Source organism: Bradyrhizobium macuxiense, assembly GCF_001542415.1.
Lineage (GTDB): Bacteria > Pseudomonadota > Alphaproteobacteria > Rhizobiales > Xanthobacteraceae > Bradyrhizobium > Bradyrhizobium macuxiense.
In genome coordinates this window covers 1-55,617 of the sequence record NZ_LNCU01000011.1, presented here as the reverse complement: position 1 = coordinate 55,617, position 55,617 = coordinate 1, and the positions used below count along the sequence as shown (strand labels likewise).

58 protein-coding genes and 1 pseudogene (1 of these 59 only partly in view) are annotated in these 55,617 nt (G+C 63.5%); 7 read left to right on the top strand and 52 right to left on the bottom strand.

Features of this window, described 5'->3' with window-relative positions:
* Positions 1-1,018, bottom strand: partial view of a DegQ family serine endoprotease gene (locus tag AS156_RS02340; protein ID WP_245312518.1) — the 5' portion only. The gene continues 353 nt to the left of window position 1, outside the view; 1,018 of the gene's 1,371 nt are visible here — the first part of the coding sequence; its start codon is at positions 1,016-1,018; the stop codon falls past the left edge of the window.
* Positions 1,019-1,363: 345 nt separating this feature from the next.
* Between AS156_RS02340 and AS156_RS02335 the strand changes: the two genes are divergently transcribed.
* Positions 1,364-2,956 carry an OprO/OprP family phosphate-selective porin gene (locus AS156_RS02335; protein ID WP_066499469.1) on the top strand — a complete coding sequence of 531 codons (1,593 nt, stop codon included), beginning with the start codon at positions 1,364-1,366 and terminating at the stop codon, positions 2,954-2,956.
* Between the two features lie 56 nt (positions 2,957-3,012).
* Here AS156_RS02335 and AS156_RS02330 read toward each other — a convergent pair whose 3' ends face one another.
* Positions 3,013-3,390 (bottom strand): winged helix-turn-helix transcriptional regulator, encoded by a 378-nt coding sequence (locus AS156_RS02330; RefSeq protein WP_066499467.1) that lies wholly within the window; start codon positions 3,388-3,390, stop codon positions 3,013-3,015.
* A gap of 120 nt (positions 3,391-3,510) precedes the next feature.
* On the opposite strand from AS156_RS02330, the gene AS156_RS02325 reads away from it, so the two are divergent.
* The 3 genes from AS156_RS02325 to AS156_RS02315 all read left to right on the top strand — a co-directional run bounded on the left by AS156_RS02325 (position 3,511) and on the right by AS156_RS02315 (position 6,942).
* Positions 3,511-4,524, top strand: coding sequence for a zinc-binding alcohol dehydrogenase family protein (locus tag AS156_RS02325; RefSeq protein ID WP_066499464.1), 1,014 nt, complete (start codon positions 3,511-3,513; stop codon positions 4,522-4,524).
* A 193-nt stretch (positions 4,525-4,717) separates the two neighbouring features.
* The gene (locus AS156_RS02320) at positions 4,718-5,797 is read left to right on the top strand and encodes a phosphotransferase (protein WP_066499462.1); all 1,080 of its coding nucleotides are present in this window, start codon (positions 4,718-4,720) and stop codon (positions 5,795-5,797) included.
* Positions 5,798-5,814: 17 nt separating this feature from the next.
* Complete coding sequence (locus tag AS156_RS02315; RefSeq protein ID WP_066499460.1) at positions 5,815-6,942, top strand: Rv3169 family protein; 1,128 nt, start codon at positions 5,815-5,817, stop codon at positions 6,940-6,942.
* A 42-nt stretch (positions 6,943-6,984) separates the two neighbouring features.
* Here AS156_RS02315 and AS156_RS02310 read toward each other — a convergent pair whose 3' ends face one another.
* The 35 genes from AS156_RS02310 to rpsL form a co-directional block, all read right to left on the bottom strand.
* Positions 6,985-7,281: a DUF1330 domain-containing protein gene (locus AS156_RS02310; protein WP_066499459.1), complete on the bottom strand. Its 297-nt coding sequence runs from the start codon at positions 7,279-7,281 to the stop codon at positions 6,985-6,987.
* A gap of 6 nt (positions 7,282-7,287) precedes the next feature.
* Positions 7,288-8,082 carry an SDR family NAD(P)-dependent oxidoreductase gene (locus AS156_RS02305; protein ID WP_066499458.1) on the bottom strand — a complete coding sequence of 265 codons (795 nt, stop codon included), beginning with the start codon at positions 8,080-8,082 and terminating at the stop codon, positions 7,288-7,290.
* 129 nt (positions 8,083-8,211) lie between these two features.
* The gene (locus AS156_RS02300; RefSeq protein ID WP_066499623.1) at positions 8,212-9,015 is read right to left on the bottom strand and encodes a class I SAM-dependent methyltransferase; all 804 of its coding nucleotides are present in this window, start codon (positions 9,013-9,015) and stop codon (positions 8,212-8,214) included.
* An 86-nt stretch (positions 9,016-9,101) separates the two neighbouring features.
* Positions 9,102-9,242, bottom strand: coding sequence for a hypothetical protein (locus AS156_RS42655; protein ID WP_160331040.1), 141 nt, complete (start codon positions 9,240-9,242; stop codon positions 9,102-9,104).
* Between the two features lie 358 nt (positions 9,243-9,600).
* A complete protein-coding gene (rplQ, locus tag AS156_RS02290; RefSeq protein WP_066499453.1) occupies positions 9,601-10,017 on the bottom strand; it encodes a 50S ribosomal protein L17 in 417 nt (138 codons plus the stop codon).
* 121 nt (positions 10,018-10,138) lie between these two features.
* Positions 10,139-11,170, bottom strand: a complete 1,032-nt coding sequence (locus AS156_RS02285; RefSeq protein ID WP_066499622.1) for a DNA-directed RNA polymerase subunit alpha — start codon at positions 11,168-11,170, stop codon at positions 10,139-10,141.
* Between the two features lie 100 nt (positions 11,171-11,270).
* Positions 11,271-11,660 (bottom strand): 30S ribosomal protein S11, encoded by a 390-nt coding sequence (gene rpsK / locus AS156_RS02280; protein WP_006021048.1) that lies wholly within the window; start codon positions 11,658-11,660, stop codon positions 11,271-11,273.
* Between the two features lie 115 nt (positions 11,661-11,775).
* A complete protein-coding gene (gene rpsM / locus AS156_RS02275) occupies positions 11,776-12,144 on the bottom strand; it encodes a 30S ribosomal protein S13 (RefSeq protein WP_057019544.1) in 369 nt (122 codons plus the stop codon).
* 188 nt (positions 12,145-12,332) lie between these two features.
* Entirely contained in the window at positions 12,333-13,220 is an 888-nt protein-coding gene (locus AS156_RS02270) for an adenylate kinase (protein ID WP_066499445.1), read from the bottom strand.
* A 68-nt stretch (positions 13,221-13,288) separates the two neighbouring features.
* On the bottom strand, positions 13,289-14,620 hold the full coding sequence (gene secY, locus AS156_RS02265; RefSeq protein WP_066499443.1) for a preprotein translocase subunit SecY: 1,332 nt from the start codon (positions 14,618-14,620) through the stop codon (positions 13,289-13,291).
* A 161-nt stretch (positions 14,621-14,781) separates the two neighbouring features.
* Entirely contained in the window at positions 14,782-15,270 is a 489-nt protein-coding gene (rplO, locus tag AS156_RS02260; protein WP_066499441.1) for a 50S ribosomal protein L15, read from the bottom strand.
* Positions 15,271-15,292: 22 nt separating this feature from the next.
* The gene (rpmD, locus tag AS156_RS02255) at positions 15,293-15,484 is read right to left on the bottom strand and encodes a 50S ribosomal protein L30 (RefSeq protein ID WP_066499439.1); all 192 of its coding nucleotides are present in this window, start codon (positions 15,482-15,484) and stop codon (positions 15,293-15,295) included.
* Positions 15,485-15,522: 38 nt separating this feature from the next.
* On the bottom strand, positions 15,523-16,098 hold the full coding sequence (rpsE, locus tag AS156_RS02250; RefSeq protein ID WP_016843761.1) for a 30S ribosomal protein S5: 576 nt from the start codon (positions 16,096-16,098) through the stop codon (positions 15,523-15,525).
* 57 nt (positions 16,099-16,155) lie between these two features.
* Positions 16,156-16,515 carry a 50S ribosomal protein L18 gene (gene rplR / locus AS156_RS02245; RefSeq protein WP_050625744.1) on the bottom strand — a complete coding sequence of 120 codons (360 nt, stop codon included), beginning with the start codon at positions 16,513-16,515 and terminating at the stop codon, positions 16,156-16,158.
* An 11-nt stretch (positions 16,516-16,526) separates the two neighbouring features.
* Positions 16,527-17,060 carry a 50S ribosomal protein L6 gene (gene rplF / locus AS156_RS02240; protein ID WP_066499437.1) on the bottom strand — a complete coding sequence of 178 codons (534 nt, stop codon included), beginning with the start codon at positions 17,058-17,060 and terminating at the stop codon, positions 16,527-16,529.
* 14 nt (positions 17,061-17,074) lie between these two features.
* A complete protein-coding gene (gene rpsH / locus AS156_RS02235; protein WP_066499434.1) occupies positions 17,075-17,473 on the bottom strand; it encodes a 30S ribosomal protein S8 in 399 nt (132 codons plus the stop codon).
* A 14-nt stretch (positions 17,474-17,487) separates the two neighbouring features.
* Complete coding sequence (gene rpsN, locus AS156_RS02230; RefSeq protein ID WP_066499431.1) at positions 17,488-17,793, bottom strand: 30S ribosomal protein S14; 306 nt, start codon at positions 17,791-17,793, stop codon at positions 17,488-17,490.
* A 45-nt stretch (positions 17,794-17,838) separates the two neighbouring features.
* Positions 17,839-18,396 carry a 50S ribosomal protein L5 gene (gene rplE / locus AS156_RS02225; protein WP_066499428.1) on the bottom strand — a complete coding sequence of 186 codons (558 nt, stop codon included), beginning with the start codon at positions 18,394-18,396 and terminating at the stop codon, positions 17,839-17,841.
* The gene (gene rplX, locus AS156_RS02220; protein WP_066499427.1) at positions 18,389-18,703 is read right to left on the bottom strand and encodes a 50S ribosomal protein L24; all 315 of its coding nucleotides are present in this window, start codon (positions 18,701-18,703) and stop codon (positions 18,389-18,391) included. Before rplX ends, rplE begins: the two co-directional genes overlap by 8 nt.
* Positions 18,703-19,071, bottom strand: a complete 369-nt coding sequence (gene rplN, locus AS156_RS02215; RefSeq protein ID WP_011473865.1) for a 50S ribosomal protein L14 — start codon at positions 19,069-19,071, stop codon at positions 18,703-18,705. The genes rplX and rplN overlap by 1 nt, the downstream gene beginning before the upstream one ends.
* Positions 19,072-19,146: 75 nt before the next feature.
* A complete protein-coding gene (gene rpsQ / locus AS156_RS02210) occupies positions 19,147-19,395 on the bottom strand; it encodes a 30S ribosomal protein S17 (RefSeq protein ID WP_066499426.1) in 249 nt (82 codons plus the stop codon).
* 10 nt (positions 19,396-19,405) lie between these two features.
* Complete coding sequence (gene rpmC / locus AS156_RS02205; protein ID WP_066499424.1) at positions 19,406-19,612, bottom strand: 50S ribosomal protein L29; 207 nt, start codon at positions 19,610-19,612, stop codon at positions 19,406-19,408.
* 5 nt (positions 19,613-19,617) lie between these two features.
* Positions 19,618-20,031, bottom strand: coding sequence for a 50S ribosomal protein L16 (rplP, locus tag AS156_RS02200; protein WP_066499417.1), 414 nt, complete (start codon positions 20,029-20,031; stop codon positions 19,618-19,620).
* Between the two features lie 30 nt (positions 20,032-20,061).
* A complete protein-coding gene (gene rpsC / locus AS156_RS02195; protein ID WP_018272135.1) occupies positions 20,062-20,763 on the bottom strand; it encodes a 30S ribosomal protein S3 in 702 nt (233 codons plus the stop codon).
* A 20-nt stretch (positions 20,764-20,783) separates the two neighbouring features.
* Positions 20,784-21,170: a 50S ribosomal protein L22 gene (gene rplV, locus AS156_RS02190; RefSeq protein WP_066499414.1), complete on the bottom strand. Its 387-nt coding sequence runs from the start codon at positions 21,168-21,170 to the stop codon at positions 20,784-20,786.
* Between the two features lie 10 nt (positions 21,171-21,180).
* Positions 21,181-21,459 carry a 30S ribosomal protein S19 gene (rpsS, locus tag AS156_RS02185; RefSeq protein WP_018272137.1) on the bottom strand — a complete coding sequence of 93 codons (279 nt, stop codon included), beginning with the start codon at positions 21,457-21,459 and terminating at the stop codon, positions 21,181-21,183.
* Between the two features lie 12 nt (positions 21,460-21,471).
* Entirely contained in the window at positions 21,472-22,305 is an 834-nt protein-coding gene (rplB, locus tag AS156_RS02180; RefSeq protein ID WP_066499411.1) for a 50S ribosomal protein L2, read from the bottom strand.
* Positions 22,306-22,317: 12 nt separating this feature from the next.
* Entirely contained in the window at positions 22,318-22,617 is a 300-nt protein-coding gene (locus AS156_RS02175; RefSeq protein WP_066499408.1) for a 50S ribosomal protein L23, read from the bottom strand.
* Complete coding sequence (gene rplD, locus AS156_RS02170) at positions 22,614-23,234, bottom strand: 50S ribosomal protein L4 (RefSeq protein ID WP_066499406.1); 621 nt, start codon at positions 23,232-23,234, stop codon at positions 22,614-22,616. The genes AS156_RS02175 and rplD overlap by 4 nt, the downstream gene beginning before the upstream one ends.
* Before the next feature lies 1 nt (position 23,235).
* Positions 23,236-23,955: a 50S ribosomal protein L3 gene (gene rplC, locus AS156_RS02165; RefSeq protein ID WP_066499404.1), complete on the bottom strand. Its 720-nt coding sequence runs from the start codon at positions 23,953-23,955 to the stop codon at positions 23,236-23,238.
* 54 nt (positions 23,956-24,009) lie between these two features.
* Positions 24,010-24,318 carry a 30S ribosomal protein S10 gene (gene rpsJ, locus AS156_RS02160; RefSeq protein ID WP_002712302.1) on the bottom strand — a complete coding sequence of 103 codons (309 nt, stop codon included), beginning with the start codon at positions 24,316-24,318 and terminating at the stop codon, positions 24,010-24,012.
* A 95-nt stretch (positions 24,319-24,413) separates the two neighbouring features.
* On the bottom strand, positions 24,414-25,604 hold the full coding sequence (gene tuf / locus AS156_RS02155) for an elongation factor Tu (protein ID WP_066499402.1): 1,191 nt from the start codon (positions 25,602-25,604) through the stop codon (positions 24,414-24,416).
* A gap of 39 nt (positions 25,605-25,643) precedes the next feature.
* Entirely contained in the window at positions 25,644-27,716 is a 2,073-nt protein-coding gene (gene fusA / locus AS156_RS02150) for an elongation factor G (RefSeq protein WP_066499401.1), read from the bottom strand.
* 30 nt (positions 27,717-27,746) lie between these two features.
* Positions 27,747-28,217, bottom strand: coding sequence for a 30S ribosomal protein S7 (gene rpsG, locus AS156_RS02145; protein ID WP_066499397.1), 471 nt, complete (start codon positions 28,215-28,217; stop codon positions 27,747-27,749).
* A 15-nt stretch (positions 28,218-28,232) separates the two neighbouring features.
* Positions 28,233-28,604 (bottom strand): 30S ribosomal protein S12, encoded by a 372-nt coding sequence (rpsL, locus tag AS156_RS02140; RefSeq protein ID WP_006611834.1) that lies wholly within the window; start codon positions 28,602-28,604, stop codon positions 28,233-28,235.
* Positions 28,605-29,174: 570 nt separating this feature from the next.
* Between rpsL and AS156_RS45890 the strand changes: the two genes are divergently transcribed.
* Together AS156_RS45890 and AS156_RS45885 are read left to right on the top strand one after the other, a co-directional pair.
* Positions 29,175-29,624 carry an FAD-dependent monooxygenase gene (locus AS156_RS45890; protein ID WP_066499394.1) on the top strand — a complete coding sequence of 150 codons (450 nt, stop codon included), beginning with the start codon at positions 29,175-29,177 and terminating at the stop codon, positions 29,622-29,624.
* Between the two features lie 43 nt (positions 29,625-29,667).
* Positions 29,668-30,273, top strand: a pseudogene (locus tag AS156_RS45885) (FAD-dependent monooxygenase); the annotation flags it as partial.
* Between the two features lie 18 nt (positions 30,274-30,291).
* Here AS156_RS45885 and AS156_RS43840 read toward each other — a convergent pair.
* Positions 30,292-31,518 carry a GNAT family N-acetyltransferase gene (locus AS156_RS43840; protein WP_082747280.1) on the bottom strand — a complete coding sequence of 409 codons (1,227 nt, stop codon included), beginning with the start codon at positions 31,516-31,518 and terminating at the stop codon, positions 30,292-30,294.
* Between the two features lie 160 nt (positions 31,519-31,678).
* Here AS156_RS43840 and AS156_RS02120 point away from each other — a divergent pair, with 160 nt between their 5' ends.
* The gene (locus AS156_RS02120) at positions 31,679-32,884 is read left to right on the top strand and encodes an FAD-dependent monooxygenase (protein WP_066499385.1); all 1,206 of its coding nucleotides are present in this window, start codon (positions 31,679-31,681) and stop codon (positions 32,882-32,884) included.
* 33 nt (positions 32,885-32,917) lie between these two features.
* Here AS156_RS02120 and AS156_RS02115 read toward each other — a convergent pair whose 3' ends face one another.
* The 14 genes from AS156_RS02115 to AS156_RS02050 all read right to left on the bottom strand — a co-directional run bounded on the left by AS156_RS02115 (position 32,918) and on the right by AS156_RS02050 (position 55,565).
* Complete coding sequence (locus AS156_RS02115; protein WP_066499382.1) at positions 32,918-34,948, bottom strand: ABC transporter ATP-binding protein; 2,031 nt, start codon at positions 34,946-34,948, stop codon at positions 32,918-32,920.
* A 211-nt stretch (positions 34,949-35,159) separates the two neighbouring features.
* Positions 35,160-37,220: an FAD-dependent oxidoreductase gene (locus tag AS156_RS02110; RefSeq protein ID WP_066499379.1), complete on the bottom strand. Its 2,061-nt coding sequence runs from the start codon at positions 37,218-37,220 to the stop codon at positions 35,160-35,162.
* A gap of 181 nt (positions 37,221-37,401) precedes the next feature.
* The gene (gene rpoC / locus AS156_RS02105; protein ID WP_066499376.1) at positions 37,402-41,604 is read right to left on the bottom strand and encodes a DNA-directed RNA polymerase subunit beta'; all 4,203 of its coding nucleotides are present in this window, start codon (positions 41,602-41,604) and stop codon (positions 37,402-37,404) included.
* Positions 41,605-41,739: 135 nt separating this feature from the next.
* Positions 41,740-45,858 (bottom strand): DNA-directed RNA polymerase subunit beta, encoded by a 4,119-nt coding sequence (gene rpoB / locus AS156_RS02100; protein WP_066499374.1) that lies wholly within the window; start codon positions 45,856-45,858, stop codon positions 41,740-41,742.
* Between the two features lie 519 nt (positions 45,859-46,377).
* Complete coding sequence (rplL, locus tag AS156_RS02095) at positions 46,378-46,755, bottom strand: 50S ribosomal protein L7/L12 (protein ID WP_050402243.1); 378 nt, start codon at positions 46,753-46,755, stop codon at positions 46,378-46,380.
* Positions 46,756-46,809: 54 nt separating this feature from the next.
* Positions 46,810-47,328: a 50S ribosomal protein L10 gene (rplJ, locus tag AS156_RS02090; RefSeq protein WP_066499372.1), complete on the bottom strand. Its 519-nt coding sequence runs from the start codon at positions 47,326-47,328 to the stop codon at positions 46,810-46,812.
* Positions 47,329-47,905: 577 nt separating this feature from the next.
* Positions 47,906-48,859 (bottom strand): 2-hydroxyacid dehydrogenase, encoded by a 954-nt coding sequence (locus AS156_RS02085; RefSeq protein WP_066499370.1) that lies wholly within the window; start codon positions 48,857-48,859, stop codon positions 47,906-47,908.
* A gap of 97 nt (positions 48,860-48,956) precedes the next feature.
* Positions 48,957-49,649, bottom strand: coding sequence for a 50S ribosomal protein L1 (gene rplA, locus AS156_RS02080; RefSeq protein ID WP_066499368.1), 693 nt, complete (start codon positions 49,647-49,649; stop codon positions 48,957-48,959).
* 6 nt (positions 49,650-49,655) lie between these two features.
* Positions 49,656-50,084 carry a 50S ribosomal protein L11 gene (gene rplK, locus AS156_RS02075; RefSeq protein WP_066499365.1) on the bottom strand — a complete coding sequence of 143 codons (429 nt, stop codon included), beginning with the start codon at positions 50,082-50,084 and terminating at the stop codon, positions 49,656-49,658.
* A 128-nt stretch (positions 50,085-50,212) separates the two neighbouring features.
* The gene (gene nusG / locus AS156_RS02070) at positions 50,213-50,746 is read right to left on the bottom strand and encodes a transcription termination/antitermination protein NusG (RefSeq protein WP_016840553.1); all 534 of its coding nucleotides are present in this window, start codon (positions 50,744-50,746) and stop codon (positions 50,213-50,215) included.
* Positions 50,747-50,766: 20 nt separating this feature from the next.
* Positions 50,767-50,958: a preprotein translocase subunit SecE gene (secE, locus tag AS156_RS02065; RefSeq protein WP_066499364.1), complete on the bottom strand. Its 192-nt coding sequence runs from the start codon at positions 50,956-50,958 to the stop codon at positions 50,767-50,769.
* A gap of 322 nt (positions 50,959-51,280) precedes the next feature.
* Positions 51,281-52,894 carry an acyl-CoA synthetase gene (locus AS156_RS02060; protein ID WP_066499362.1) on the bottom strand — a complete coding sequence of 538 codons (1,614 nt, stop codon included), beginning with the start codon at positions 52,892-52,894 and terminating at the stop codon, positions 51,281-51,283.
* A gap of 63 nt (positions 52,895-52,957) precedes the next feature.
* A complete protein-coding gene (locus AS156_RS02055; RefSeq protein WP_066499359.1) occupies positions 52,958-53,722 on the bottom strand; it encodes a FadR/GntR family transcriptional regulator in 765 nt (254 codons plus the stop codon).
* 238 nt (positions 53,723-53,960) lie between these two features.
* Complete coding sequence (locus tag AS156_RS02050; RefSeq protein ID WP_066498669.1) at positions 53,961-55,565, bottom strand: IS1182 family transposase; 1,605 nt, start codon at positions 55,563-55,565, stop codon at positions 53,961-53,963.
* Positions 55,566-55,617 lie beyond the last annotated feature (52 nt).

Sequence of the window (55,617 nt, the reverse complement as noted above, 5' to 3'; positions counted from 1 at the left end):
TGCCGCCGCGCTGCACGTCGATCTCGGCGGTGCCGCCCAGCGGACGGGTCGCGAAGCGGTAGTCGAACGCATTGGGATCGTCGATCGGCGTGCCGTCGATCGCGACGATCAGGTCGGACAGCTTCAGGCCCGCCTTCGCCGCCGGGCTGTTCGGCGCCACGTTGGCGACCAGCGCACCGGACGGCAGCTTCAGGCCCAGCGTCTCGGCGATCTCGGGCGTCACCGCCTGCAGCCGGGCACCGAGCCACGGCCGCTTCACCGCCTTGCCGCCGCTCTTGGCGGAAGCCACCACCACGCGCACCATGTTGGCGGGGATGGCGAAGCCGATGCCCTGCGAGCCGCCGGAGCGCGAGAAGATCGCGGTGTTGATGCCGGCGAGCCGGCCGGTCATGTCGACCAGCGCGCCGCCGGAGTTGCCGGGATTGATCGCGGCATCGGTCTGGATGAAGAATTGATAATCAGTGATGCCGACCTGGGTGCGCGCCAGCGCCGAGATGATGCCGTGGGTCACGGTCTGGCCGACGCCGAACGGGTTGCCGATCGCAAGCACGACGTCACCGACCTGCAACTGGTCGGAATTGGCGAAGTCGAGCGTCGTGAACTTCTCCTTGTTGGTGTTCTTGAGTCGCAGCACCGCGAGGTCGGTGCGGCTGTCCTTCAGCACGATCTCGGCCTCGAACTCGCGCTTGTCGGCGAGCGAGATCTTCACCTGGTCGGCACCCTCGATCACGTGATTGTTGGTCACCACGAGACCTGACGAGTCGACCATCACGCCGGAGCCGAGCGAGCGCTGCATCTGCTCGGGCTGCTGCCCGGGCACGCCGAAGAAACGGCGAAAGATCGGATCGTCCAGCAGCGGATTGCGGTTCTGCACCATCTTGGCCGCGTAGACATTGACCACCGCCGGCTGCACGCGCTGCACGATCGGCGCATAGGACAGCTGCAGTTCGGCCTGCGAGGACGGCACGCGCCGTTCCTGTGCCTGGGCGGGATCAAGGCTTGCTGTGAAGGCCAGCATGCACAGCACGGGTATGGCAGCGACGCGGATGAATCGGAGCATTCTCACCTCTTGCGGAAAACGCCGGAATATAGGCGCGTTCGCGCGGCAATTGAAGGGTTTCCGGGTCAATATCTGGCGCCCTGTCGGGTGACGTCCAGCCCCCAACCGAACGGTGCAAAACCGGTCCGACACTCGTTGAAGCGAACCGTCAAGCTCCTATGATGCTCGTCATCTCACTGTGCAGCTTCGCTTGTTGCCCGCACACAACAAGCGGAACAGCACCCCCGAACAGCGCTGTCGCGCGTCAGTCACGTTACTCGGGTTCAGTGAGCGGGGAATTCATTTCAACAAGGGGAGCGTAGAATGGGTGCGAGAAGAATAGGTGCAATCGCGATCGGCGTGGCAGGAGTTCTCGCCTCCGCGCCGGCGCATTCGGAATCAGCAAACAGCGACGCGGAGATTGCACTGCTCAAGCAGCAACTCCACATGCTGGAGCAGAAGATCGACAAGCTGCAAAAGCAGAGCAACGAGAACGCGGCGACGGCGGCGGCGGCCAACGCACACGCGAAGGCGGCGGACGCAAAGGCCTCGCACGTGGCGAATGCCAATGCTGCGATCCCGGTCAAGGGTCCGGTCGCGTCGTCCGGCGTCGTGGTGTCGATGCCGAACAACCGCCCGACGATCTGCACCGCGGACGACCAGAACTGCATCGCGATCACCGGGCGCATTCACTACGATGTCGGCGGTTACGACTATCGGCCCGACACGGCAGCGACCTCACCGCAAAAGCTCGACAGCGGCGAGAACCTGCGGCGTGCGCGCATCGGCATCACCGGCAAATTCCTCAGCGACTGGAATTTCGCGCTGATCTACGACTTCGGCGGATCGTCCGACGGCTTCGGCGGCACGGCAGCAGGGTCGCTGCCGGGCGGAGGGACATCGGGCGTTGAAAATGCCTTCCTGAGCTACACCGGATTCAAGCCGTTCGGCGGCAAGATGGCGATCGAAGGCGGCATCATGGATATTCCATGGACGCTCGACGAGGCCACCAGCTCCAACGATATCCTGTTCATGGAGCGTGCCTCGGCCGGCATCATCGCCCAGAACATCGCAGCCGGCGACTTCCGTTCGGCCTTCGGCACACGCTGGTGGAACGACCAATTCTGGGTCGGCGGCTATGTCACCGGACCGACCTCGGGCGCAATCCACTCCGCGTCCAGCACTTCGCCGGCCGGAACATCCGAGCAATATGGCGGCGTCATCCGTGTCGTCGGCAACCCGATCAGCGGCAGGGATTACTCGGTGCATATCGGCGCCGATGCGGAATGGCTGATCCAGCCGCCGCGCAACCTGGTGACGCAGGCGCAGACGCTGACGCTCAGCGACCGGCCCGAGCTGCGCATCGATCCGACGACGCTGATCTCGACCGGCGCGATCGCCAACGTCTCCGGGGCGCAGGTCTACGGCGTCGAGGCCGCGGCCACTTACGGTTCGCTCATCGCGCAGGGCGAGTACTACTGGTTCAATGTCGATCGCACTGCCAACACCGGGCTGCCGCCGTTCGGCGCATCGAGCCTGAAGTTCGACGGCGGCTACGCGCAGATCGGCTACGTGCTGACAGGCGAAACCCACGCCTACAATCCGTCGAGTGCCTCCTACGGCGGCATCAAGCCGGCGAATCCGTTCTCGCTCACCGGCAGTGGCTGGGGTGCCTGGGAAATCGCCGGACGCGTGAGCCAGATGAACCTGAACGATCAGCTTGCGACGGCGGCCGGCATCGCGGGCGGACGGCAGACCGTCTACACCGTCGCGCTGAACTGGTACGTCAACAACAACATCCGCTTCATGCTGGACTACCTGCATGGCGACATCTCTAAGCAGGCTTCGTCGATCTCGACCGTCGATGCCGGCTCGAAGTTCGACGCTGTGGCGATGCGCACGCAGGTTGCGTGGTGACAACACGGCCGGGAGCGCCCCCGCTCCCGGCCGCACTCGCGATCGCATCGCGCAGGTCAGGCGGCGCGCTTCGGCTTTCGCACGACCTCCGGCGCCGGCGCGCAGGACAACCGCTCCTGATGGCCCTCGCCCCAGGCCTTGAGGATATCGATCACCGGGCGCAGACTCTCGCCGAGTTCGGACAGCGTGTACTCGACCCGCGGCGGCACTTCGGCATAGACCTTGCGGATCACGAGACCATCCTCCTCGAGCGCGCGCAGCTGCTTGGTCAGCATGCGCTGGGTGATGCCGGGCATCCGCCGCCGCAGCTCGCCGAAGCGCTGGGTGCCGGCCTGCAGATGAAACAGGATCACGCCCTTCCATTTGCCGTCGATCAGGTCGAGCGCCGCCTCGACCGCGCACCCCGGCCGACGCGCAAAATTCTTCCGTTTCATCGAAATTTTCCCAATAGTATCCAAACGGGGACTAGTTCCCTGAATTTACAGTACTTGCCAATTGGACGCCAGCGCGACAGTTAGATGGCAGGCAATCGCCGCCACCAATGGAGACCAGGCATGAAGGCCGTCGGATACCAAAAATCGCTGCCGATCGAGGCGGCGGATTCCCTCGTGGATTTCGAAACCGCAAAGCCGGAGCCGAAGGGGCACGACATCCGCGTCGCGGTGAAGGCGATCTCCGCCAATCCGGTCGACTACAAGGTACGCAAGCGCGCCGCACCGCCGGCGGGCGAATACAAGATCCTCGGCTTCGATGCAGCCGGCGTGGTCGACGCAGTCGGCCCCGAGGTCAGCCTGTTCAAGCCGGGTGACGAGGTGTTTTACGCCGGCTCGATCCAGCGTCAGGGCACCAATTCCGAGTTTCACCTGGTCGACGAGCGCATCGTCGGCAGGAAACCCAAATCGCTGTCATTTGCGCAAGCCGCGGCGCTGCCGCTGACCTCGATCACAGCCTGGGAATTGTTGTTCGACCGCCTCGGCGCGGTGCCGGGCAAGAGCCTCGATCCGCGTACGCTCTTGATCATCGGCGGCGCCGGCGGCGTCGGCTCGATCCTGATCCAGCTCGCGCATCGCCTGACCGGACTGACCGTGGTTGCGACCGCGACGCGGCCGGAATCGCAGAAATGGTGCCTCGATCTCGGCGCTCACGCCGTGATCGACCATTCGCTGCCGATGAAGGAGCAGATCGAAAAGCTGAAGCTCGCGCCGGTGGGCCTCGTCGCCAGCCTCACCTTCACCGATCAGCACTACAAGGCGATCGCCGATTTCATCGCGCCGCAGGGCAAGTTCGGCCTGATCGACGATCCGCCGGAGTTCAACGTCGCCGTATTCAAGGGCAAGGCGGTATCGGTGCATTGGGAATCCATGTTCACCCGCTCCTCGTTCCAGACATCAGACATGATCGCGCAGAATCATCTGCTCAACGATGTCTCGGACCTCATCGACAAGGGCGTGCTGCGCACCACCCTCGACCAGACCTTCGGCACGATCAACGCCGCCAACCTCAAGCGCGCCCACGCCCTGCTCGAGAGCGGCAAGTCGCGCGGCAAGATCGTGCTGGAGGGGTGGTAGGACCCACCCTCACCCGCCTCGTCATGCCCGGGCCAAATCCCCGGGCATGATTGTCCCCACGAGGCGACGCACCGCTTTTGCCAAGGACGCGACATAGGCTGTATAAATTTCCGAACGATCACCGTTCTCAATCCGGCCGACGCAAGAAGCGGCTGGAGCGGTGGTGCCCCCTAACGGGGACGGGAGGAAATCGATGGGCTTGCTCACGGCCGATCCGTCGCGGATCGATCCGGAGTGGATGACGCGGGCGTTGCGCGACGCCGGCGTGATCGATCAGGCTCGTGTCGTCGATCTCGCCTGCAAGCCGGTCGGCAACGGCCTCGTCGGGGACAGCTACCGGTTTCGTCTTACCTATGACGAGGATCAGCCCAAAGCGCCCACGACCGTTATCGGTAAATTCCCCGCTGCGAATCCGGATAGCCGCAGGTCCGGTTCCGCGCACATGCTCTATGTCCGCGAGGTCGCGTTCTATCGCGAGCTGGCGACCACGGTCGCAATTCACACCCCGCGGCCGATCCTCGCCGAGATCGACCCAGTGACGGACGATTTCACGCTGATCCTGGAGGATCTGGCGCCCGCACGCCAGGGTGACCAGCTCGCCGGATGCTCGATCGCGGACAGCCGGACAGCGATGGCTGAGGCCGCCGCGTTGCATGCACCGCGATGGGGTGATCCGACGCTGGACACGGTGCACTGCTTTACCGTCGCCGCAAGCAGGCGCAAGGATTTCCGCGCGACGCTGCCTGCGATCATCGGTCACTACAAGGATCGATATCGCGACGTGATCGAGCCGGAATTCCTGACGCTCATCGACGCACTTCCGGATGCGATGTCGCGCTACCAGTCAGACCGGTCGACGCCGCGCACCCTGCAACATGCCGACTTCAGGCTCGACAACATGCTGTTCGACGTGCGCGGCAATACCCGGCCGATGGCCACGCTGGACTGGCAGACGCTGACGGTGGGACCGGGAATCGTTGACGTCGCCTATTTCCTGTCGGCCGGCATCGATCCGTCCGAACGGCGGCTTCACGAAGCCGACCTGGTGCGGTTCTATCATTCGGAACTGATCCGTCGCGGTGTGCGGGACTATGGCTGGGATGATTGCTGGCGGGATTACCGGCGCTACACGCTGCATGGAATCATGATGGGCGTTGTCTCCGCACTCAGCGTCCAGCGCTCCGAGCGCGGCGACGCGCTGTTCCTGAAAATGACCCGCGGCGCCTGCGCGCAAGCCCTGGATCACGACAGTTTCTCATACTGGCGGGACTAACAGCGAAAGGGATCGGCGTGCTCAACAAACTTGACGACTTCCCTATCCACCAGACGCCGGAGCCGATCGCGGTTCCCTCGACAAGCGACCGCAATGTCTATGACCGGACCTGGTTCAATGGCTACACCGCCGACGGCGCGTATTACTTCGGGATCGGCATCGCGATCTATCCGCACCGCAAGATCCTTGACTGCGCCTTCAGCGTTGTGGAGCGTGGTGGACGACAGCACTGCTTCTTCGGTTCGCGCCGCGCCCCGATCGAGCGCACCGACATGCAGGTCGGTCCGTTCCGGCTCGAGGTGCTCGAGCCGATGCTGCGGACGCGGGTCGTGCTGGACGACAATGCGACAGGCCTGGCATGCGATCTGACCTTCTCCGCGCGCACGGCGGCGATCCAGGAAGCGCGCCAGACCCTTTGGTCGGGTGATCGTCGCGCCATGGACTCGACCCGCTTCGACCAGTTCGGCCGCTGGAGCGGCGTCGTTCGCCACCCGGACGGGGAGATCAGGGTGGACGATCAATCATGCTACGGCACCAAGGATCGCTCCTGGGGCGTTCGCAACGTCGGCGAACGGGATGTCGGAGGCGCGCCGATGCCGCCGCCGAGCGTGTTCTTCCTGTGGGCGCCGCTGTTCTGGGACGACCATATATCGCACGCCATCTTCTTCGACGGGACGCGTGGCGAGGCACTGGTGCGCGAAGGCTTTACCGCGCCGCTCTATCGGAGCGAGCGTGAGATCCCGGGCGTCGTCGACGGACTCGATCGCCGCATGGCGACCGCGCGGCACAGCGTGCAATACGTTCCGAACACCCGGCTCGCACGTCATGCTGAAATCGACCTCATCGACATCGACGGCGAGACAAGCACCATCGCGCTCGACCCGATCCTCAAATTCCAGATGAAAGGCCTCGGCTACGGTCATCCGCAATGGGGCCAGGGCATGTGGAAGGGAGAGCTGGAGATCGGCGGCGAGTCGTTCGATCCGATGACGCTCGACCGGCTGGCGCGGGAGAACGTGCACGTGCAACAGGTGGTCCGCGCCCGCCAGGGCAATCAGACCGGGATCGGAGTCCTGGAGCAATTGTGCTTCGGCCCCTATCGTCCCGCCGGCTTCAGCGAATTCCTCGACGGAGCCAAAGGGTAGCGCCGCAGGCTGGCGAGCACGCCCGGCAACAGACGGGCATCTCTAGATTACCGACACGCCCTCGACGAAGATCAGTCGGCGCTCCAGTGCGGTTCGCCGGTGCTTGAGCGCGTCGGCATATTCAGCTGACGCGTACCATTCCCGCAGACGCGCGATCGTCGGAAATTCGACGATGACGATAGCCTTTGGCGGCGGACCGCCCTCTATCAGTTCGACCGCGCCACCGCGCACAATGTAGCGCCCACCATACTGTTCAATAGTCTTGACCGCGAGTGCGCGATACGCTTCGAACGAAGCGGCATCCCGCATCTCGACCTCCGAAATCACATAGGCCGGCATGCGCCCTCACGCGATGGTGTTGACGATGCCGCCTTCGGCGCGCAGTGCGGCGCCGTTTGTCGCGGAGGCCTGTTTCGAGCAGACATAGACTACGAGGTTAGCGATCTCCTCGGTGCTGGCGAAGCGCTGCAGCAGCGACGTCGGCCGGTGCTGCTTGACGAAATTGGCGGCGGCCTCCTCGACCGACTGGCCGTTCTGTCTCGCCAGATCCTCGACGAATGTCTTTACGCCTTCCGACATGGTCGGCCCCGGCAACACGGAATTCACCGTGACCGCGGTACCGCTGGTCAACTGCGCGAGCCCGCGGGCGACCGCAAGCTGCGCGGTCTTGGTCATGCCGTAGTGAATCATCTCGGTCGGGATGTTGAGGCCCGATTCCGAGGAGATGAAGACGATGCGTCCCCAGTTGCGCTTCAACATCCCCTGCATGTAGCCGCGCGACAGCCGCACGCCCGACATCACATTGACCTCGAAGAAGCGATCCCAATCCTCGTCGGGAATATCGAAGAAATCCTTCGGCTCGAAGATGCCGGCATTGTTGACGAGGATATCGACTTGCGGCAGCGCCGCGAGCAGGGCCTTGCAGCCGGCCGCAGTCGAGACGTCGGCCGCGATGCCGCGCACCTTGGCACCCTGTACCGCCTTTGCGATCGCCGCAACCGCGGCATCGACCTTGGCCTGGCCCCGGCCGTTGACGATGACCTCCGCCCCGGTCTCCGCAAGCCCCTTGGCGATGGCATTGCCGATGCCAGCGGTCGAGCCGGTCACCAGCGCGGTCTCTCCGGAAAGGTCGATTTTCATGGGAGGTCTCCTGTCAGTCCTGTCCGTGATATTTGAATGCAGGCCGGCCTGCGCAACAAGCCGCCGAGCGAGGCAGGCGTGCAAAATCAGGCGAACGCCGTTACGAAGCCCACAGTCTGGTGCTAATCCTCACGACCGTCTCGCCCGCAGCACATACATGAGCGGCAGGCGCGGCATCCCCGGCGCCGCCCTGAACATGCCGTAGCCAGCATCCTCCATCGCCGGCCGTTTGAGCACGCTGCGATCGAGCTCCCGCAGTTCCTCGATGCGCAGGCCTGCAGCAGCGAGAGCCGTGACGACCTCGCCAAGCGGATGGCTCCACTGGACTGATGCATCGGGTGCGGCCGCCAGATTGTCAACGGCACGGCGATCGCGGCACCCCTCGGGCGGTGTGAAATAGTCGTGCTTGAGCTCGAGGCCGCCCAACGCGCGCTGTTCGAGCATCCGTTCGATCGGGTGGAGTTCGAACAGATAGAGTTCACCGCCGGGCTTCAAGAGATCACGCACAACATTCGCCCAGCGCGCGATATCCGGCAACCAGCACAGCGCGGCAATGCCTGTGTAGACGATGTCGAAGGTGCGCCCGAGCACCCTCGCCGCCTCATAGACGTCGGCAACCACGAACTCAACTTCGAACCCGGAGTCGGCAGCGATCCACCGTGCCGCGACGATCGATTGCTGCGAGAAATCGAGCCCCGTCACATGCGCGCCGCGCCGTGCCCAGGACAGCGTGTCGAGACCGATGTGACACTGAAGGTGGATGAGTTGTTTTGAACCGACGTCGCCGAGATCCCTGATCACATGCCGCCGCAGCGACGTGCGCCCCGCGATGAAGCCAGGGACATCATAGATCGGCGAACGCAGGTGATCGGAGACGTTACGGTACCACGTCGCCATGTTCCGCTCGCGCCAGTCGGTCACCCACTCAGACATTCCAAGGCAGTCCAGTATCGCCGCCCCCGCGCAAGAGGTCACCAGATAAATGAAGGTGCAGGGCGTCACAATCATCAGTCCGAACATCAGCGCGATCGGCCAAAGCCAATCAGATCGGGACTGCCGTGAATGAGATCGCCACTTCGCCAACGCACCCGCTCAATCGCCGCGATCTCGATGACCGAAAACAATACGCCGAGAAGGTAGACGGCGGCGGTCTCGAACAAAAAGAAATCGCCCCTGGGCGTGGCTGAGCCGGGCCGCCGCATAGGCCAGCAGAAAACCAATCAGCGCCTCGATCACCGTTGAGCCGAACACGAATTTGGCATGTCGAAGAATTGCCGTGCGTCACCATGGCACGCCATCGTTCGCGGTTTCAGTTCTGGCGACTTGGCTGAAGAAACCGATAATGAAACCGCCGCAGTTCGACGAAATGCCGCACGAGCAACCGTTCGGCGATACCTCTCGGCAAAGTGCCGACACCGCCCGCCTTCCGCTTAAAGACGACAGTGAAGGTCCAGCAGGCACACAAACAAAAACGGCGCCCGAAGGCGCCGCTTTCAAAACCGTGGCTCGAAAACCGGCTTACGCCGCCTCGGCTTCCTTCTCCTGGGCCGGACCGGAGTCCTGGCCCTTGGCGTCGACGTCGCGGTCGACGAATTCGATCACGGCCATCGCCGCGTTGTCGCCGTAGCGGAAGCCGGCCTTGATGATGCGGGTGTAGCCGCCCTGGCGGTCCTTGTACCGGGTCGCGAGCGTATCGAACAGCTTCTTGACCTGATCGACGTCGCGCAGCTCCGAGATCGCCTGACGACGCAGGGCCAGACCGCCCTTCTTGCCGAGGGTGACGAGCTTCTCGACGATCGGCCGGAGCTCCTTGGCCTTCGGCAGCGTGGTGACGATCTGCTCGTGCTTGATCAGCGCGGCCGCCATGTTGGCGAACATCGCACGCCGGTGCTCGGCGGTGCGGTTGAGCTTCCGATGAACCTTGCCGTGACGCATCGTCTATTCCTTACATTGTCTCTGCCGCGACGGTTCGTCGGACATGTTGCTCAGGTGGGCTACCTGCGTTCGCCCGCTAAAATCATGGCCGGGATGCCCCGGCCATGACGATTGAATCGGATCAGTAATGATCCTCGAAGCGCTTGGCGAGCTCGTCGATGTTCTCCGGCGGCCAGCCCGGCACTTCCATGCCGAGATGCAGACCCATCTGGGCGAGCACTTCCTTGATCTCGTTCAGCGACTTGCGGCCGAAGTTCGGGGTGCGGAGCATTTCCGCTTCCGACTTCTGCACGAGGTCGCCGATGTAGACGATGTTGTCGTTCTTCAGGCAGTTTGCCGAACGCACCGACAGTTCGAGCTCGTCGACCTTCTTGAGGAACGCCGGATTGAAGGCGAGATCGGGGATGATCTCCTGCGCGACTTCCTTGCGCGGCTCTTCGAAGTTGACGAACACGTTGAGCTGATCCTGCAGGATGCGCGCGGCATAAGCCACCGCGTCCTCCGGCGTGATCGCGCCGTTGGTCTCGATCGTCATGGTCAGCTTGTCGTAGTCGAGGATCTGGCCCTCGCGGGTGTTCTCGACCTTGTAGGAGACCTTGCGGACCGGCGAGAACAGGCTGTCGACCGGGATCAGGCCGATCGGGGCGTCCTCGGGACGGTTGCGCTCGGCGGCGACATAGCCCTTGCCGGTCGTGACCGTGAACTCCATGCGGATCTCGGCGCCGTCGTCCAGCGTGCAGAGCTGCAGGTCGGGGTTGAGCACGGTGACGTCGCCGACGGTCTGGATGTCACCAGCGGTCACGGCGCCCGGGCCCTGCTTCTTCACGACCATGCGCTTCGGGCCTTCGCCCTGCATCTTGATCGAGATGTCCTTGATGTTGAGCACGATGTCGGTGACGTCCTCACGGACGCCAGCGATCGAGGAGAACTCGTGCAGCACGCCGTCGATGTGCACCGACTGCACCGCGGCGCCCTGCAGCGAGGACAACAGGATGCGGCGCAGCGCGTTGCCCAGCGTCTGGCCGAAGCCACGCTCGAGCGGTTCGGCGACGACGGTGGCGAACCGGGTCGCGTCCGAGCCAGGGGTCACCTGCAGCTTGTTCGGTCGAATGAGTTCTTGCCAATTTTTCTGGATCGTCACTGTTTCACCCATGTGCCAGTCGAATGGACGAACCTGGCGTTGGAGATCGCGGAACTTCCGCGCGGTCCATTCCAAAAACAATCGCGAGCAGCCGGGCCGCCCGCGACTTCAATCAGACGCGCCGGCGCTTGCGCGGACGGCAGCCATTGTGCGGGATCGTGGTCACGTCGCGGATCGAGGTGACGGTGAAGCCCGCAGCCTGCAGCGCGCGAAGCGCCGATTCACGGCCCGAACCGGGGCCGGCCACTTCAACCTCCAGCGTGCGCATGCCGTGTTCCTGCGCCTTCTTGGAGACGTCTTCGGCCGCGACCTGCGCGGCATAGGGGGTCGACTTGCGCGAGCCCTTGAAGCCCATCGTGCCGGCCGAAGACCAGGCGATGGTGTTGCCCTGCGCGTCGGTGATGGTGATGGTCGTGTTGTTGAACGACGAATTCACATGCGCGATGCCGGAGGCGATGTTCTTGCGTTCGCGACGGCGTACGCGGGTGGCTTCCTTGCCCATTTCAAACCTTTCCTGTGATCTCAAGCGCCGCCGTAGTGCCAGCGGCTACACCTCAAAACGCAAATGGCGAGTAGCAAATTTCGATTCGCTACCCCCCACCAGCAATTCTCAAAACTTACTTCTTCTTGCCGGCGATCGCCTTGGCAGGACCCTTGCGCGTACGCGCGTTGGTGTGGGTACGCTGGCCGCGCACCGGCAGACCGCGGCGATGCCGCAGGCCGCGATAGCAGCCGAGGTCCATCAGCCGCTTGATGTTGATGCCGACCTCGCGACGAAGATCGCCCTCGACCAGATAGTCGCGGTCGATGACTTCGCGGATCTGCAGGACTTCCTGGTCGGTCAGCTGGTTGACGCGACGGTCCAGCGGGATCTTGACCTTCTCAATGATGTCAGCGGCGTTCTTCTGGCCGATGCCATGGATGTACTGAAGCGCGATCAGGACGCGCTTGTTGGTAGGAATGTTGACGCCGGCAATACGGGCCACGGACTTCTCTCCTGTCGCCGATCCCTCACGGATACGGGCTTCTCAAGTTCTTGCTCTGCGGGCTTGTGTCCACAAACGCGAACACGACGCCCACCCCTCATGTCCTTTGGGGCCCGGCATCGTCATAAAACTATCCAACTTGGATGCGGGGCTTATTAAAGGATTCATGTCGGTTTCGTCAACCGCTCCTAGCGCTTAGCTCGCTTCTTCGTGAGCTTTTTTGCAGGCTTGTTGGCGGCTTTTGCACCCTTCCGGGCACTTCCGGCCTTGGCAGCCTTCTTGACCCGCTTCTTGGCGGCCTTGGCCTTGGATGGTCCCCTGGTAGCCTTCCCGGCCGGTTTGGCGGTCTTTTTAGTGCCCTTGGAGGCCTTTTCGGCCGCCTTGGACGCTTTTCCTGCGGCCTTCCTGGCCGGCTTCGCAGCCAGCCGGGCCGGCTTTGCCGTCTTGGCAGCCGCCGACTTGGCCGACTCGTCGGCCTTCGGTTCCAGCGCGCCGATCGCACCCAGGATCCGGTTGATCTCGCGGGTGACGTGCTCGATGGTCATCATGCCATCGACGGTCAAGAGCTTACGCCGCTCCGAGTAATAGTGAATCAGCGGTTCCGTCAACGAACGGTACTGCGCAAGCCGCTTGGTCAGCACCTCCGGCGTATCGTCGAGCCGGACCTCCTCGCCCCGCGCACGGGTCTCCTCGGCGCGCTTTTCGACGCGATCGAGCAAGGCGCTCTCGTTGACGCGGAGTTCGACGACAGCGTCGAGCTTGAGGTGCTTCTTCTTCAGGAGTTCATCCAGCGCGGTCGCCTGCGGAACCGTGCGCGGGAAGCCATCGAGGATGAAGCCCTTCTTGGCGTCGGGCTCGTCAATGCGGTCTGCGATGATTCCGACCACCACCTCATCGGGCACTAGGCCGCCATTGGCCATGATCTCCTTGGCCTGCAGCCCGATCGGCGTGCCGGCGGCGACCGCCGCGCGCAGCATCTCGCCGGTCGAGAGCTGGACAATGCCATGCTTGTGGACGAGCCGCTGTGCCTGGGTTCCCTTGCCCGAGCCCGGCGGCCCCAAAAGGATCAATCTCATACTACTTCGCCCCCCGGCTAGGTGAGCGAACCCGCACACCCGGTTTTGAGTTTGGAACCGCGCCGTGATCAGCGACGACGGCCCCTGAGCTTCGACTTCCTGATCAGCCCCTCATACTGATGGGCGAGCAGATAACCCTGAACCTGCGCCACCGTGTCCATCGTCACGCTGACGACGATCAAGAGCGAGGTGCCACCAAAGTAGAACGGCACCGAAGCGTAGGAAATCAGAATCTCCGGAATCAGACAGACGATAGCAAGATAGATTGCACCAAGCACCGTAATACGCGACAGCACGTAGTCGATATATTCGGCGGTGCGCTCACCGGGGCGAATACCGGGAATGAAGCCGCCGTGCTTCTTCAGATTGTCGGCGGTCTCGGTCGGGTTGAACACGATCGCAGTGTAGAAGAACGCGAAGAACACGATCAGCGCGAGATAGAGCACCAAGAACAACGGTCGGCCGTGGCCGAGCTGGGTGGTGATCCACTGGAACCACTCCGGGCCCTTGCCGGCGTTGAAGTTCGCGACCGTGGTCGGCAGCAACAACAGCGACGAGGCGAAGATCGGCGGAATCACGCCCGAGGTGTTGAGCTTGAGCGGCAGATGCGAGGACTGACCCTCGAACATCTTGTTGCCGACCTGGCGCTTCGGATACTGGATCAGCAGCCGGCGCTGCGCGCGCTCCATGAACACGATGAAGGCGATCACGGCGACTGCCATCACGATGACGATCAGGATCAGGCCGGTCGACATCGCGCCCTGGCGACCGAGTTCGAGCATGTTGGCCAGCGCCGAGGGCAACTCGGCGACGATGCCGGACAGGATGATCAGCGAGATACCGTTACCGATGCCGCGCGAGGTGATCTGCTCGCCGAGCCACATCAGGAACATGGTGCCGCCGGTCAGCGTGATCGCGGTCGAGATGCGGAAGAACATGCCGGGGTCGCTGACGACATTGCCGGCACCTTCAAGGCCGACCGCAATGCCGTAGGACTGGAACAGCGCCAGGATCACCGTCAGGTAACGGGTGTACTGGTTCAGCATCTTGCGGCCCGCCTCGCCTTCCTTCTTCAAGGCTTCGAGCGTCGGCGAGACGGTGGTCAGGAGCTGGATGATGATCGATGCCGAGATGTACGGCATGATGTTCAGCGCGAAGATCGCCATACGGTGGATGCCGCCGCCGGCGAACATGTTGAACATGCCGAGGATGCCGCCGGCCTGGGTGCGGAACACTTGCTCCCAGATGTTGGGGTCGATGCCGGGCAGCGGGATATAGGTGCCCAGCCGATAAACAAGCAGCGCACCCAGGGTGAACCAGATGCGCTTCTTCAGCTCGTCGGCCTTCGCCAGCGCTCCGAAATTGAGGTTTGCTGCAAGTTGTTCGGCTGCTGAGACCATGTTTCGGCTTTCTCCCGGAGCCCCCTTCGCCGACGGCCCCAAGAGAACAGTTCTCCCTGGAGCGATCGGCAGACACCGGACATTATCTGGTGCTCGGCCGCGATAAGTCCATCATTCGATCGGCGGATTGTCGGCGCGCCGCGCCGGCAATGACGCAGATGTTACGCCGCCTCGCCTTCTTCCGTCTTGGCGGGGGCCAGGATCTTGACCGTGCCGCCGGCCTTCTCGACAGCGGCAATGGCCGGCTTGGAGGCGCCATGCACCTCGATCGTCAGCTTGGCCTTGATCTCGCCGCGGCCGAGCAGCCGCAGGCCGTCCTTGGCGCGACGCAGCACGCCGGCCTTGACCAGCGATTCCGCGGTCACGGTCGCAGACGCATCGATCAGCTTGTTGTCGATCGCGTCCTGCAGGCGGTCGAGATTGATCTCGGCGAAGTCGAGCCGGAAGATGTTGTTGAAGCCGCGCTTGGGCAGACGGCGATGCATCGGCATCTGGCCGCCTTCGAAACCCTTGATGCGGACGCCCGAACGCGCGGTCTGACCCTTGCCGCCGCGCCCCGAGGTCTTGCCCTTGCCGGAACCGATGCCACGGCCGACACGCATGCGCTTCTTGCGCGAGCCGGCGTTGTCGGCGATATCGCTGAGCTTCATCGCCCTTCTCCTTATATCTTGCTTACTCGCCGACGACGCGGACGAGATGCTGGACCTTGCTGATCATGCCGCGAACTTCAGGGGTGTCCTGCAGCTCGGCAACCCGGCCGATCTTGTTGAGCTTGAGGCCGATCAGCGTCGAACGCTGCGAGTGATGGCGGCGGATTGCGCTGCCAACCTGCTCGACCTTGATCGTCTTGCTGGCCTTGGCCATGACAGTAACTCCAAATAGCGCGCTGGCTATCGCGCGGGTTATTCCGCCACCACTTCGGCGTCGCCGCCGACGCGGCGCGACTGCAGGGTGGAGACCTTGATGTTGCGGCGCGCAGCCACCGAGCGCGGCGAATCCTGATGCTTCAGCGCGTCGAACGTCGCGCGAACCATGTTGTAGGGATTCGACGAGCCGATCGACTTCGCCACCACGTCCTGGATGCCGAGCGTCTCGAACACCGCGCGCATCGGGCCGCCGGCGATGATGCCGGTACCGGCTGGAGCGGCACGCAGGTAGACGCGGCCGGCGCCGTGACGGCCGGCGATGTCGTGATGCAGCGTGCGGCCCTCGCGGAGCGCGACGCGCGTCAGGTTGCGCTTGGCCGACTCGGTCGCCTTGCGGATCGCCTCGGGAACTTCGCGCGCCTTGCCGTGGCCGAAACCGACCCGGCCCTTCTGGTCGCCGATCACGACCAGCGCCGCAAAGCCGAAGCGCTTGCCGCCCTTGACGACCTTCGCCACGCGATTGATGTGGACGAGCTTGTCGACGAACTCGCTGTCGCGCTCCTCGCGCTCCCTGCTCCGTTCGCGTCCGCCGCGTTCGCGTTCACCTGCCATGGTGTTTTCCAATCTCTAGGAGGCTGAAGCCTCTATCCTCGTAATCGTTCAATTCGCTTAGAAGCTCAGTCCGCCCTCGCGCGCCGCATCCGCGAGCGCCTTGACGCGCCCGTGATAGATGTAGGCGCCGCGATCGAACACGACTTCCTTGACACCCTTCTGCGCCGCACGTTCGGCGAGCAGCTTGCCGACCGCCTTGGCCGCATCGATATCGGCGCCGGTCTTGCCGCCATCGCGCATCGTCTTCTCGAGCGACGAAGCGGAAGCCAGCGTCTCGCCCTTCTGGTCGTCGATGACCTGGGCATAGATGTGCTTGGACGAACGGAACACCGACAGCCGCGGACGGCCGCCTGCCGAGCGGCGAAGCGCAAGGCGCACGCGCTGCTTGCGCCGGGCATTCGTAACCTTGAGTGACATGACCGGCTCCGTTACTTCTTCTTGCCTTCCTTGCGGAAGATGAATTCGTTGGCGTACTTCACGCCCTTGCCCTTGTAGGGCTCCGGCGGCCGATAGGCGCGGATCTCGGCGGCGACCTGACCGACGCGCTGCGGATCGTTGCCGGTGATCGTGATCTCGGTCGGCTTCGGCACCGCGATGGTGATGCCTTCCGGGATCGCGTAGACCACGTCGTGGCTGTAGCCGAGCGCGAGCTGCAGGTTCTTGCCCTGCATCGCGGCGCGGTAGCCGACGCCGGTGATCTCGAGCTTCCTCTCGAAGCCCTTGGTGACGCCCTCGACGAGGTTCGCCACCTGCGCACGCGCGGTGCCGTACATCGCCTGCGCGCGGTTGGTCTTGACGCGCGGAGCGACCTTGACCTGGCCGTTCTCGAACTTCACCTCGACGTCGTCATGCACGACGAATTGAAGCGCACCCTTCGGCCCCTTCACCTTCACCGTCTGGCCTTCGACGCTTGCCGTCACACCCGACGGGATCGTCACCGGCCGCTTGCCGATACGTGACATCGTAAATTCCTTCCTCAGAACACCGTGAAGAGAACTTCGCCGCCCACGTTCGCTTCGCGCGCTTCGTGGTCAGCCATGATTCCCTTCGGCGTCGACAACACCGAAATGCCGAGACCGTTGTTCACGCGCGGCAGGTTCTTCACCGAGGCGTAAACGCGGCGGCCGGGCTTCGACACCCGCTCAATCTCGCGGATGACGGGCTCGCCGTCGAAATACTTCAGCTCGATCTCGAGCTCACTGCGACCGCCAGCATGCTCGACGCTGGCGTAGCCGCGGATGTAGCCCTCGGACTTCAGCACCTCGAGCACGTTGGCGCGCATCTTCGAGCCCGGGCTCGAAACCTTGGACTTCGAACGCATCTGCGCGTTGCGGATGCGGGTGATGAGATCGGAGATCGGATCGTGCGTAGACATGGTTCCGACCCTCCTTACCAGCTCGACTTCACGAGCCCGGGAACCAGGCCCTTGGAGCCGAGTTCACGCAGCGCGATGCGCGAGAGCTTGTTCTTGCGATAGTTCGAACGCGGACGCCCGGTCAGCTCGCAACGGTTGCGGATGCGCGTCGGCGACGAGTTGCGCGGCATCTCCGCGAGCTTCAGCGTCGCCGCGAAACGCTCTTCCATCGGCTTGGTCTTGTCGGCGATGATCGCCTTCAGCTTCTCGCGCTGCGGGGCGGCGTTCTTCGCCATCCGCTTGCGCCGGTTGTTCTTCTCGACTGAACTCTTCTTTGCCATGCTCGGCTCCTGGGTATCCGCGTTTGAGTGGCTTTGGTCAGCTACTCACTGCCGGAACGGGAAATTGAAAGCGGTCAACAAGGCGCGCGCCTCGTCGTCGGTCTTGGCGGTGGTGCACACCGTGATGTCCATGCCACGCGCTTCCGAGACCTTGTCGAAGTCGATCTCGGGGAAAATGATGTGCTCCTTGATGCCGAGCGAGTAGTTGCCGCGGCCGTCGAAGCTCTTCGGGTTCAGACCGCGGAAGTCGCGGACGCGGGGCAGCGCCACGTTCACCAGGCGGTCGATGAACTCGTACATATGGGTCTTGCGCAGCGTGACCTTGCAGCCGATCGGCTGGTTCTCACGCAACTTGAAGGTCGCGATCGCGATACGCGAGTAGGTCACGATCGCCTTCTGGCCGGCGATCTGCGTCAGCTCGGCAGCCGCGGTCTCGGCCTTCTTGCGGTCGTTGACGGACTCGCCGACGCCCATATTGAGCACGACCTTGTCCAGGCGCGGAACCTGCATCACGTTGGCATAACCGAACTTCTCGGTCATCATGCTGCGGATCTTCTTGTCATACTCCGCGCGCAGGCGCGGCACGTAAGCTGTTTCAGCCATCGATCTCTGCTCCCGAGCTCTTGGCAACACGGACCTTCTTGCCATCGGCCTGAATCTTGAAACCAACACGGGTCGGCTTTCCGTCCTTGCCGACATACGCGATGTTGGACAGGTGGATCGGCATCTCCTTGGAGATGATGCCGCCTTCCTGGGACTGGGTCTGCTTCTGGTGACGCTTCACCATGTTGATGCCGCGTACGAGAGCCTTGTTCTCGTCCGGACGAACCTCGAACACCTCGCCGGTGCGGCCCTTGTCGCGGCCGGTCAGCACGATCACCTTGTCGCCTTTGCGGATCTTGGCAGCCATCACAGCACCTCCGGCGCAAGCGAAATGATCTTCATGTGGTTCTTGGCGCGCAGCTCGCGCGGCACCGGCCCGAAGATACGGGTGCCGACCGGCTCCGACTGATTGTTGATCAGCACGGCGGCGTTGCGGTCGAAACGGATGACCGAACCGTCGGCGCGGCGGATGTCCTTGCGGACTCGCACCACGACGGCCTTCATCACGTCGCCCTTCTTCACCTTGCCACGCGGAATGGCTTCCTTGATCGACACAACGATAACGTCGCCCACGGTGGCATAGCGGCGCTTGGAGCCTCCAAGTACCTTGATGCACATGACACGGCGTGCGCCTGAATTATCGGCCACGTCGAGGTTGGTCTGCATCTGAATCATTGATGCACCTCGTCCTCTTTCTGCGCTTTAGCGCGCTCAAAATTTCCCTGAGTTCCCCCGGCTAAGCCGAAGCAATCAGGCAGTTTTCTTGTGTTCGCCCCGGACCACGGTCCAGCGCTTCAGCTTCGAGATCGGCTTCGATTCCTCGATCCAGACCATGTCGCCAGGCTTGAACTGGTTGTTCTCGTCGTGCGCGTGGTAGTTCTTGGAACGGCGGATCGTCTTCTTGTAGATCGGGTGGGTGAAGCGGCGGTCAACGCGCACCACCACGGTCTTGGCTTGCTTGTCGCTGACGACCACGCCCTGCAGAGTACGTTTCGGCATAGCTGGCCCCTTACTTCTTCTTCGCGCGCTGCTGAGCAGCGATGGTCTTGATACGAGCGATCTCACGGCGGGCTTCCCGCATCCGCGAGGTGTTCTCCAGCTGCCCGGTGGCGCGCTGGAAGCGCAGGTTGAAGCGTTCCTTCTTGAGGTTCAGGATCGCGTCTTCCCGCTGGTCGTCGCTCATCGCGCGAATGTCTTCAATCTTCATCTCGGCCATGGCGATTACTCCGCAATGCGCGCGACGAAGCGCGTCTTGATCGGCAGCTTGGCGGCGGCGAGCGACAGCGCTTCCTTGGCGGTCTGCACCGGCACGCCGTCGATCTCGAACATCACACGGCCCGGCTTGATCCGGACCACCCACAATTCCGGCGAACCCTTGCCGGAGCCCATGCGGACTTCGGCCGGCTTCTTCGACACCGGCACGTCGGGGAACACGCGGATCCAGACGCGGCCGGCGCGCTTCATGTGACGGGTCAGCGCGCGGCGGGCGGCTTCGATCTGACGGGCGGTGACGCGCTCAGGCTCCATCGCCTTCAGGCCGAACTGGCCGAACGCCAACGTCGCGCCAGAGGTCGCAACGCCGTGGATACGGCCCTTATGCGCCTTCCGGAACTTCGTTTTCTTAGGTTGCATCATGGCTTTAAGCCCTCAAATTCCTGCTTTGCCTCAAGCGGCGTCGCGGCGCGAACGCGGGGTGTTGTCGCCCTCGGCCATCTTCTTGTCCTGGGCCATCGGATCGTGCTCGAGGATCTCGCCCTTGAAAATCCAGACCTTGACGCCGCAGGTGCCGAAGGTCGTGAATGCGGTCGCAACGCCGTAATCAACGTCGGCGCGCAGCGTGTGCAGCGGCACGCGGCCCTCGCGGTACCACTCCATGCGCGCGATTTCGGCGCCGCCGAGACGGCCCGAGCAGTTGATGCGGATGCCCTCGGCGCCGAGGCGCATCGCCGACTGCACGGCGCGCTTCATGGCGCGGCGGAACGCAACGCGGCGCTCGAGCTGCTGGGCGATCGATTCGGCGACCAGGGTCGCATCGAGCTCCGGCTTGCGGATTTCGACGATGTTGATCACGACGTCCGACGAGGTGATGTCGGCAACCTTCTTGCGCAGCTTGTCGATGTCGGCGCCCTTCTTGCCGATCACGACGCCCGGACGGGCCGAGTGGATCGTCACGCGGCACTTCTTGTGCGGACGCTCGATCACGATGCGCGCCACAGCCGCCTGCTTGAGCTCCTTGTGCAGGATCTCGCGGATCTTGACGTCTTCGTGCAGCAGCTTGCCGTATTCCTGCTTGCCGGCGAACCAACGGGAATCCCAGGTCCGGTTGATGCCGAGACGCAGCCCGATTGGATTGATCTTTTGACCCATCGTCTTCTCCTGCGCCCTCTTTAAGCGCTTGCCTCGGCCTCGACCTGACGAACCACGATGGTCAGGTGCGAGAACGGTTTGTACACACGGCCCGAACGGCCACGGCCGCGCGGAGCAAAACGCTTCATCACGATGCCGTTGCCGACATGTGCCTCGGCGACGACGAGATCGTCGACTTCGAGGTCATGGTTGTTCTCGGCGTTGGCGATCGCCGACTCCAGGCACTTCTTGACGTCGACCGCGATCCGCTTGCGCGAGAACTGCAGGTCGGCGAGCGCAGCCGACGCCTTGCGGCCGCGGATCAGCTGCGCCACCAGGTTCAGCTTCTGCGGGCTGACGCGCAGCATGCGGGCGACGGCCTTGGCCTCATTGTCCGCGAGGCTACGTTCGCGCTTTGGTTTGCTCATCGTCTAATCCTCAAGCCTTCTTGGCTTTCTTGTCGCCCGAGTGGCCGTGGAAGGTCCGGGTCGGCGAGAACTCGCCGAACTTGTGACCCACCATTTCCTCGTTGATCGCCACCGGCACATGCTTCTGGCCGTTGTAGACGCCGAAGGTCAGGCCGACGAACTGCGGCAGGATGGTGGAGCGGCGGCTCCAGATCTTGATGACGTCGTGACGGCCGGACGCGCGCGCGGCATCTGCCTTCTTGAGCAGAGAGCCTTCGACGAACGGGCCTTTCCAGACTGAACGAACCATGTCCGGCGTTCCTTACTTCTTCCGCTTGTGGCGGCTGAGGAGAATGAATTTGTTGGTCGACTTGTTGGTGCGGGTCTTCTTGCCCTTGGTCGGCTTGCCCCACGGGGTGACCGGGTGGCGACCGCCCGAGGTACGACCTTCACCACCGCCGTGCGGGTGATCGATCGGGTTCATGACGACGCCGCGGTTGTGCGGACGCCAGCCAAGCCAGCGGGTACGACCGGCCTTGCCGATCGAGATGTTCATGTGATCGGGGTTCGAGACCGCGCCGATCGTGCCGCGGCAACGGCCGTGCACGAGACGCTGCTCGCCCGAGTTCAGGCGGATGATCACGTAGTCCTGGTCGCGACCGACGATCTGGGCGTAGGTGCCGGCGGAGCGCGCCAGCTGGCCGCCCTTGCCGATCTTCAGCTCGATGTTGTGAACGATCGTACCGACCGGCATGTTGCCGAGCGGCATGACGTTGCCGGGCTTGACGTCCACATAGTTGCCGGCGACGACGGTGTCGCCCGCGGCCAGACGCTGCGGCGCCAGGATGTAGGCATGCTCGCCGTCCTGATACTTGATCAGCGCGATGAAGGCGGTGCGGTTCGGATCATACTCCAGCCGCTCCACGGTCGCCGGCACATCCACCTTGTCGCGGCGGAAGTCGACGATGCGGTAGGCCTTCTTGTGGCCGCCGCCGCGGAAGCGCACGGTGATGCGGCCGGTGTTGTTGCGACCGCCGTTGCCGAGCTTGCCCTCGGTCAGGGTCTTCACCGGCTTGCCCTTGTAGAGCGCCGAACGATCGACCATGACCAGCTGGCGCTGGCCCGGCGTCGTGGGATTGTAGGTTTTCAATGCCATCGTCGTTGCGCCTTATAGTCCGGTAGTCACGTCGATGCGGTGGCCCTCTTCCAGGGTCACGATCGCGCGCTTGGTGTCCGACTGCGAACCGAGATTGCCGCGGAACACCTTGGTCTTGCCCTTGCGAACGAGGGTGTTGACGCTCTTCACCTTGACGTCGAACAGCTTCTCGACCGCTTCCTTGATCTGCGGCTTGGTCGCCTTGCCGGCGACCTTGAACAGCACCTTGTTGTGCTCGGAGGCGAGCGTCGCCTTTTCGGTCACGACAGGGGCGACGATCACGTCGTAATGGCGCGGGTCAATGTTCTTCATTTGAAGCGCGCCTCCAGCGCATCAACCGCAGCCTTGGTCAGCACCAGCTTCTGGCGGCGGAGAATGTCGTAGACGTTGATGCCCTGGATGGGCAGCACGTCGATATTCGGGATGTTGCGGGCCGCGGTCGCGAAACCGGTGTTGAGCTCGACGCCGTCGATGATCAGCGCGTTGGTGAGCCCGAGACCGGAGAAGTGACCGACCAGAGCCTTGGTCTTGGCTTCCTTGACCGCCGCGCTGTCGATCACGACCAGCCCGCCATCCTTGGCCTTGGCCGACAGTGCATGCTTCAGCGCAAGCGCGCGCACCTTCTTCGGCAGGTCGGTCGCATGCGAGCGAACGACCGGACCGAACGCACGGCCACCGCCGCGGAACTGCGGCACGCGGGCCGAGCCGTGACGGGCGCCGCCGGTGCCCTTCTGCTTGTACATCTTCTTGCCGGTGCGCCAGACATCGGCGCGGCCCTGCGCCTTGTGCGTGCCGGCCTGGCGCTTGTTCAGCTGCCACTGCACGCAGCGCTGGATGATGTCGGCGCGCGGCTCGAGACCGAAGATCGCATCCGACAGCTCAACCGAGCCGGCGTCCTTACCTTCAAGGGTCGTGACTTTCAGTTCCATCTCACGCACCCTCCTTCTCGGCCGAAGCCTCGGCGGCTTCGCCGCCGGCAACCTTGAACTTGCCGGGCTTCGGAGCTTCTTTCGGCAGTGGCTTCTTCACCGCGTCGCGCACCGAGATCCAGCCGCCCTTGGAGCCGGGAACGGCGCCTTCGACGAGGATCAGGCCGCGCTCGACGTCGGTCTGCACCACGCGCAGATTGAGCGTGGTGATGCGATCGACACCCATGTGACCGGGCATCTTCTTGTTCTTGAAGGTCTTGCCGGGATCCTGACGACCACCGGTCGAACCGATCGAACGGTGCGAGATCGACACACCGTGGGTGGCGCGCAGACCGCCGAAATTCCAGCGCTTCATGCCGCCGGCAAACCCCTTACCGATCGAGGTGCCGGTCACGTCGACGAACTGGCCGACCACGAAATGGTCTGCCTGGATTTCCGCGCCGACCGGGATCAGCGAGTCCTCGGACACGCGGAACTCAGCGACCTTGCGCTTGGGCTCGACCTTGGCGACCGCGAACTGGCCGCGTTCGGCCTTGGGCATGTAAACGGTCTTGCGGGCGCCCGCGCCGAGCTGAAGGGCGACATAGCCGTTCTTCTCGGTCGTGCGGTGGCCCAGCACCTGGCAGTTGCCCAGCTTCAGCACGGTCACAGGGATATGCTCGCCGGCCTCTGTAAAGACCCGCGTCATCCCGACCTTCTGTGCGATCACTCCGGAGCGCATCGGCGTGCTTCCTGTCTTTCTGTCCGCAAGCGGCGGACGTAAAAATCCAAAACCTTAGAGCTTGATCTCGACGTCGACACCGGCGGCCAGGTCGAGCTTCATCAGCGCATCGACGGTCTGCGGGGTCGGGTCGACAATGTCGAGAAGGCGCTTGTGGGTGCGCATCTCGAATTGCTCGCGGCTCTTCTTGTCAACGTGCGGCGAACGGTTGACGGTGAACTTCTCGATGCGGGTCGGCAGCGGAATGGGTCCGCGAACCTGCGCACCGGTGCGCTTCGCCGTGTTCACGATCTCACGGGTCGACGTATCGAGGATTCGATGGTCGAACGCCTTGAGACGGATGCGAATGTTTTGGCCGTTCATTGCCGTATCTCTTTCTTCGTCGCTCTATTAGCGAATAGCGAGTGGTGAGCAGCGGGTGGGCGAACCCACACGCTGCAAACTTGACTGATCCACCCTTACTCGATGATGGCGGCGACGACGCCGGCGCCGACGGTGCGGCCGCCCTCGCGGATCGCGAAGCGCAGCTTCTCTTCCATCGCGATCGGCACGATCAGGTGCACTTCCATCGCGATGTTGTCGCCCGGCATCACCATTTCGGTACCTTCGGGCAGGTGCACAACACCGGTCACGTCGGTGGTGCGGAAGTAGAACTGCGGACGGTAGTTCGTGAAGAACGGGGTGTGACGACCGCCCTCTTCCTTGGTGAGGATGTAGGCCTCAGCCTTGAACTTGGTGTGCGGCTTGACCGAACCCGGCTTCGCCAGCACCTGGCCGCGCTCGACTTCCTCGCGCTTGGTGCCGCGGAGCAGCGCACCGATGTTGTCGCCAGCCTGGCCCTGATCGAGCAGCTTGCGGAACATTTCGACGCCGGTGACGATGGTCTTCTGGGTGTCGCGCAGACCGACGATTTCGATTTCGTCACCGACCTTGATGATACCGCGCTCGACACGGCCGGTGACCACGGTACCGCGGCCCGAGATCGAGAACACGTCTTCAACCGGCATCAGGAACGGCTGGTCGATCGGACGCTCCGGCTGCGGGATGTACTCGTCGACGTTGCGCATCAGCTCGAGGATGGCGTCGTGGCCGAGCTTCTTGTCCTTGTCTTCGAGGGCGGCGAGCGCCGAACCCTTGATGATCGGAATATCGTCGCCGGGGAACTCGTACTTCGAGAGCAGTTCGCGGACTTCCATCTCGACGAGCTCGAGCAGCTCCGGATCGTCGACCATGTCGCACTTGTTGAGGAACACGACGAGCGCGGGCACGCCGACCTGGCGGGCGAGCAGGATGTGCTCGCGGGTCTGCGGCATCGGGCCGTCAGCAGCCGACACGACCAGGATCGCGCCGTCCATCTGGGCAGCGCCGGTGATCATGTTCTTCACGTAGTCGGCGTGGCCGGGGCAGTCGACGTGGGCATAGTGACGGTTGGTCGTCTCGTACTCGACGTGAGCGGTCGAGATCGTGATGCCGCGCGCCTTCTCTTCCGGCGCCTTGTCGATCTGGTCGTAGGCGGTGAACGTTGCACCACCGGTCTCTGCGAGCACCTTGGTAATCGCTGCGGTCAGCGAGGTCTTGCCATGGTCGACGTGACCGATGGTGCCGATGTTGCAGTGCGGTTTGTTACGTTCGAATTTAGCTTTGGCCATTTGACTCTCCGTTCAATCGTTGACTGCCGTCAACGACAATCAGGCAAACTTCTTCTGGACTTCAGCCGACACGTTCGCCGGAGCTTCGGCGTAGTGATCGAACTGCATGGTGAAGGTCGCGCGACCCTGGCTCATCGAGCGCAGATTGTTCACGTAACCGAACATGTTCATGAGCGGCACCATCGCGTTGATGACGTTGGCGTTGCCGCGCATGTCTTGGCCCTGGATCTGGCCGCGCCGCGAATTCAGGTCGCCGATGACCGAACCGGTGTAGTCTTCCGGGGTCACCACCTCGACCTTCATGATCGGCTCGAGCAGAACGGACTTGCCCTTCGTCAGCGCCTCGCGGAACGCAGCCCGCGATGCGATTTCGAACGCCAGCGCCGACGAGTCGACGTCGTGATACTTGCCGTCGACCAGCTGCACCTTGACGTCCACCACCGGGAAGCCGGCGACGACACCGGAGCCCATCACGCTGTTGAGGCCCTTTTCAACGCCGGGGATGTATTCCTTCGGCACCGCACCGCCGACGATCTTGGATTCGAACTCGTAGCCCTTGCCGGGCTCGTTCGGCTCGACGACGATCGACACTTCGGCAAACTGACCGGTACCGCCGGTCTGCTTCTTGTGCGTGTACTTGACTTCGGCCTTCTTGGTCACCCGCTCGCGGAACGCCACCTGCGGCGCGCCGATGTTGGCGTCGACCTTGTAGGTGCGCTTGAGGATGTCGACCTTGATGTCGAGATGGAGTTCGCCCATGCCCTTGAGAATGGTCTGGCCGGACTCCTGGTCGGTCGACACGCGGAACGACGGATCCTCCGCGGCGAGCTTGGCAAGCGCAACGCCCAGCTTTTCCTGGTCGGCCTTCGACTTCGGCTCGATCGCGATTTCGATCACCGGTTCCGGGAATTCCATCTTTTCAAGGATGACCGGCTTGTCGGGATCGCACAGCGTGTCACCGGTGCGCGCTTCCTTCAGACCCGCCAGCGCAACGATGTCGCCGGCATAGGCTTCCTTGATGTCTTCGCGGTTGTTCGCATGCATCAGCAGCATGCGGCCGATACGTTCCTTCTTCTCGCGGGTCGAGTTCACCACGCCGGTGCCCGACTGCAGGATGCCGGAATAGATGCGGCAGAAAGTGATGGTGCCGACGAACGGATCGTCCATGATCTTGAATGCGAGCAGCGCGAGCGGCTCCTTGTCGTCCGCCTTGCGCACGACTTCGTTGCCGTCATCGTCGGTGCCCTTGATCGCGGGCACGTCGATCGGAGACGGCAGATAGTCGACGACGGCGTCGAGCAGCGGCTGCACGCCCTTGTTCTTGAACGCGGAGCCGCACAGCACCGGATAGAAGGCGCCAGTCAGCACCGCCTTGCGGATCAGGCGCTTCAGCGTCGCTTCGTCCGGCTCCTTGCCGTCGAGGTAGGCGGCCATGGCGTCGTCGTCGAGCTCGACGGCGGCTTCCACCATCTTCTCGCGGTATTCCTTGGCCTGCTCGACGAGATCTTCCGGAATGTCGACATAGTCGAACTTGGCGCCCAGGGATTCATCGTTCCAGATGACGCCCTTCATCTTCACGAGGTCGACGAGACCCTTGAAGTTGTTCTCGGCGCCGATCGGAAGCTGGATCGCGATCGGCTTCGCGCCGAGGCGATCGACGATGTCGGACAGGCACTTGAAGAAGTCCGCGCCGGTCTTGTCCATCTTGTTGGCGAAAACGATGCGCGGCACCTTGTACTTGTCGCCCTGGCGCCACACGGTCTCGGTCTGCGGCTCGACGCCCTGGTTGGAGTCGAGCACGCACACGGCGCCGTCGAGCACGCGCAGCGAACGCTCGACTTCAATGGTGAAGTCGACGTGGCCGGGGGTGTCGATGATGTTCAGGCGCTTGCCGTTCCAGAACGCGGTGGTCGCAGCCGAGGTGATCGTGATGCCACGCTCCTGCTCCTGCTCCATCCAGTCCATCGTCGCGGCACCTTCGTGCACTTCGCCGATCTTGTGGCTCTTGCCGGTGTAATAGAGGATGCGCTCGGTGGTCGTGGTCTTGCCGGCGTCGATATGCGCCATGATACCGAAGTTGCGGTAGTCCTCGATGGCATGTTGGCGGGGCATGAGACTGTTCCTTAAATTCCGTTGTTCGCCTTACCAGCGGTAATGCGAGAAGGCGCGGTTGGCTTCCGCCATCCGGTGCACGTCTTCACGCTTCTTGACAGCGTTGCCACGGTTGTTCGACGCATCCAGCAACTCCGCCGAGAGCCGCTCCGTCATGGTCTTCTCATTGCGCTCGCGTGCGGCCGAAATCAGCCAGCGGATGCCGAGCGCCTGACGACGCACCGAACGAACTTCGACCGGCACCTGGTAGGTCGCGCCGCCGACGCGGCGGGAGCGGACCTCGATGGTCGGCATCACGTTCTCGAGCGCCTGCTCGAACACGCCGAGCGGGTTCTGCTTGGTCTTGGACTCAATCATGCCGAGCGCACCGTAGACGATGTTTTCAGCAACCGACTTCTTCCCGGCGTACATCACCGAGTTCATGAACTTCGTAATGATGATGTTCCCGAACTTCGGGTCGGGAAGAACTTCACGCTTCTCAGCAGAATGGCGACGCGACATCTGATCGTTTCCCGCTTACTTCGGACGCTTCGCGCCGTACTTCGAACGGCGCTGCTTACGGTTCTTGACGCCCTGGGTATCCAGCACGCCGCGGAGGATGTGGTAGCGCACGCCGGGCAAGTCCTTGACGCGACCGCCGCGGATCATGACCACCGAGTGCTCCTGCAGGTTATGGCCTTCACCCGGGATGTAGCCGATCACCTCGAAGCCGTTGGTCAAGCGCACCTTGGCGACCTTACGAAGCGCCGAGTTCGGCTTCTTCGGGGTCGTGGTGTAGACGCGCGTGCAAACGCCGCGCTTCTGCGGCGACTGCTGCAGCGCCGGCACCTTTTTGCGCGACTTCTGCACTTCACGTGGATTAGCGATCAGCTGGTTGATCGTCGGCATGCAGCCTTCACCCTTTTAGTTCGCGCGAAACCTTGAGTGGTTCCGCAAATTCTTCTCGGGATCAGCCGTCCCGTACGGCCCGCTCGGCGCGGAACAGAAATCCACGCAAAACGAAATCGCGCCAACCACTCATCGCTGAGCGGAAAGCGCTTCGACGCCACAGAGGACCGCGATCCAGGACTGCTCAGCGTTCGCCGTTCAGTCCGCCACCGAGGTCATGCATCCGAATTCACTCTCAAGAGGACGTGCTCAAGAGAACCAAAATCGTCCTGGCATTGCCTAGCTATAGTCGACAGCGTTTGAGCGGCATTCGTCGAGGTTGGTGCCCGTCCGGCCCCTGAATGAAGGAGCTTAGGGTGTGCCGTTCCGACTCTGGCGTTGCTCACCGCCTGTCGATAAGTGGGCGCCTTGTATAAGCGCGAGATAGTGAAGTCAAGCAAAACGATAATCAAAGAAACGCTTCTGCCACTTGCGGATTTCGCATTTCGGTCGCGCCGGATTATGACAACGCCCCTGCCCCACACCACCTCCCGGTGGGTCCGGAAGAATCATATTTCACCCGGGTAAAACATGATCAAAGACAGGACGTTCTCGCGCGGCCATCCGGGGCCGCTGCCAAAACTAAGGCTTTATTTGCCGTTCGCAGGCAAAAAGGCGGGTTCCATCGTTCCGGACCCCTCATGCGGCATACCGATTGCGATCATCGGCGGAGGCCTTGCAGGATCGACCGCGGCGGCCATGCTCGGGCACGCCGGGATCCCGAGCATTCTGATCGACCCGCATCAGACCTATCCGTTCGATTTCCGGGTCGAAAAGCTCTGCGGAGTCGAGCAACTGCAGCGATTCGCCGCGACAGGGCTCGCCGAATCCGTGCTGCGCTCGGCCACCTGGAGCGACCAGAACTGGATTGCGCGATCCGGCTATCTGCTCGACAAGACCTCTAACCAGCAGTTCGGCATCATGTACGACAAGCTGGTCGCCGTGATGCGGGCCGAAATATCAGTCGGAATTCATCTGTGACAAGGTCGTCGACGTCAGGACCAGCGCCGAGCGGCAGACGCTGGTGCTCGCCAACGGCGAGGCGATCTCGGCGCGCCTCGTCGTGCTCGCCATTGGATTGAACGTCGGGCTGCGCCGCAGCCTCGGCATCGCGCGCGAGGTCACCAGCGCCTGCCACTCGATTTCGATCGGCTTCGATCTGGTGCCGGTGGGGCGTGCCGCCTTCCCGTTCGCGGCAATGACCTATTTCTCGGAACGGCCTAGCGATCTCATCTCCTATGTGACGCGGTTTCCGATCGAAGGCCGGATGCGCGCCAACCTCTTCACCTTCCGCCGGGCCGATGATCCATGGCTGCGCGCGATGCGGCGCAATCCGGTCGAGACGCTCAACGCCGCGCTGCCGCAGCTGCGCCGGCTCACCGGCGACTTCGATGTCGCCGGCGACATCAGGGTCAGGCCTTCCGACCTCTATGTCAGCACCGGCTATCGGCAGGCCGGCGTCGTGCTGGTCGGCGATGCCTTTGCAGCCACCTGCCCGGTCACCGGCACCGGGGCAGACAAGGTGTTCACGGATGTGGTGCGGCTCTGCAGGGTCCACATCCCGGCCTGGCTCGCGACCAACGGCATGGGCGCGGACAACATCGCGGCGTTCTACGACGATCCCCTCAAGAAGGCTTGCGACGCTTGGTCAAACGCCAAGGCGTTCACCTTCCGCTCGGTGACGATCGCCCCCGGGCTTTACTGGCAGGCTCAGCGCTGGGCGCGCGTTGTCGTCTATTTTGCCGACGGCCGCCTTCGACGGCTGCGCAGCAGATGGCGCCGACCGGCGTTGGCGCATCCGGTTCCGCCAGCGCCGCAGCAGCTGGTAACCGAGCTGGCGCCCAGCCTCCATCCGGTAACCCAGGGAACGAGCGGCGCGAACGTCGATCAGCAGGTCCACCATGGGACGGCGGCCGGCCCATAGCTGCGCCATGAAGCTGTCCTCGGCGGCGCAGGAATTGATCGCCTGAATGTCAGGTGTGCTGAGCAGTTGATCGGTGACCTTGTCGACCAGCAACGCACCGGGCGAGTATTTCCCGAACTGCGCATCGAACGCCGTCTTCCAGGTGTAGGCCGTCGTTCCGCAATACATCAGAACCTGGGCCGCAACGGCTTCGCCGTTGACCTGCAGCAACGCAACCGACGCGCACTGCATCGCCGCGAGATTCTGCACCAGGGTCCGCGCAAAGACCGCATCATGGCCATGCGACAGCAGCGCGGTGCCGCGCGCGCCCTTCCAACTCGCCTGCTCCATCGTCAGGAACGTCTCGAATGCAGCGTGCACCGCGGCCGGCCTTCGCTCGTTGACCACCTCGATGCTGCCGAGCGCCGACAACCTGTTCCAGTCCTGCCGCAGCTTCTTCCGCGTCGAGCCGGATCGCTTCACGCCGAACTCCGCGGTCACGAAAGGCCGTGCGCTTGAGGTCAGCACCAGCGGGGCAATGCCGCGCGCGGCGAGCGCGTCGGTGATCGCCTTGTGGCTCGGCGCCTCCGCGTCGAACTGCATCAGGTTCATCGTCTTCGGCAGCCGCGGGTTCGCCTCGACCGCCGACAACAGCGCCGGCATCACCTCGTCGACATAAGCGGGATCGACGACCGGATTGGACAGGAAAGCATAATTATAGGGCAGCGCCTCCAGCACCTCCGGCCAGCACGGCACCGCCCTGCGCCGCTGCAACGCCCAGACGCCGACCAGCCGGCGCGCGCCTGCGCCCTCGTGCCACGCGAGCATCATTCCGATGCGAGCGAACTGAGTGTCGTTCGCCGCCTTCAGCGCGGCGGGATTCATGAACACGTTCGACGATGCCCGCAGGACGAGATCGTCCCATTGCGCGCCAAGGTCCAGGTTTGGTGAATCGATCGTTACCGAAATCATTCGCAATTGGCCTGCTCGGCCGTTTCGACGCGACATCGTGCGGTGTGGAGATTGTTATTCAATTAAGCGCAGCCCTGTTGACCTGATCGTGATCAAAGGCTTCAGCGTTTTTTTGCCATTCCCGCCCACAATCGGCGCATCACATCGGGGCCCTTAAGCCATGCGGTACACGGACGTTGCGATCGTAGGCGGCGGCCTTGCCGGCGCGACTGCGGCAGCAATGCTGGGGCGTGCGGGCGTGGCCGCCTGCCTGATCGATCCGCATGTAACCTATCCGCCCGAGCTACGCTGCGAGAAGCTCGGCGGCGACCAGCTCGAGCTGTTGCGCAGGACGGGGCTCGCCGAGCAAACGTTGAGCGCGACCACGCTCGACGGCGAGGTCTGGGAGGCGCGCTTCGGCATGGTGGTCGCCAAGAAGCCGAGCGATCAGCACGGCGTCATGTACGACACGCTGGTCAACGCCGTGCGTGCGCAGGTCCCCTCCGGCGTCGAGATCATCCACGGCAAGGCCTATGCGGTCGCAACCAGCAGCGATCGCCAACAGATCACGCTCGCCAACGACGAGGTGGTTTCGGCGCGCCTCGTCGTGCTCGCCAACGGACTGAACATCGGTCTTCGCGAGATGCTCGGCATGCAGCGCCGCATCATCAGCAGCTGTCATTCGATCACGCTCGGCTTCGACATCGCGCCGGTCGGCCGCGCCGCATTCGCATTTCCGGCGCTGACCTACTGGCCGGGACGGCCGGGCCAGCGGATGGCCTATCTCTCGATCTTCCCGATCGGCGGCAAGATGCGCGCCAACCTGATGGTCTACCGCGACATGACCGATCCGTGGCTGCGCGATTTCCGGCAGGCGCCCGAAGCGACGATGATGGCGATGATGCCGGGCCTGCACCGCATGCTCGGGGATTTCAGGGTCGGCACCCCGGTCCGGATCAGGCCCGCCGATCTCTGCGCGACCGACGGCTATCTCCAGCCCGGCGTCGTGCTGGCCGGCGATGCCTTTTCGACGTCCTGCCCGGCCGCCGGCACCGGGACGACGAAGGTGTTCACCGATGTCGAACGTCTCTGCAACGTCCACGTCCCCGCCTGGCTCGCGACCGACGGCATGGACGTCGACAAGATCCGGCAGTTCTACGACGACCCCGCCAAGGTCGCGTGTGAGGCGCGATCGCTTGCCAAAGCCTATCACCTGCGATCGCTCTCGATCGATCACGGGGTCGCGTGGCGCGCCGGGCGCTGGAGCCGCTTCGCGGTTCGCCTCGCCCAGGGTGTCCGCTATGCAGTCCGCAAGCGGCTTCCTTCAAGGTCCGCACGCCCCGAGCACCGCGTGATCGGCGAGCAATCGCGAGGCCGGCTCGCCTGACCCGAATGGGCGATCGGCGGCGACACGACGGGACTACTCCTCGTCGTCGTCCTCTTCGTCCTCGTCCTCGTCCTCGTCATCATCATCCGCGCTGTGCAGCGCGTGTCCCTGGTCGTCCCAGAGCTTGCGGTACACGCCGTTCTTCGCGAGCAACTCGGCGTGCGAGCCGCGCTCGATCGCCCTGCCGCCCGATATCACGATGATCTCGTCCATATCGACCACCGAGGTCAGACGGTGCGTCGACCAGATCATGGTGCGGCCCTTGGCGACCTTGAGCAGCGTGCGATTGATCGCAGCTTCCGTGGTCTGGTCGAGGGCCGAGGTCGCCTCGTCGAGCAGCAGCACCGACGGATTGCGGATGATCGCGCGCGCGATCGCGATGCGCTGGCGCTGGCCGCCCGACAGCGTATCGCCGCGCTCCCCGACCGGGGTGTCGTATTTCTGCGGCAGGCTCATGATGTAGCGGTGGATCTCGGCCTTCCTGGCCGCATCCACGACCTCCTCATCGGTCGCTCCCTCCTTGCCGAGCCGGATGTTCTCGCGGATCGACATGTTGAAGAGCATGTTCTCCTGGAACACCACCGCCATGTTCGCCCGCAACGACTCCCGCGTCACCTTGCGGATGTCGACGCCGTCGATCGCCACGCGGCCTTCGTTCGGCACGTAGAGCCGCAGGATCAGGTTGAGCAGCGTGCTCTTGCCGGACCCGCTGGGGCCGACGATCGCGACGCTCTTGCCGGCCTTGAGCTTGAGGCTGAGATTGTCGAGCACCGGCGTCAGTGCGCCTTCGTACTGGAAGCTGACGTGGTCGAAGGTGATGTCATTGGTGATGCGCGGCAGAGCGGGCGCGCCGGGTCGGTCGGCGCCGCGGGTCGGCTCGTCGAGCAGTTCCTGGATATGCTGCACCGCCGCCGCCGACTGGATCGACACCGGGATGAAATGCATGAGATGGCCGATGTTGTACGACACCTCCCAGAACGCGCTCTCGAAGGTCACGAACGTGCCGACCGTGATCTGTCCCTTGGTCGCCAGATAGGCGCCGATCGCCAGCACCACGAGGTGCAGCAGCAGCACCGCGATCGTGACGGTGCGTTCCACCATGGTCGACAGGAACATGGCGGAGGCCGCCTTCGCCCTGACGTCGCGGTTGCGCAGGGTGAACCAGCCGAGCGCGCGGCGCTGCAGGTTGAACGCCTTCACCACCGCCTGCGCGGCCACGTTCTCCTGCACGGTCGCGAGCAGCGCCGCCTCGTTCTGCTTCTGCTCGTAGTTCGCCTGCACCGCCTTTGGCGTCAGGATGCGCGGGCCGATCAGCGTGATCGGAAATATCAACAGCGCGACGGCGGCGAGCTGCCAGTTGAGGAACAGCATCAGGATGATGCCGGCGATCAATTCGAAGAACGGCAGCGCCGCGCTGTTGGCGAAGGACTTGATCGAGCCCTCGAACGCCGAAAGATCGATCGAGAAACGCGACAGGATTTCACCACGCTTGGTGCGCGCGAAATAGGAAGACGGCAGGTTCTGGACATGGTCGAACAGCCGCGTCCGCACATCGGCAATGATGCCGGCGGCAAGCCGCGCATCCCAGCGCTCGTACCAGACCGCGATGATCGAGGTGACGATGCCGGCGACCGCAAGCACGCCGAGGATCTTGTAGAGCGCCCCGAAATCCTCCTCGCCGAGCGCGTCGTCGATCAGGAATTTGAGGCTGAGCGGCATGATGACGTTGAACAACGTCTCGACCAGCACGCCGACGGTGACGAAGGCGAACGGCTTCTTGTAGCTCGACAGGATCGGCTTGACGAAGCCGAAGATCGTGGACAGCGCGCCGGCGGCTTCCTTGGCGGTGAAGACGACGAGCTCCTCGTCATCATCGTCGTCATCGAGCTCGAGCTCGTCGTCCTCATCCTCGTCTTCGTCGTCGTCCTTCACCGGTGCCGCACTCGGCTTCGCGGAGATCACTGGCCCGGACGAACCAGGCACAGCCGCAAGCTTCTTCTTCAGCTCGGGATCATCGGGATCGAGCAGTTTCGGGTTGTCGGATGCAGGAGATTTTGACGCCATGAAACCAACCGATGCTCCACGGCCGGCATGACCGCTAATCAAGATCGCAGAGGCAAACGCTGCGGCGGCGATCCTATGCGATCAGGATCAATTCAGCAAAGCGTTTGGGATCGCCGACGAATCGCGCGGCGCGCCCTAAGGATTCGGCCGGACTGCGTCTGCTGCCTAACAGTTTGTTGACGCGCGATGCCAGCGTCGCATCCCGTCCTCGCTAATCGTCCTCGTCGGCATCAACCTTGTCGAAGAAGGAATAGCGCAGGCTGTCGGAGTCGGCGTACCACTGCCCGGGTCCCTTGTTGGCTTCAAGCGTCAGCGCCCACAACGCATCGGTGCAGTCGCGGCGGTGCATCGACAGGTCGAACCCGTTGCCGAAGAACAGCTCGGACCATTCCCACCAGGTGCCGAGCTTCTTCACCCCACGGAGCAAGTCGTAGCGGTCTATCACCGCCGGCGCCATGTCCGAGGTCACCGAGCCGAACACAAGCCCGGTCTTGACCACGCGATGGAGCTCGCGCACGGCGCGCGGCACCTGCTTTTCGGCGACATGGCACAGGCTGGTCTCGAACACGAAATCGAACTCGTTGGCCTTGAACGGCAGGTCGGCGATCGAGCCGAGCTTGTTGTACTTCTTCAGCGCCTTCGGCGTCTTGCCGTGGATGTAGCGGTTGTTCTCGATGCCCCAGGCGTCGACGCCGCGCTCGCGCAGCGCGCCGACCAGCTCGCCGCTGGCGGAGCCCGCGATCAGGAGCTTGTAGCCCTTTGCGCGGCCCCACACCGTCTTGATCAGATCCGTCAGATAGTCGGGATCGCTGAAGGTCCGCCAGGATTCGCTGTATGGGCCTGCGCCACGATAGTTCTCGAAGTAGCTGCGATCGATCTTGTCGGACCACGTCGCGTCGGCCTGCGCGCGGGTACGACGCAGCCGCATCATCTCGGTGACGACGATATCGGTCGCGGCATCGGAGGAGTCGAGCAGCCCGTTCAACGTCGAATCGAACAGATAGTCGCCGACCACCACGAGGCCCGGATGCTGCTTCGGCTCGGGGCGGTGGTTGGTCATGACGTCGCGCACCGGCAATCCACCCGGCAGCGCGTTGACCGACGACAGCCAGCGGTGGATCTTGCCTTCCAGGAAATGCTCGCGCGCATTGCCGAGCGAGGCCGGCAGCGACTTCAGCGCGGCGTCGATCAGCTCCTGGTCGCTGAGATTGGCGAAGGCGAGCGCATCCGAGCCCGCGATCAGCCAGTTCAGCACGCCGTGCTTTCCGACATCGTGGCGCGCGCCTTCATTGTAGACGCAGCAGCCGCCGAAGGCTTCCGACATGAACCAGGCGCCCGGAATCTTCTCGCCCCAGAACGGCTCGTCGAACAGGATCGAGACGCGCAGATAGTGCGCCGGCTTGTCGAAATAGGCGACGTGCTTGACCATCGACTGGCGCAGCGCCTCGCCGTCCCAGCGCATTGTGGCGAGCCAGGAGTGCGGCAGGCAGACCAGCACGAGGTCGAAGTCCCGCGTCTCCGGCCCCTTGCCGTTCATCATGTTGAGCTGGTAGCGGCCGTTGGTGGCCTTGCCGACCTTGAGAACGCGATGGTTGAGCTGGATGTCGGCATCGACTTCCGAGCGCAGGCATTCGATCAACTGCTCATTGCCGTTCTGGATCGAGTACAGGCCGATATAGCCGTCGACGTCCATCACGTAGTTCTTCAACGCGTTGAGGCCATTGGTGTTGTGGCTCTCGGTCGCGATGTCGGAGCGCGCCATCACCTTGAAGAAGCGCTTGGCAGTCTCGTCCTCGACCTCCTCGTCGAGCACCTGCTCTGCCGTCTTGTAGGCCCAGGGGTGTTCGTTGTCGTGGGCGCCGACGCCCTCGTAATATTCGATCGGCGACACCAGCTCGGCGCAGCGCTTGCGGAACGCCTCGATCGCGGCCGCGGTCTTCGGCCCGTATTTGCGGCGCATGCCCGGGACGTCGGCGAGCAGCTCGCCGTCGAGCTGCACCTGCTCGGCGTCCATCGGGATCGTTTGCAGGCCGAAGTGCTGGATCAGCTCGCGCAGCGGGTCCGGCCCTGTCATCGAGTAGTCGTAGATTTCGGCGACGCCGGCCTCGTACATCGCGGGCGCGGACTCGAATTTGCGCGTCAGCACCTTGCCGCCGAGCCGGTTCGACGCCTCGAAGATCGTGACGCGGCAGAGGTCGCCGAGCTTACGCTTCAAATACCAGGCGCTCATCAGCCCCCCGGGGCCGCCGCCAACGATAGCCAAGTCGAGCATGATAATTCCGTCGTCTCCGGAAACCGCAAAGCAGCCGGTCTAAGTCAGCCTAGCAAAAGCGCTTTTTTGCCTGAAGGAAAGATGAACAAAGTGCGTCCCTGCACCGCAGCGCCGAAAGAAAGCAGCAAAAAGGCCGGCACAAAGCCGGCCTTCTCGTTGGCTACCGTAGTCTTGCGGGGCCCTATTCGGCCGGCGGCAGCGCCAGCGGCTCCGCTTCCGGCGCCGTCGGCACGATCGCCGCCTGCTGCTTCTCGCGCTCGTCGAGGATCAGCTTGTCGCGCTTCATCGCGACTTCGCGGATCCGCGCCATCGAGGCGCCGGTGCCGGCCGGGATCAGGCGGCCGACAATGACGTTCTCCTTGAGGCCTTCGAGCGGGTCCACCTTGCCGTTGACGGCCGCTTCGGTGAGCACGCGCGTGGTCTCCTGGAACGACGCCGCCGAGAAGAAGGAGCGGGTCTGCAGGCTCGCCTTGGTGATGCCGAGCAGAACCGGCGTACCCGTGGCGGGCTTCTTGCCCTCCTCCTTGGCCTTGACGTTGAGCGCGTCGAACTCGATCTTGTCGACCTGCTCGCCCGAGATCATGTCGGTGTCACCCTGATCGGTGACCTCCACCTTCTGCAGCATCTGACGAACAATCACCTCGATGTGCTTGTCGTTGATGAGCACGCCCTGCAGCCGGTAGACCTCCTGGATTTCGTTGACCAGATAGGCAGCGAGCTCCTCGATGCCCTTGATCGCCAGGATGTCGTGCGGTGCCGGGTTGCCTTCGACGATGAAGTCGCCCTTTTCGACGATGTCGCCATCCTGCAAGTGGATGTGCTTGCCCTTCGGGATCAGGTACTCGCGCGGCTCCTCGGTCTTGTCCAACGGCTCGATCGAGATGCGGCGCTTGTTCTTGTAGTCGCGGCCGAAGCGGATCGTGCCCGCGGTCTCCGCGATGATCGCCGCGTCCTTCGGCTTGCGAGCCTCGAACAGTTCCGCCACCCGCGGCAGACCGCCGGTGATGTCACGCGTCTTGGCGCTCTCGGTGGAGATACGCGCCAGGATGTCGCCAGGCTTGACCTTCGCGCCGATGTCGACCGACAGAATGGCGTCGACCGACAGCATGTAGCGGGCATCGCCGCCACGCGCGAGCTTCATTACCTTGCCGTCCTTGCCCTTGACCACGATGGCCGGACGCAGGTCCGAGCCGCCGCGCGTCGTGCGCCAGTCGATGACCACGCGCTTGGCAATACCGGTCGACTCGTCGAGCGTTTCCGAGATCGACTGGCCTTCGACCAGGTCCTCGAACCCGATCGTGCCCTCGACTTCGGTCAGCACCGGGCGGGTGTAGGGATCCCACTCGGCGATGCGCTGGCCACGCTTGACCATGTCGCCCTCGTCAATATGCATGCGCGAACCGTACTGGATGCGGTGCGTCGCACGCTCGGCGCCGTCGGCATCGACGATCGCAACCACCATGTTGCGCACCATCGCGACCAGATGGCCTTCGCTGTTGCGGGCGATGGCCTTGTTCTTGATCACGATCTTGCCGTCGAAGTTCGATTCGACGAACGACTGCTCGTTGAGCTGCGCCGCGCCGCCGATGTGGAACGTACGCATCGTGAGCTGCGTGCCCGGCTCACCGATCGACTGCGCCGCGATGACGCCGACGGCCTCACCGTGGTTGACCGGCGTGCCGCGGGCCAGGTCGCGGCCGTAGCACTTGCCGCAGATGCCGTTGACGAGCTCGCAGGTCAGCGCCGAGCGGATCTTCACCTCCTGGATGCCGGCCTGCTGGATCGCGTCGACGTGGCTCTCCTCCATCAGCGTGTCGCGCGTGACGACGACGTTGTTGGTGGCGGGATCGCGCACGTCTTCGCAGGCCACGCGGCCCAGGATGCGCGAGCCGAGCGAGGCAACGACCGTGCCGGCGTCGACGATGGCGCGCATCTTGATGCCGAGCTTGGTGCCGCAGTCGGACTGCGTGATGATGCAGTCCTGCGCGACGTCAACCAGACGGCGGGTCAGGTAACCGGAGTTCGCGGTCTTCAACGCGGTGTCCGCGAGGCCCTTACGGGCGCCGTGGGTCGAGTTGAAGTACTCAAGCACCGACAGACCTTCCTTGAAGTTGGAAATGATCGGCGTCTCGATGATCTCGCCCGACGGCTTGGCCATCAGGCCGCGCATGCCGGCGAGCTGGCGCATCTGCGCCGGCGAACCACGCGCACCGGAGTGCGCCATCATGTAGATCGAGTTGATGTCCGCATCGGCTCCGCTCGCCGTCTTCTTGGTGGCGGAGATTTCCTTCATCATGGCCTTGGCGATTTCTTCCGTCGCCTTCGACCAGGCGTCGACGACCTTGTTGTACTTCTCGCCGTGGGTGATCAGACCGTCATTGTACTGCTGCTCGAAGTCCTTCGCCAGCGTACGGGTGGTGTCGACGATCTTCCACTTGCCGTGCGGCACGACCATGTCGTCCTTGCCGAACGAGATGCCGGCCTTGAACGCGTTGTAGAAGCCGAGCGCCATGATGCGGTCGCAGAAGATCACCGTCTCCTTCTGGCCGCAGTGACGATAGACCTGGTCGATGACGCCGGAAATCTCGCGCTTGGTCATCAGCTTGTTGATGATGTCGTACGAGATCTTGGCGCTCTTCGGCAACAGATTGCCGAGCATGATGCGGCCCGCCGTGGTCTCGATCCAGCGCCGGGACGGCTTGCCGTCCTCGCCGATGCCGTCCCACCGATACTTGATCTTGGTGTGGAGGTGGATGACCTTCGAGTGCAGCGCATGCTCGAGCTCGGCCATGTCGCCGAAGATCTTGCCCTCGCCGGGCAGGCCTTCGCGCATGATCGAGACATAGTAGAGGCCGAGCACGATGTCCTGCGACGGCACGATGATCGGCTGGCCGTTCGCGGGATGCAGGATGTTGTTGGTCGACATCATCAGCACGCGCGCTTCCAGCTGCGCTTCCAGCGACAGCGGAACGTGCACGGCCATCTGGTCGCCGTCGAAGTCGGCATTGAAGGCGGCGCAGACCAGCGGATGCAGCTGGATCGCCTTGCCTTCGATCAGCACCGGCTCGAACGCCTGGATGCCCAGGCGATGCAGCGTCGGCGCGCGGTTGAGCAGCACCGGATGCTCGCGGATCACCTCATCGAGGATATCCCAGACCTCCGGACGCTCCTTCTCGACCAGCTTCTTGGCCTGCTTCACCGTGGTGGACAGGCCCTTGGCGTCGAGCCGCGAATAGATGAACGGCTTGAACAGCTCGAGCGCCATCTTCTTCGGCAGGCCGCACTGATGCAGGCGCAGCTCGGGACCGACCACGATCACCGAACGGCCCGAATAGTCGACGCGCTTGCCGAGCAGGTTCTGACGGAACCGGCCCTGCTTGCCCTTCAGCATGTCGGCGAGCGACTTCAGCGGACGCTTGTTGGCGCCGGTGATGACGCGGCCGCGGCGGCCGTTGTCGAACAGTGCGTCGACGGCCTCCTGCAGCATGCGCTTTTCGTTGCGGATGATGATGTCGGGCGCACGCAGCTCCATCAGCCGCTTCAAGCGGTTGTTGCGGTTGATGACGCGGCGGTAGAGGTCGTTGAGGTCGGAGGTCGCGAACCGGCCGCCGTCGAGCGGCACCAGCGGGCGCAGATCCGGCGGGATCACCGGCACGACCGTCATGATCATCCATTCCGGCTTGTTGCCGGAGACGCGGAAGGCCTCCACGATCTTCAGGCGCTTGGCGAGCTTCTTGTGCTTGATGTCGGAGTCGGTCTCCGCCATGTCGGCACGCAGCGTCGCCTCGAGCTTCTCGAGGTCGAGACCCTTGAGCAGCTCGCGGATCGCCTCGGCGCCGATCATGGCGGTGAAGGAATCCTGGCCGTACTCGTCCTGCGCCTTCAGATACTCGTCTTCCGAGAGCAGCTGACGGTCCTTCAGCGCGGTCAGGCCCGGCTCGAGCACGACGTAGTATTCAAAGTACAGGATCCGCTCGAGATCCTTCAGCGTCATGTCGAGCAGCAGGCCAATGCGCGACGGCAGCGACTTCAGGAACCAGATGTGGGCGACCGGCGCGGCCAGCTCGATATGACCCATGCGTTCGCGCCGAACGCGCGACAGCGTCACCTCGACCGAGCACTTTTCGCAGATGATGCCCTTGTACTTCATCCGCTTGTACTTGCCGCACAAGCACTCATAGTCCTTGATCGGGCCGAAGATGCGCGCGCAGAACAGGCCGTCACGCTCCGGCTTGAACGTGCGGTAGTTGATGGTCTCCGGCTTCTTGATCTCGCCGTAGGACCAGGACAGAATCTTCTCCGGAGACGCGATCGAAATCCGGATCTGGTCGAAGACCTGGGCCGGCGTCGTCGGATTGAAAAGATTCATAATCTCTTGATTCATGGTCTTCTCCTCGCGTGCCGATCGTCACCGGCAGCAAATTCGAAACTTGTATTCAGCGCGCGCCCCGCTCAACGTCCGGGCGGAGCGCGAAGGTCCGGCACATCCAGGCGAATGTGCCGGACGTAAATCACAGCGTTACTCGGCCGCTTCCGACGTCGGCGCCGGTCCTATCTTGGAATTGTGCAGGTCGACGTTGAGGCCGAGCGAGCGCATTTCCTTGACCAGCACGTTGAACGATTCCGGAATACCGGCCTCGAAGGTGTCGTCGCCGCGCACGATCGCCTCGTACACCTTGGTACGGCCGGCGACGTCGTCCGACTTCACCGTCAGCATTTCCTGCAGCGTGTAGGCGGCGCCGTAGGCTTCGAGCGCCCAGACCTCCATTTCGCCGAAACGCTGGCCGCCGAACTGCGCCTTGCCGCCCAGCGGCTGCTGGGTGACGAGCGAGTACGGACCGATCGAACGCGCGTGGATCTTGTCGTCCACGAGATGGTGCAGCTTGAGCATGTAGATGTAGCCCATCGTCACCTTGCGATCGAACGGATCACCGGTGCGGCCGTCATAGACGGTCGACTGGCCGGAGGCGTCGAAGCCGGCGAGCTTCAGCATCTCCTCGATGTCGGTCTCCTTGGCGCCGTCGAACACCGGGGTGGCGATCGGCACGCCGTGGCTCAGGTTGCGACCGAGCTCGAGCAGCTCGTTGTCGTTCAGCGACTTGATGGTTTCATCCTCGCCATAGATCCTCTTCAGGGTCTCGCGCAGCGGCTTGAGATCCTGCTTCTGATAGAAGGCGTCGATGGTCTGCCCGATGCGCTTGCCGAGACCGGCGCAGGCCCAGCCCAGATGCGTCTCCAGAATCTGGCCGACGTTCATGCGCGAGGGCACGCCGAGCGGGTTCAGCACGATGTCGGCATGGGTGCCATCCTCGAGGAACGGCATGTCCTCGATCGGAACGATCTTGGACACCACGCCCTTGTTGCCGTGGCGGCCGGCCATCTTGTCGCCGGGCTGGATCTTGCGCTTCACCGCGACGAAGACCTTGACCATCTTCATCACGCCGGGCGGCAATTCGTCACCGCGCTGCAGCTTCTCGACCTTGTCGAGGAAGCGCTGCTCGAGGCCCTTCTTCGACTCGTCGTACTGCTTCCGCATGGCCTCGATCTCGGCCATCAGCTTGTCGTTCGGCGAGGCGAACAGCCACCACTGCGACTTCGGATACTCGTCGAGCACCGCGCGGGTGATCTTGGTATCCTTCTTGAAGCCCTTCGGACCGGCGATGCCCTGGCGATTCTCCAGGAGCTCGGCGAGGCGGTTGTAGACGTTGCGGTCCAGGATCGCCTGCTCGTCGTCGCGGTCCTTGGCCAGACGCTCGATCTCCTCGCGTTCGATCGCCAGCGCACGCTCGTCCTTGTCGACGCCGTGGCGGTTGAACACGCGGACTTCCACGATGGTGCCCTGCACGCCCGGAGGCACGCGGAGCGACGTATCGCGGACGTCGGAGGCCTTCTCGCCGAAGATGGCGCGGAGCAGCTTCTCTTCCGGCGTCATCGGGCTCTCGCCCTTCGGCGTGATCTTGCCGACCAGGATGTCGCCGGCGCGGACTTCCGCACCGATGTAGACGATGCCGGCTTCGTCGAGGTTCTTCAGCGCTTCTTCCGAGACGTTCGGAATGTCGCGGGTGATTTCCTCAGGACCGAGCTTGGTGTCGCGGGCCATCACCTCGAACTCCTCGATATGGATCGAGGTGAAGACGTCGTCCTTCACGATCCGCTCGGAGAGCAGGATCGAGTCTTCGAAGTTGTAGCCGTTCCACGGCATGAACGCGACCAGCACGTTGCGGCCGAGCGCGAGCTCGCCGAGATCGGTCGACGGACCGTCGGCAATGATGTCGCCCTTCTTGACGATGTCGCCGACCTTCACCAGCGGACGCTGGTTGATGCAGGTCGACTGGTTCGAGCGCTGGTACTTCATCAGCCGGTAGATATCGACGCCCGACTTGGTCGGATCGAGATCCTCGGTGGCGCGGATGACGACGCGGGTGGCGTCGATCTGGTCGATCACGCCCGAGCGACGCGCCGCGATCGCAGCACCCGAGTCACGGGCCACCACGCCTTCCATGCCGGTGCCGACGAACGGCGCCTCAGCGCGAACCAGCGGCACCGCCTGGCGCTGCATGTTCGAGCCCATCAGCGCGCGGTTGGCGTCGTCGTTCTCGAGGAACGGGATCAGGGCCGCTGCGACCGAAACGAGCTGCTTCGGCGACACGTCCATGTAGTCGACCTTGTCCGGCGTGATCGGCAGCACTTCGCCAGCGTGACGGCAGACGATCAGGTCTTCGGTGAAGCGCCCCTTGGCGTCGAGCGGCACGTTGGCCTGCGCGACGCGGTAGCGGCCCTCTTCCATCGCCGACAGGTAGACCACCTCGTCGGTGACGCGGCCGTCCTTGATCTTGCGATAGGGCGTCTCGACGAAGCCGTACTTGTTGACGCGCGCGAACGTCGCCAGCGAGTTGATCAGACCGATGTTCGGACCTTCCGGCGTCTCGATCGGGCAGATACGGCCGTAATGCGTCGGATGCACGTCGCGCACCTCGAAGCCGGCGCGCTCGCGGGTCAGACCGCCCGGGCCAAGCGCCGAGAGACGCCGCTTGTGGGTGATCTCCGACAGCGGGTTGGTCTGGTCCATGAACTGCGAGAGCTGCGAGGAGCCGAAGAACTCGCGCACAGCGGCGGCCGCAGGCTTGGCGTTGATCAGGTCCTGCGGCATCACGGTGTCGATATCGACACTCGACATGCGCTCCTTGATCGCGCGCTCCATGCGGAGCAGGCCGATCCGGTACTGGTTCTCCATGAGCTCGCCGACCGAGCGCACACGGCGGTTGCCGAGGTGGTCGATGTCGTCGATCTCGCCCTTGCCGTCGCGCAGGTCGACCAGCGTCTTGATGACCGCCAGGATGTCTTCCTTGCGCAGCGTGCGATGGGTATCGGGCGCATCGAGCTCGAGGCGCATGTTCATCTTGACGCGGCCGACCGCGGACAGGTCGTAGCGCTCGGCGTCGAAGAACAGCGACTGGAACATGGCCTGCGCCGAATCCAGCGTCGGCGGCTCGCCCGGACGCATCACGCGGTAGATGTCGAACAGCGCGTCCTCACGCGTCATGTTCTTGTCGGCATGCAGCGTGTTGCGGATGTAGGCGCCGACATTGACGTGGTCGATGTCGAGCAGCGGCAGATCCTTGTAGCCCTGCTCGTTCAGCACCTTGAGCGACTTATCGGTGATCTCCTCGCCGGCTTCGGCGTAGATCTCGCCGGTCTTCGGGTTGACGAGGTCCTCGGCGAGGTAGTTGCCGACGAGTTCCTCGTCCGACATCCGCAGCGCCTTGAGGCCCTTCTCCTGAAGCTGGCGCGCCTGGCGCACGGTCAGCTTCTTGCCGGCCTCGAGCACCACCTTGCCGGTGTCGGCATCGATCAGGTCGTTTACGGTCGAATAGCCGCGGAAACGGTTGGCGTCGAACGGCACGCGCCAGCCTTCCTTGGTCCGCTTGTAGGTGATCTTCTTGTAGAAGGTCGACAGGATCTGCTCGCCGTCGAGACCGAGCGCGTACATCAGCGAGGTCACGGGGATCTTGCGGCGGCGGTCGATGCGCGCGAACACGATGTCCTTGGCGTCGAACTCGATGTCGAGCCAGGAACCGCGATACGGAATCACGCGCGCGGCAAACAGCAGCTTGCCGGACGAATGGGTCTTGCCCTTGTCGTGGTCGAAGAACACGCCGGGCGAACGGTGCATCTGCGAGACGATGACGCGCTCGGTGCCGTTGACGACGAAGGTGCCGTTCATCGTCATGAGCGGGATATCGCCCATGTAGACGTCCTGCTCCTTGATGTCCTTCACCGACTTCGCGCCGGTTTCCTCGTCGATATCGAACACGATCAGGCGCAGCGTCACCTTCAGCGGCGCAGCAAAGGTCATGCCGCGCTGACGGCACTCGTCGACGTCATATTTCGGCTGCTCGAATTCGTAACGGACGAATTCAAGCATCGAGGTGCCGGAGAAGTCCGAGATCGGGAACACCGAGCGGAAGACGGCCTGCAGGCCCTCGTCCAGGCGGCCGCCGGTCGGCTCGTCCACCATCAGGAACTGGTCATAGGACGCCTTCTGAACCTCGATGAGGTTCGGCATCTCCGCGACTTCCTTGATGTGACCGAAAAACTTGCGTACGCGTTTGCGACCGGTGAATGTCTGCTGCGCCATCGTGGCCTCTCATTTTCGTCGCCTTTGTGGGGCGAACCTTCCGGGACACGACTGCCATCGGCCCCGGGTTGAATTTCGAATCGCCTCAAAGGAACGAAGCCCAAATTCAGGAATTAAATCCCCTGACCCGGACCTGCGGCCTTCAAAACGCAAAACGACGCGCGGGGCGCATGACTGCACCCGCCCGTCCAAACCTTCCGCTTCACGGACTGAAAAAGCCCGAAATCTGACTGTCTCCCAACGGCTTCCGCCAGGAGCCCCTGCCGCTCCCGCCGCCGACCGTGTTTTTCCGCTGCCGACCCGATATGGGTAGGCAATAATGGAGATTCGAGGGTTAAGTCTACGAATCCCCACACTTTTTTGTGTCCAGCGCGCCACGCGACAATCGGTCGCACGACATCTGCATATTTGCCGCTCCTTGTTCCCGTCCCGACTGGGCTGGCCCGGCCGGTCTTAAACCTGGAGAGGGATCCCGGGTCGGGCTCGCGCCCGCCCGGGATTTCGCTCGCGTAACCTGCGTTACTTGAGTTCGACCTTCGCGCCAGCCTTCTCGAGCTGGGCCTTGATCTTGTCGGCTTCTTCCTTGTTGACGCCTTCCTTGACCGGCTTCGGAGCGCCTTCGACGAGGTCCTTGGCTTCCTTCAGGCCCAGGCCCGTGATGGCGCGCACTTCCTTGATGACTTCGATCTTCTTGTCGCCGGCAGCAGCCAGCACGACGGTGAAGTCGGTCTTCTCTTCAGCCGGAGCAGCGGCAGCGCCGCCAGCAGCCGGACCGGCCACCGCAACGGCGGCAGCGGCGGACACGCCCCACTTTTCTTCGAGGAGCTTGGCGAGCTCGGCCGCTTCGAGCACGGTGAGGCTCGAGAGGTCGTCGACGATTTTCTGCAAGTCAGCCATTGATCTGTTTCCTTAAACGTTTGGTTCGAACCAGGTTTGAGATTAGCGAAGGGGTCAGGCCGCTTCGCTCTTTGAGGCATGAGCCTGAATGACGCGTGCGAGCTTGGCCGCGGGCGCGTTGGAGAGCTGAGCGAGCTTGGTCGCCGGCGCCATGATGAGGCCCACGATCTTGCCGCGCAGTTCGTCGAGCGACGGCAGTGAGGCAAGCGCCTTCACGCTGTCGACATTCAGGACGGTTTTACCCATCGAGCCGCCAAGGATGACGAACTTCTCGTTCGCCTTGGCGAATTCGATGGCAACCTTTGGCGCCGCGACCGGATCGTTTGAAGTTGCGATCACGGTCGGCCCCTTCAGCAGGGAGCCGATGGCAGCGACGTCAGTGCCTTCAAGAGCAATTTTGGCGAGACGGTTCTTCGAGACCTTCACCGACGCGCCCGCCTGCTTCATCTGCATGCGCAGCTTCTGCATCTGGGCGACGGTGAGGCCGGAATAGTGAGCGACGACCGCAACGCTCGTGGCCTTGAAGACCTCGTTGAGCTGTTCGACCGCCTCTTTCTTTGCCGCTCGTTCCACAGCAAGCTCTCTCCGGTTGGCGGCCTTTCCGCGAGGACAGGACCGCCGGGTTGCACCCATCGTCCCGCCCAAAACCTGATCCGTTGGGCGCAAAGCCCTTCGGACATGCCGGGCAAGACGACATTTAGAAGCCTGCCCTCCCAGGGCCTTGCGGCCATGGGCTGTCGAGGTTCGAACCAAATCAGACTCCAGCCGCGACACGATCGCGAACTGAGGTGCGAAATCCGGTCTTCACCCGTCTATGCAGGCTGTGCGATTAAGCCGTTGAAAACACGAAGTTCTCGCGGGCGCCTGCAGTCTCGGACAGGATCGAGGCCGTTCGGCTCAGCCGAAGGCCCCTGCTCTCATTCCACTTGAAGCGACGGGTCTCCTTCCTTTCCAGCATCCTTGCGGGCACGCGGAAAGGAATGATCTCCTATCATCTCAGGTTTTCGGAATGCGAGCACAGACATGCCAGCAACGGCCAGCACGCCCGGAGCGCGGTATTTAGCGGGTCTTGCCCGACTTGCCAAGAGCAAAATTCAGACCAGTTCAGATTGGCCCTCGGAACCCGGTTCCAGGGCCGGATCAACCCGTCTCAGGCGCCCTTCACCTGATAAGGCAGCGGCTTGCCCGCAAAGAACGCATCGAGATTGGCGAGCACGCAGTCCTGCATCGCCACGTGTGAATCCAGGGTGTGGCCGCCAAGATGCGGCGACAGCACCACATTCGGAAGCGCCGTCAGCGCGTCAGGGGCATGCGGCTCCTCCGCGAACACGTCGAGGCCGGCGCCCGCGATGGTCTGGTCGGTCAGCGCCTGAACCAGCGCCGTCTCGTCGACCACCGATCCGCGCGAGATGTTGACGACGAAGCCATCGCCGCCGATCCGGCGCAGGATGTCGGCGTCGACCATCTGGTTGGTCTCGGGACCGGCCCGGACCGCGACCATCAGCACGCTGCACCAGTCGGCGAGCGCTTCCAGGCTCGGGAGGTACTGATAGGGCAGATCGTATTTGGTGCGGCTGAAATAGCCGACCTCGGTCTCGAAGGCCGCAACGCGCGCGGCGATCTTCCGCCCGATCTCGCCCATGCCGTAGACGCCGACCCTGCGGCCGCGCATGCCCGCCTGAGGTCGCATCATCGGCGACGGCATTCGGCCGGCCCAGTCGCCGCTGCGGACATAATTGTCGACCACGAGCAGACGGCGCACCGCCGCCAGCATCAGCGTCACGGCGATGTCGGCGACGGACGCGGCATTGGCGCCCGGGCTGTGGCCGACGGCGATTCCCCGCTTCGCAGTGGCGGCCAGATCGACACCATCATAGCCCGTGCCGTAGCAGACGATCGCGCCGAGCTTCGGCAGCATGTCCATGGCCTCGCCGCCAAGCGGCGCGCCGCCGGCTGCGATCATGGCTCGGACGTCGGCCAGTTCGGCCGCCGAATATGCCTCATTCGGCCGTTTGCCCGCAGCATTGAGAAGCTCGTAGCGCTCGCTGAAGCGCACGAGCTGGGCCTTGGGAAAGCGGGAATAGATCAGGACCTTGTCGGGCATTCTTGTTGTTTCCTGCGAGAGGCTTCACGCCCCAAAGCAAAGGGGCGGAACCGGTTGCCCGATTCCGCCCCTCTTTATCTCATTCCTGCAGAGGACCTTAGCCGAGGATCGTGCCCGGCTCGACCTTCACGCCCGGACCCATGGTGGAGGAGACCGCCACGCGCTGGATGTAGGTGCCCTTGGAGCCTGCCGGCTTCGCCTTGGCGACCGCATCGGCGAGCGCCTTGACGTTCTCGACCAGCTTGTCCTCGGAGAACGAGGCCTTGCCGATACCGGCCTGCACGATGCCGGCCTTCTCCACGCGAAACTCGACCGAACCGCCCTTGGCACCCTTCACGGCTGACGTGACGTCCATGGTCACGGTGCCGATCTTCGGGTTTGGCATCATGCCGCGCGGACCGAGCACCTTACCGAGGCGGCCGACCAGCGGCATCATGTCGGGAGTGGCGATGCAACGGTCGAAATCGATCGTGCCGCCCTGCACCTTCTCGACCAGGTCTTCGGCGCCGACGACGTCGGCACCGGCGGCCTTGGCTTCCTCAGCCTTGGCGCCGCGCGCGAACACGCCGACGCGGAGCGTACGGCCGGTTCCGTTCGGCAGGTTCACGACGCCGCGGACCATCTGGTCGGCGTGACGCGGATCGACGCCGAGATTGATCGCGATCTCGATCGTCTCGTCGAACTTCGACTTGGCGCGCTCCTTGACCATCTTGATGGCGTCCGTGAGCGGATAGAGCTTTTCGCGGTCGACGCCCTCGCGAGCCTTCTTCAAACGCTTTCCGATTGTCATGGCCCGTTACCCCGCAACTTCCAGACCCATCGAACGGGCGGAGCCCTCGACCATCTTCATGGCCGATTCAATGGTGTCGCAATTCAGGTCCTTCATCTTCTTCTCGGCGATCTCGCGCACCTGCGCCTTGGTCACCTGGCCGGCCTTGTCACGGCCCGGCGCCTTCGAGCCGGACTGGATCTTCGCCGCCTGCTTGAGGAAGAACGACATCGGGGGGGTCTTCATCTCGAAGGTGAACGAACGATCGGCGTAGATCGTGATCACCACCGGAATCGGGGTGTTCTTCTCTTCCTTCTGGGTCTGCGCGTTGAACGCCTTGCAGAACTCCATGATGTTGAGACCGCGCTGACCAAGCGCGGGACCGATCGGGGGCGAAGGATTCGCCGCACCGGCCGGGACCTGAAGCTTCAGGTATCCGGTCACTTTCTTTGCCATTTATCACTCCTGTTGTGCCGGACGATGCCGGCGGTTTCAGGTTCCGTGGTTCGGTTGAAGGGGCTGGCGACCGCCCTCTCCCTCCCACGGCCTTCGTAGACGCGAGGCATATACCCCGCGCCGTCCGGTCAGACCACCTTTTCGACCTGACCGAATTCCAGCTCGACCGGCGTCGCGCGGCCGAAGATCGACACCGCGACCTTCACACGCGAGCGCGCCTCGTCGATTTCTTCCACCACGCCCGAGAACGAGGCGAACGGGCCGTCGGCCACGCGCACATTCTCGCCGATTTCGAACGACACCGACGCCTTCGGACGCTCCACGCCCTCCTGCACCTGGTGCAGGATCCGCATCGCTTCCGCTTCCGAGATCGGCATCGGCTTGTTTTCCGCGCCCAGGAAGCCGGTGACCTTCGGGGTGTTCTTGATCAGATGAAACGCCTCGTCGGTCAGCTTCATCTTCACCAGCACGTAGCCCGGGAAGAACTTGCGCTCGGCATCGATCTTGCGGCCGCGGCGCACCTCGGTGACCTTCTCGGTCGGCACCAGGACCTGCTCGAACAGCTCTTCCAGCCCGCGCTGCTTCGCCTGCTCGCGGATCGATTCCGCGACCTTCTTCTCGAAATTCGAATAGGCGTGGACGATGTACCAGCGCTTGTCCATCAATAGGGTTCCGGTGCTCATCAGTGGATGCCCAGTATCAGGGTGACCAGATAGCGGATCATCTGATCCGCGGCGAAAAAGAAGACCGAGGCCAGCGCCACCATCACGAACACCATGATGGTGGTGATGGTCGTCTCGCGGCGCGTCGGCCAGGTGACCTTGGCGGTCTCCGAGCGCACTTCCTGCAGGAATTTGAACGGGCTGAAAGCCATCGTAGGGTCCGCGTCCGTCGCCGGACGATTTGCAACGTTTCAAGGAAACCGAACAGCCGACCTTGCGGACCCAGCCCTCGTTTGGAAGGTTGAGCCGATGAACGAGCTCGATTGTTCGGGGGAATTCAGGCCGCGCCGGATATCCGCCATCAAAGCGGGCCGGCAGCGAGTGGCGCGTATCTACTGCGGCGGCGGCCAAACGTCAAGATCGGCGGGACCTTGACCCTGCCCCCCGCCGACCTCGGACCAGGCGGAACAGGGCGTCTCCTATCAAGGGCTTAGGCGGATCGTCGCGGCAGCCCTCACCTGCGCCCGGGATCAACTAACCGGCAAAGCTCTTCTGCACCGCCTGGTCGAGCGTGGCGCCGCCGAGATGGCGCTGCCGCAGCTCGCGCTTGAGCAGCTTGCCGCTCGGGTTTTTGGGCAGGCTGTCGACGAAGATGACCCGCTTCGGCACCTTGAAATGGGCCATCGCGCCCGCGCAGTGCTTAACGACGGCCTCCTCATCGAGGCTCTGGCCGGCCTTGACCACCACGATCGCGGTCACCGCCTCGATCCAGCGCGGGTCGGGCAGCCCGACCACCGCCACCTCCGACACCGCCGGCAGCCGGTAGATCATCTCCTCGACCTCGCGGCTCGCGACGTTCTCGCCGCCGCTCTTGATCATGTCCTTCACGCGATCGACGACCGTGATGTAGCCGTCGGCATCGACGGTCGCGAGATCGCCGGAATGAAACCAGCCACCGGCGAAGGCGACTGCGGTCTTGACCGGATCGTTGTAGTAACCGGACAGCAGATGCGGCGAGCGGTGCACGATCTCGCCGACTTCGCCAACCTTGACGTCGGTCATGTCTGGGTTGACCACCCGGGTCTCGACGTTGATAGCAGGCTTGCCGGCTGATCCTGCCTTCGGCAGTTGATCCTCGGGCGTCAGCACGGTCGCGAGCGGCGCGATTTCGGTCTGGCCGTAGAAATTCCAGAATTTTACGTTCGGCAGGCGGCGCTGCAATTCGAGCAGCACCTCGACCGGCATGATCGAGGCACCGTAATAGCCCTTGCGCAGCGTCGACAGATCGGTGCGATCGAACGCGGGCGAGCGCAGCATTGCGATCCAGATCGTTGGCGGGGCGAAGAACGCGTTGATCCGGTGGGCTGCGATCAGCGACAGGACGTGGTCCGCCACCGGCTTGCCGGTGATCAGGCTGGTGGCGCCGAGATAGATCGCGGGACCGAGGAAGACGTCGAGCTGGGCGCAATGATAGAGCGGCAGCGCATGCAGAACGATGTCGTCGGTCGCCATGCCGCCATCGATGATGCAGCTGACGTACTGCCACATCACCGCGTCATGGGTGAGGATCGCGCCCTTCGGCAGCGACTCCGTGCCGCTGGTGTAGATGATCTGCGCGGGATCGCGGCTGTCGACCGAGATATCGGGCGCCGAGGCGTCGCTGTGCAGCAGGCCGTCGAAGGTCTTGATGCCGTCAGGTGCGGTCGCGGGATCCTCGCCCGGCAGCCAGACCAGCGTTTCGACCGCAGAGCCCTTGGCGGCCGCAGCGCGCGCCGTGTCGACAAAGTCCGGTCCGACTGCGAGCAGCTTCGCGCCCGAGTTCGACAGGATGAAATTGATCTCGTCCGGGTTCAGCATGAAGTTGATCGGCACGAGAATCGCACCGATCCGCGCCACAGCGAAGCGCAGCGCGGCGAAGGCGTGCGAATTGCGCGACAGCACCGCAACGCGGTCGCCCTTCCCGATGCCGAGCTCGAGCAGGCCGCGCGCAAGGCGGTTGCAGATCGCGTCCATCTCCGCAAAGGTCCAGGTCACCTCGCCGCAGATCAGCGCCGTCTTGCTTGGATAGCGCCTTGCAGACCGGCGCAGCAGATCGCCGATGCTGTGCTCGCGGGCGCGCTGGATGGTGACTGCGATATCTCCGCTCATTGTCTCCGTCTCCTCCCGAATGTGCTTGTTGTCGTTGTTTTTGGTTTTGGCTTCCGGCCGTCCCTATTGCCGGGTTGCGCCTGCGTGCTCCATGTAGGTGTGCTCGACCGACCGATCGAGCGAAGCGATCTTCTCGAAGCCGCGGCGCCAGTCCTGCAAATGCCGCCGCGTCCATGCGACGCCGGCCTCCTTGTCGCGTCGCTTGATCGCGTCCAGCAGATGGCGGTGTGCCTCGACGAGGCGCGCACCGCCCTCAGGCACGCCGGCCACGATCATCTCGGTGGTCGGAAAGAACAGCTGCGCGGCGGGCTCGCGGGCGAGCTGCAGCACGCGGTTCTGCGACGCCTTGGCCATCAGCACGTGGAATTCCTGGTCGAGCTCGGCGAGATCGGCGGGATTGCCGACCGCCTGCGCGCTGCGCGCAAGATTGTCGCTGAGCTCGGCGATGTTCTCCGCGGTCGCGCGCTCGACCGCACCTTCGACGCTCGCGACTTCCAGCGTCATCGACGCCTCGAACAATTCGCGAAACGTCACCTCGTGCAGGATCAGCGCACGGGACAGCCGGGTGGCGAGCTTGTTGTACCGCGGTAGGCAGGCCTGCAGACGGCGGCTTGAATCGCGGCGGATCAACCCGCCCTCCTCGAGCACGCGTATGCCTTCGCGGACGGTCGAACGGTTGACGCCGAACTGCTCCACGAGCTGCTGCTCGGTTCCGATCGGCTCGCCCGGCTTGATCCGGCCGTTGATGATTTCCCGTTCGATCGCGTCCGCGACCTTCTGATAGGCCGGCGCGACGTCGAGGCGCCGGAACAGCGGCGTGGCGGGCACCTAGGCCCTCCCGATTGTTGTTTGTCGGACAAAGATAGGCGAAGGCCACAGAGGCGTCAAATGACAAAAATCCTGCCCAATTGTCGCACTTCCGGAACCTGAATTGACTCCGTGATGGCACAAATCTAGCTTTGTCGGACAAACCGATAAGAACGTCTGGGGAGGCATCGCACCATGAAATCCATCGTCACGACTCTGTCTGCCGTCGAGACTGAGCAAGAACTACTGGTGAGCGGAGTTAGGCCGGCGTGGGCCGGCCGATTGCGAGCGGAAGCCCTATGTTTGTCCAGAGAGCCGCGAGAGCAACCTGGATGGGCGTCAAAAGGGCTGCGAGGGTACATCGGCAAGTAGCAACCGCCTTGGCGAGCGCGGCCAGAAACGCGTCGAAGCCCAGGATGTTGAGCACGCGGGTGAAGTTGTAGCAGAGCGCCATCAGGCTCCACTCGCCGCGGACCTTGTCGAAGCCGCGGACCAGGAAATGACGATAGCCGGCACGGCATTTGAGCGTGCCAAACGGATGCTCGACGATGCCAAAGCGACGGCGCATCACCTCGCCCGCGCCCTGCATCCGCGCGCGATGACGTTCGAGAACGTCTTCATGCTCCCAGCGACCGATCGTCCGGTAGGCCGCGTTCGAGCCAAGGCAACGGATCTTGAGCGGGCAGGTCCTGCAGATCGCTCCGCGCGCCGCGTAGCGGATCTCGACGCGGCCACTGGTGTTCTTCTGCCTGCTCTTCATCGGATGTAGCTGATGGCCGCCGGGACAATGATAGGTGTCGGATACGCCATCATAGTTGAAGTCCTTGAGGGCGAAGCGGCCTTGCTTCTCGAGCCGGGCGCTGCCCTCCGGCACCGGCACATAGGCCGTGATGCCATCGTCCTCACAGGCCTTCAGTTCGCGGCTGCTGTAATAGCCCTCGTCTGCCAGCACCTGCAGGGTCTTGACCTCGAGGGCTTCCTTTGCCGCGATGGCCATCGCATGTAGCTGGCCGACATCGCTGCTGTCGTTCACCACCTCGCTGGCGACAATGAGCTTGTGCTTGTCGTCGACGGCGGTCTGCACGTTGTAGCCTGCGACCCCCTGGCCGCTCTTGACCAGAAGTCGGGCATCCGGATCGGTCAGGGACAACTGCGTCTCGCCATTCTCTTCCAACCGAGCAAGATCGGCTTGTGCGCGCGAGCGCTTCGCCATCAGTGCCGCGACCTTCGCGCCAAGGTCACCACCACCTGCGCCGCCACCATCGGAGCCATCCTGGCCTGGCTTCCTGGCTTCCGCGGCGTCATTGTCCTCAAGGGACTTGCCGTAGGCCTCGATCTCCTGATCGAGCTTTCCGATCTGATCGGCAAGCCTCTTGCGCGTAAAGATGCTGGCCTTGCTGGCGTCGCCATGGAAGAACGAGCCGTCAATCGCAACAACGCTGCCGCCGACAAGACCGAGTTCGCGCATCAGCAGCACGAAGCTGCGGTTGGCCGCCTTCAGAGCCACCCAGTTCTCCTTGCGGAAGTTGCCGATCGTCCGATAACCCGGCTTCAGATTCTTCAGCAGCCAGATCAGTTCCAGATTGCGGCAGGCCTCCCGCTCCAACCGGCGCGACGACCTGATCTGGTTGATGTAGCCGTAAAGGTAGAGCTTCAGCAGATCGGCTGGATCGTACGGCGGTTGACCGACCCCTTCGGCCTTGCGATCCGCATGGCGAAAGCCGAGCTTGGCAAGGTCGAGCACACGAACGAAGCTCTCGATCGCCCGGACCGGGTTGTCCGCCCCGACATAATCCTCAATCCGAGCAGGAAGCAGGCTGGCCTGGTCGCGGCTCTCGCCGCTCTTGAATGTCCGATTCGTCATGAACAGAATCGTACATCAACTTCCCAAAATGCCGAGTTCTTGCTCAGTCTCG

Bases quoted from the DNA above. Each gene is read 5' to 3' on its own strand.
- AS156_RS02285 (WP_066499622.1), bottom strand. From the start codon at position 11,170: ATGGGTGAAACAGTGACGATCCAGAAAAATTGGCAAGAACTCATTCGA.
- rplA (WP_066499368.1), bottom strand. From the start codon at position 49,649: ATGACAATCGGAAAGCGTTTGAAGAAGGCTCGCGAGGGCGTCGACCGC.
- secE (WP_066499364.1), bottom strand. From the start codon at position 50,958: ATGGCTTTCAGCCCGTTCAAATTCCTGCAGGAAGTGCGCTCGGAGACC.
- AS156_RS02110 (WP_066499379.1), bottom strand. From the start codon at position 37,220: ATGCTCGACTTGGCTATCGTTGGCGGCGGCCCCGGGGGGCTGATGAGC.
- rpsS (WP_018272137.1), bottom strand. From the start codon at position 21,459: ATGGTTCGTTCAGTCTGGAAAGGCCCGTTCGTCGAAGGCTCTCTGCTC.
- rpsC (WP_018272135.1), bottom strand. From the start codon at position 20,763: ATGGGTCAAAAGATCAATCCAATCGGGCTGCGTCTCGGCATCAACCGG.
- AS156_RS02300 (WP_066499623.1), bottom strand. From the start codon at position 9,015: ATGTCTGAGTGGGTGACCGACTGGCGCGAGCGGAACATGGCGACGTGG.
- AS156_RS02335 (WP_066499469.1), top strand. From the start codon at position 1,364: ATGGGTGCGAGAAGAATAGGTGCAATCGCGATCGGCGTGGCAGGAGTT.
- rpsH (WP_066499434.1), bottom strand. From the start codon at position 17,473: ATGTCTACGCACGATCCGATCTCCGATCTCATCACCCGCATCCGCAAC.
- nusG (WP_016840553.1), bottom strand. From the start codon at position 50,746: ATGGACAAGCGCTGGTACATCGTCCACGCCTATTCGAATTTCGAGAAG.
- AS156_RS02320 (WP_066499462.1), top strand. From the start codon at position 4,718: ATGGGCTTGCTCACGGCCGATCCGTCGCGGATCGATCCGGAGTGGATG.
- rplO (WP_066499441.1), bottom strand. From the start codon at position 15,270: ATGAAGCTCAGCGATATCGCCGACAACGCCGGCTCGCGCAAGAAGCGC.
- rplK (WP_066499365.1), bottom strand. From the start codon at position 50,084: ATGGCAAAGAAAGTGACCGGATACCTGAAGCTTCAGGTCCCGGCCGGT.
- secY (WP_066499443.1), bottom strand. From the start codon at position 14,620: ATGGTCTCAGCAGCCGAACAACTTGCAGCAAACCTCAATTTCGGAGCG.
- rpsL (WP_006611834.1), bottom strand. From the start codon at position 28,604: ATGCCGACGATCAACCAGCTGATCGCTAATCCACGTGAAGTGCAGAAG.
- AS156_RS43840 (WP_082747280.1), bottom strand. From the start codon at position 31,518: ATGATTTCGGTAACGATCGATTCACCAAACCTGGACCTTGGCGCGCAA.
- rpoC (WP_066499376.1), bottom strand. From the start codon at position 41,604: ATGAATCAAGAGATTATGAATCTTTTCAATCCGACGACGCCGGCCCAG.
- rplE (WP_066499428.1), bottom strand. From the start codon at position 18,396: ATGGCTGAAACAGCTTACGTGCCGCGCCTGCGCGCGGAGTATGACAAG.
- AS156_RS02310 (WP_066499459.1), bottom strand. From the start codon at position 7,281: ATGCCGGCCTATGTGATTTCGGAGGTCGAGATGCGGGATGCCGCTTCG.
- rpsQ (WP_066499426.1), bottom strand. From the start codon at position 19,395: ATGCCGAAACGTACTCTGCAGGGCGTGGTCGTCAGCGACAAGCAAGCC.
- rpsK (WP_006021048.1), bottom strand. From the start codon at position 11,660: ATGGGCAAGGAAGCCACCCGCGTACGCCGTCGCGAACGCAAGAACATC.
- rplL (WP_050402243.1), bottom strand. From the start codon at position 46,755: ATGGCTGACTTGCAGAAAATCGTCGACGACCTCTCGAGCCTCACCGTG.
- rpoB (WP_066499374.1), bottom strand. From the start codon at position 45,858: ATGGCGCAGCAGACATTCACCGGTCGCAAACGCGTACGCAAGTTTTTC.
- rplF (WP_066499437.1), bottom strand. From the start codon at position 17,060: ATGTCACGTATCGGCAAGCGGCCGGTGACGATCCCGTCGGGTGTGACG.
- rpmC (WP_066499424.1), bottom strand. From the start codon at position 19,612: ATGGCCGAGATGAAGATTGAAGACATTCGCGCGATGAGCGACGACCAG.
- rpmD (WP_066499439.1), bottom strand. From the start codon at position 15,484: ATGGCCAAGGCCAGCAAGACGATCAAGGTCGAGCAGGTTGGCAGCGCA.
- AS156_RS45890 (WP_066499394.1), top strand. From the start codon at position 29,175: ATGATCAAAGACAGGACGTTCTCGCGCGGCCATCCGGGGCCGCTGCCA.
- AS156_RS02060 (WP_066499362.1), bottom strand. From the start codon at position 52,894: ATGAGCGGAGATATCGCAGTCACCATCCAGCGCGCCCGCGAGCACAGC.
- AS156_RS02050 (WP_066498669.1), bottom strand. From the start codon at position 55,565: ATGACGAATCGGACATTCAAGAGCGGCGAGAGCCGCGACCAGGCCAGC.
- rplQ (WP_066499453.1), bottom strand. From the start codon at position 10,017: ATGCGTCACGGCAAGGTTCATCGGAAGCTCAACCGCACCGCCGAGCAC.
- AS156_RS02085 (WP_066499370.1), bottom strand. From the start codon at position 48,859: ATGCCCGACAAGGTCCTGATCTATTCCCGCTTTCCCAAGGCCCAGCTC.
- rpsE (WP_016843761.1), bottom strand. From the start codon at position 16,098: ATGGCAGGTGAACGCGAACGCGGCGGACGCGAACGGAGCAGGGAGCGC.
- AS156_RS02325 (WP_066499464.1), top strand. From the start codon at position 3,511: ATGAAGGCCGTCGGATACCAAAAATCGCTGCCGATCGAGGCGGCGGAT.
- fusA (WP_066499401.1), bottom strand. From the start codon at position 27,716: ATGCCCCGCCAACATGCCATCGAGGACTACCGCAACTTCGGTATCATG.
- rplR (WP_050625744.1), bottom strand. From the start codon at position 16,515: ATGTCACTCAAGGTTACGAATGCCCGGCGCAAGCAGCGCGTGCGCCTT.
- rplB (WP_066499411.1), bottom strand. From the start codon at position 22,305: ATGGCATTGAAAACCTACAATCCCACGACGCCGGGCCAGCGCCAGCTG.
- rplC (WP_066499404.1), bottom strand. From the start codon at position 23,955: ATGCGCTCCGGAGTGATCGCACAGAAGGTCGGGATGACGCGGGTCTTT.
- AS156_RS02175 (WP_066499408.1), bottom strand. From the start codon at position 22,617: ATGAAGAACATTGACCCGCGCCATTACGACGTGATCGTCGCCCCTGTC.
- AS156_RS02115 (WP_066499382.1), bottom strand. From the start codon at position 34,948: ATGGCGTCAAAATCTCCTGCATCCGACAACCCGAAACTGCTCGATCCC.
- AS156_RS02305 (WP_066499458.1), bottom strand. From the start codon at position 8,082: ATGAAAATCGACCTTTCCGGAGAGACCGCGCTGGTGACCGGCTCGACC.
- AS156_RS02120 (WP_066499385.1), top strand. From the start codon at position 31,679: ATGCGGTACACGGACGTTGCGATCGTAGGCGGCGGCCTTGCCGGCGCG.
- rplV (WP_066499414.1), bottom strand. From the start codon at position 21,170: ATGAGCAAACCAAAGCGCGAACGTAGCCTCGCGGACAATGAGGCCAAG.
- rpsN (WP_066499431.1), bottom strand. From the start codon at position 17,793: ATGGCAAAGAAGAGTTCAGTCGAGAAGAACAACCGGCGCAAGCGGATG.
- rplP (WP_066499417.1), bottom strand. From the start codon at position 20,031: ATGATGCAACCTAAGAAAACGAAGTTCCGGAAGGCGCATAAGGGCCGT.
- rplN (WP_011473865.1), bottom strand. From the start codon at position 19,071: ATGATTCAGATGCAGACCAACCTCGACGTGGCCGATAATTCAGGCGCA.
- rpsG (WP_066499397.1), bottom strand. From the start codon at position 28,217: ATGTCGCGTCGCCATTCTGCTGAGAAGCGTGAAGTTCTTCCCGACCCG.
- tuf (WP_066499402.1), bottom strand. From the start codon at position 25,604: ATGGCCAAAGCTAAATTCGAACGTAACAAACCGCACTGCAACATCGGC.
- AS156_RS02270 (WP_066499445.1), bottom strand. From the start codon at position 13,220: ATGAGATTGATCCTTTTGGGGCCGCCGGGCTCGGGCAAGGGAACCCAG.
- rplX (WP_066499427.1), bottom strand. From the start codon at position 18,703: ATGGCTGCCAAGATCCGCAAAGGCGACAAGGTGATCGTGCTGACCGGC.
- AS156_RS02330 (WP_066499467.1), bottom strand. From the start codon at position 3,390: ATGAAACGGAAGAATTTTGCGCGTCGGCCGGGGTGCGCGGTCGAGGCG.
- rplD (WP_066499406.1), bottom strand. From the start codon at position 23,234: ATGGAACTGAAAGTCACGACCCTTGAAGGTAAGGACGCCGGCTCGGTT.
- rpsJ (WP_002712302.1), bottom strand. From the start codon at position 24,318: ATGAACGGCCAAAACATTCGCATCCGTCTCAAGGCGTTCGACCATCGA.